We start from the raw sequence: 57,671 nt of genomic DNA, 5'->3' as shown, positions 1-57,671 counted from the left end.
CAGCGACCTGCTGCCGGCACCGGTGTCGGTGCTGCCGAGCACGGTCGGCGCTCCCGGCGCCGCCGTCGCGTCCACCGACCCGTCGTACACGCCGAGTTGGCCGACCTTGATGTCGTACGAGGCGGCCGTCCCGGTCGTCTGGAGGCCGAGCTGGGCGATCGTCCGTCCGGCGTACGGGGAGAGGTCGAGCGTCCTGCGCTCCCAGCCGGCCGTCGTGGTGGAGCCGAGGTCGAGCGTGGTGAAGGCGGTGGGAGAGTCGGTGAAGGACACGGCGGCCTTCAGGCGCGTCGGTCCGGCCGCCGGGGTCTTCAGGACCACCGACAGCCTGGTGTCGGCGGCGACCGGAAGGCGGGTCTGGTAGAGCCGTACGGTGTTCACGGCGTCCAGGGCGCCGGTCAGGCGCAGCGCGGAGCCGCCCTCGTAGGCGTCGGTGAAGTCGTACGAGGCCTTCAGCTTCGTCCCGGTGGACCGCACCAGCCAGCGGTAGGTGGGCGGCACGTCCTGGAGGGAGAGGTTGTTCCAGCCGGTGGTCGAGACCCGGGTGCCGCCGGAGTGGTAGAAGTCGCCCTGCCCGGCGTCGAACGAGGTCACGAAGGGCTTGGCGGTGACCGGCGACGACTCGGCGACGTAGTGCGCGAGGCCCTTCCAGCTCGACGTCGTGGTGGTGTCGGAGGGGTCGCCGTTGGCGCCGTCCCAGTAGCGGGCCTCCCGCGCGTACGAATCGGCGCGGTCCGTCGAGGAGTTGTGGGTCCACTCGGGGCGGTAGAGGCCGAGCGAGGTGGTGTGCGGCCGGCCGTCCGGGAAGACGGCGCTCCACGGCGCGCTCGTGTTGTAGCCGTTGGCCTCGGTGTCGACGCCCGCGAACAGCTCGTACTCGCTGCGCCCGAGGGAGCGGGCCAGGCTGCGGGAGGAGTCGAGCGCCGAGGCGCCCCAGCCGAAGTCGAGGAACATCGAGTCGCTGGTGCGCTGCGAACCCTCCTGCAGGAAGGCGTCGTTGGCGGTGGTGAGCGCGTCCTGCCAGCTGACCGCGCCGGACTCGGTCATCGCGTCGTACCACATGAACTCGACCGGGCCGAGCGAGCGCGCGTAGCGCAGGGTGTCGCGCATCTCGGTGGCGAGGGTGCTGTCGCCGCCCGCCGTCTCCTGGTTGATGAACCAGCCGTCGAAGCCGTAGTACCGGGCGGCCTGGGCGAGTTTGTCGGCGACCGGGTAGCGCGTGCCGGACTTCCGCACGAAGTCCCGGACCCACTGGATCTGGCCGCCGTAGGCGGTGGGCGGGAAGAACACCGTGCCGTAGACCTTCACGCCGTTGCGGTGGGCCGCGTCGATCACGGTGGGGTTGGGCGCGAGGATCAGCCCCTCACCGGCCGAACCGCCCCAGAAGACCAGCTTGTCGACGTACTGCCAGTGCCCGAAGGCGTAGTAGCGCGGATCGGGCGAACCCTGGGACGGATTGTTCGAGGTGGGGGCGAAGGACACCAGGGACGCCACTTCGCCCTCGCCGGCCCGGGCGTTGGCGTTCGCCTTCAGGGCGGGGTCGGAGACCCGCGGCTTGAGGGGGACGCGCGAGCGGTTGAAGCGGGCGTCGGGGTCGGTGGCCGGGTCCCAGTCCAGGATCGTGTTCGGGTACCAGTAGGAGGCGTACGGCTGGTCGCCGGCGGTGGCGACAACGTTGTCGGGCGCCGCCGCGGATCCCGACGCCGAGGCGACGGGGGTGGCGGCGAGGCCGAGAAGGGCCGCCGACAGGGCGGCGGCCAGCAGGCGGGGAAGTCGTCTCATCGATGCTCCGGTCCAGCAGGAGGGGGGAATGGAAGCTGGTGGTGCCGGTGGCGCGATGGTGCGGGGGATGGATCGGGACGGCGCCGGGCCGCCCGGTCCGGGAGGCTAAAGGGCTTTAGCAGAGGGGTCAAGAGGGCCGGTCGTCATCCGGCGGCGGGCGCCGCGGTGCTCTCGCGGACCGTGAGCCGGGGTGTCGGGTTCCGGACGTCACGGCCCGCGGCCGGGTCGTCGACCACGGCGAGCAGGGCGGTCGCGACCTGCTCGCCGAGCGCGAAGGTGTCACGGGACAGCGCGGTCAGGGAGGGGTGCACGATCCGGGCGAGCGCGGAGTCGTCGAAGGAGACCAGGGACAGCTCGCCCGGCACCGGCACGCCCATCTCGGCGGCGACCCCGAGTCCGGCGACCGCCATCACGTCGCTGTCGTACACGATCGCCGTCGGCCGCTGCCCGGCCGGCCGGGCGAGCAGCGCGCGGGTGGCCGCGGCGCCCTCGGCGTCGCTGAAGTCGGTCGGCACGGAGACGGCGTCGGCGAGTCCGAGGCGGCGCGCCGCGTCCCGTACCGCCCGGATCCGGCGCTGGGTGTGCTGGAAGGCGGGCAGTCCGGCGAGGTGCGCGATCCGGCGGTGGCCGAGCGCCGCCAGGTACTCGACGATCGAGGTCATCGCCTCGCGGTCGTCGGCCCAGACGGCGGGCAGCCCGCCGTGCCGGCCGGGACCGCCGAGCACCACGGTGGGCACCCCGAGCACCTCCAGGACGGGGATCCGCGGGTCGCGCACCTGGAGGTCGACGAGTACGAAGCCGTCCACCCGGTGCTCGGAGGTCCACCGCCGGTAGACCTCGATCTCGGCGGCGGTGTCCTCGACGACGAGCAGCTGGAGCGCGGTGCCGCGGGTGGACAGCGCCGCCTGGAGGCCGGAGAGCAGCTGGCCGAAGAAGGGTTCCAGCCCGATGGTGCGGGCGGGCCGGGCGAGGACCAGGCCGACCGCCCCGGCGCGCGCCCCGCCGAGGGCGCGGGCGGCGCTGTGCGGGCGCCAGTTCATCCGCTCGGCGACCCGCAGGATGCGGTCCCGGGTGGCCTCGCTGACGCCCGGGCGTCCGTTGAGCGCGAAGGAGACGGCGCCCTTGGAGACACCGGCCTCCCTGGCGATGTCGGCGATGGTCGGTCTGGCCAACGGACGCCCCCTTCCCGGCCGTTGCAAGTCGGCCGATTCCGCACGGTCCCTTGACACCGGAGTCTAGCCACGAGCATAGTCCCGCATCGCTAGACCGGTTTAGTAGATGCCGTTCAGGAGATGAGCACCGAGCAAGCCGAGCGTCAGAGACACCGAGCAAGGCCCGCGCACACCCCCGCGACGTCCGAGCAAGGAGACACCCTCGTGCGACACATCCGGAGAAGCCCACTGGCCCGCTGGACCGCCACTGCCGCCGCCACCGCCCTCGCGGCCGTGACCCTCGCCGGCTGCGGACTCGGCGACAGCGGGGACTCGGCGGCACCCGGCCCCGTCGGTACCGGCGGCGAGGTCAAGGGCAAGGTCTCGCTGCAGACCTGGGCCCTCAAGCCGAAGTTCACCGCCTACATGGAGAAGGTGATCGACGGCTTCGAGAAGAAGTACCCGGGCACCACGGTCGAGTGGCTCGACCAGCCGGGCGAGGGCTACTCGGAGAAGGTGCTCAGCCAGTCCGCCGGCGGCACCCTGCCCGACGTCGTCAACCTTCCCCCGGACTTCGCCCTCCCGCTCGTCAGGCAGAATCTGCTGCTCGACATCGGCAAGGCAGACGCCGCCTCCGCGAAGGACTACGTCAAGGGCGGCCTCGACGCCTACCGCTTCCCCGGCCACGACGGCACCTACGGCTACCCCTGGTACCTCAACACCGACGTCAACTACTGGAACGGCGAGCTGTTCGCGCAGTACGGCCTCGACCCGAAGAAGCCGCCGGCCTCGCTCGACGAGCTCGTCAGGGCCGCCCGCACGGTCAAGGAGAAGTCCGGCGGCCAGACCTATCTGATGAGCCGCAAGCCCAACCTCATCGACCTCGCCAACGCCGGCGTGCCGATCATGAACGCGGAGGGCACCCGCTTCACCTTCAACACCCCCGAGGCCGCCGCCGTCCTCGACACCTACCGGGCCGCCTACCAGGAGGGCCTGCTGCCGAAGGACGTGCTCACCGAGACCTACGCGGGCAACACCAAGCTCTTCGCCTCCGGCACCGCCGCCTGGACCACCGCCGGAGCCAACTACATCACCAGCCTCGCCACCGACAACCCGACCCTCGCCCCCAAGGTGGTCTCCTCGCCGGCCATGGGCACCCCGCCGCTGTACGTACAGGGTCTGTCCATTCCGAGGAACACCGAGAACCCGGCAGCGGCCCTCGCCCTCGCCCGCTGGGTCACCAACGCCGAGAACCAGGCCGCCTTCGCCCACGAGACCAGCATCTTCCCCTCCACCACCGCCTCGGCCGCCGACCCGTACTTCGCGAAGAGCGACGGCAGCAACGCCGGCGACGCCAAGGTCACCGCCTTCCGCTCGCTCGCCTCCGCCGAGGTCCTCGAACCGGTCCAGGCCAACGACGCCGTCAAGACCCTGATCAACCAGCAGATCGCGCTCGCCATCAGCGGCCAGGCCGGTTCGAAGGAAGCCCTCGACACGGCGGTCGCCCGCGCCGACCAGCTCATCAAGGACTGAGGCGGCGTCCGAGATGACCCACCGACGCTGGTTCGCCCCCTGGCTGCTCGCCGGGCCCGCGCTGCTCTGGCTCGCCGTCTTCAACCTGTGGCCCGCCGTCAACACCGTGGTCCTGTCCTTCACCGACGCCAAGCCGCTCGGCGGAGGACACTTCACCGGCCTGGCGAACTACCGGCGCGCCCTGGACGACGCCCAGCTGACCGACGCCCTGGTGAACAGCGTCGTCTACCTCCTGGTGTGCCTGCCCCTGCTCACCCTGCTGCCCCTGCTGCTCGCCCTGCTCGTCGAGAGGAGACTGCCCGGCATCACCTTCTTCCGCACCGCCTTCTACAGCCCGGTCGTCGCCTCCGCCGTCGTCGTCGGCATCATCTGGGGCTGGGTGCTCGACGACCGGGGCCTGCTCAACGGGATGCTCCACCAGCTGGGCCTGGCCGACCGGCCCGTCTCCTTCCTCACCGACCGCTGGCTGCTGCTGTTCAGCGCCATCGCGCTCACCGTGTGGAAGGGCCTCGGCTACTACATGGTCATCTACCTGTCCGCGCTCGGGAACGTCGGGCGCGAACTCCACGAGGCCGCCGCCGTGGACGGCGCCTCCGCCGTCCGCCGCTTCTGGCACGTCACCCTGCCCGGCGTCCGCCCCGCCATGCTCCTCGTCTCCGTGCTCATCTCGGTCTCCGCGCTGCGGATCTTCTCCGAGCTGTACGTGCTCTCCAACGGCACCGGCGGACCCGGCGGGCGCGACATGTCCGTGGTCATGCTCATCCAGATGTACAGCCGGGGCTTCACCGGGCACATCGGCTACGCCTCCGCCCTCAGCATCCTGCTCTTCGTCCTCACCGTCGGGCCGATGACCGTCCTCGCCCGGCTCGACCGGAAGGGGGCCTGACGGCATGACAGCCCCGGGCCGTGCCCCGTCCACCGCCGAGAAGACGGTCCGCTACCTGCTCCTCCTGCTCGTCCTGCTGCTCACGGTCGGGCCCTTCCTGTGGCAGCTGTCCACCTCGCTCAAGGGGCCCGCCGAGGACGTCTACTCCCGCACCCCGGGCTTCCTGCCCGACGCCCCGACCCTCGCCAACTACGCCAAGGTCGCCGACACCATCCCGGTGTGGACCTACGCCGCCAACTCGCTGGTCGTGGCCGGCATCGCGGTCCTCGGGAACATCGTCGGCGCCACCCTCGCCGGCTACGCGCTCGCCCGGCTGCGCTTCCGCGGCGCCCGCCTCGCGCTCGGCCTCTTCGTCGCCACGCTCGTCCTGCCCGGCGAGGTCACCATCGTCTCCCAGTACGTGACCGTGCGCAGCCTGGGCCTCACCGACACGCTCCTCGGTGTCGCCCTGCCCGGCGCCATCGCGATGCTGAACGTGCTCCTCATGTACACGGCCTTCCGGTCCGTGCCGCCCGAGCTCGACGCCGCCGCCCTCGTGGACGGCGCCAACGCCTGGCAGCGGCTGGTGTACGTGAGTCTGCCGAACGTACGGGGCATGCTGAGCGTCGTGGTGATCTTCACCTTCATCGGCGCCTGGGACGACTTCCTGTGGCCGCTGATCGTGCTCAACGACCCCGGCCGTTACACCCTCACGGTCGGCCTGCAGTACCTCGACGGCACCTTCACCGCCAACCCCCGGCTGATCGCCGCCGGCACCATGATCGCCTTCCTGCCGATCGTGGCCGTGTTCGCGGCGCTCCAGCGTTTCTTCTTCAAGGGCGTCGAGGAGGGCGCGCTCAAGGGCTGACCGAGGCCACCGTTCGCCGTCTCACGAAGGACACCGCACCGCACATGACGCACCCTCCTTCCGCCGCCCCGCGCTTCGGCGTCAACTACACGCCCAGCCAGGGCTGGTTCCACCATTGGCTCGACTTCGACCTCGACGCCGTCCGCGCCGACCTGGACTCGATCGCCGCCCTCGGCCTCGACCACGTCCGGGTCTTCCCGCTGTGGCCGCTCTTCCAGCCCAACCGCACCCTGATCCGGCCGCGCGCCGTCGGGCAGCTCGCCGCGCTCGTCGACGCCGCCGCCGAACGCGGCCTCGACGTCGCCGTCGACGGCCTCCAGGGCCATCTGTCCAGCTTCGACTTCCTGCCTGCCTGGACCCGGACCTGGCACCGGCGCAACCTCTTCACCGACCCGGACGTCCTCGACGGCCAGGCCGCCTATCTGCGCACCCTCGCCGCCGCGCTGGCCGACCGGCCGAACTTCCTCGGCATGACCCTCGGCAACGAGATCGACCAGTTCTCCGGCGACCCCCACCCGGACCCCGACCGGATCACCCCCGACCAGGCCGCGGACTGGCTGCGGCGCATGCTCGCCGCCTGCGAGGACGGCGCGCCAGGCCGGCTCCACCTGCACGCCGCGTACGACGCCGCCTGGTACCTCGACGACCACCCTTTCACCCCCGGCCACGCCGCCCGTGTCGGCGCGGCCACCGCCGTCCACTCCTGGGTGTTCAACGGCACCGCACAGCGCTACGGCACCGACTCCGTCGCCGTCGCCCAGCACGCCGCCTACCTCGTCGAACTCTCCAAGGCCTGGGCCGACGACCCGCGCCGCCCGGTCTGGCTCCAGGAGGTCGGCGCGCCCGCCCCGCACATCCCCGCCGACCGGGCGGCCGAATTCACCCGGACGACCGTCGCCGCCGCGCTCGACTGCCCCGATCTGTGGGGTATCACGTGGTGGTGCTCCCACGACGTCGACCGCGCGCTCGCCGACTTCCCCGAACTGGAATACAGCCTGGGCCTGTTGACCAACGACCGGAAGGCCAAGCCGGCCGGGCGGGCCCTCGCGGACGCCGTCGACGAGGCCCGTACGACCTGGGCCGCGCCGGCACCGAGGAGCACCGCGCTCGTCGTCGACCTCCCGGAGGAGGTCACCGCGCGCTCCTCCTGCGGCCCCGGCGGCGTGTACTACGAGGCCTTCATGCGGCTCGCCGCGGAAGGGGCCCGCCCGGCCGTCGTCCTCGCGGCCCGCGCCACCGACCCCGCGCACCTGGCCGCCCGCGGCATCACCGAGCTGGTCACGCCGGACGACCTCGGCGCCGCCCGTCGCGGCTGACCCCGCCCCGTACCCTCGCCCTTGGGAGTGCTCCGCATGCATGACGACCGCAGCCTCGTCGAGTCCCGGCTCAAGCGGGTCCTCGACGAACGCATCCGCCCCGCCGTCCACCCCGTCTCCGTGCCCCTCACCGCGGGCATCTGGACCGCCCCCGGCGAGCCCGTCCCGGTCGCCGAGGGCCTGGCCGCACCCCGTACCCCCATCGCCGCGGGCGAGCCCTGGGGCGCGCCCTGGTCCACCAGCTGGCTCACCGTCACCGGCACCGTCCCCGAGGAGTGGGCCGGCCGGACGGTCGAGGCGCTGATCGACCTCGGCTTCGACGCCAACATGCCGGGCTTCCAGTGCGAGGGCCTGGTCTACCGCCCGGACGGCAGCCCGGTGAAGGGCCTCCACCCGCGCAACCAGTGGGTGCGGATCGCCGCGCCCGCGGCCGGCGGCGAGGAGGTGCTGCTGCATGTCGAGGCCGCCGCCAACCCGGTGATCCTGGACTACCACCCCTTCCTGCCCACCGGACTCGGCGAGAAGGAGACGGCCGGCGACCGTCCGCAGTACCGCATCGCCCGGCTCGACCTCGCGGTGTTCGACCAGACCGTCTGGGAGCTCGTCATCGACCTGGAGGTGCTCGGCGAGCTGATGGCCGAACTGCCCGTCGAGGGCGCCCGCCGCTGGGACATCCTGCGCGCCGTCGAGCGCGCGCTCGACGTCCTCGACCTCCAGGACGTCGGCGGCACCGCCGCCGCGGCCCGCGCCGAACTCGCCGGCGTCCTCGCCTCGCCCGCCGAGCCCTCCGCCCACCGCATCAGCGCCGTCGGGCACGCCCACATCGACTCCGCCTGGCTCTGGCCGCTGCGCGAGACCGTGCGCAAGGTGGCCCGCACCACGGCCAACATGACCGCGCTCCTGGAGGACCAGCCCGACTTCGTCTACACCATGTCCCAGGCCCAGCAGTACGCCTGGATCAAGGAGCACCGGCCCGAGGTGTACGCCCGGGTGAAGAAGGCCGTCGCCGAGGGGCGCTTCGTCCCGGCCGGCGGCATGTGGGTCGAGTCCGACACCAACATGCCCTCCTCCGAGGCGATGGCCCGTCAGTTCGTGCACGGCAAACGCTTCTTCCTCGACGAGTTCGGCGTCGAGAACCACGAGGCGTGGCTCCCCGACACCTTCGGCTTCGCCGGCGGACTCCCGCAGATCATCCGGCAGGCCGGCTCGAAGTGGCTGCTCACCCAGAAGATCTCCTGGAGCCAGGTCAACTCCTTCCCGCACCACACCTTCTGGTGGGAGGGCATCGACGGCACCCGGATCTTCACCCACTTCCCGCCCATCGACACCTACAACTGCTCCATGCGGGGCAAGGAGATCGCCCACGCCGTCCGCAACTTCAAGGACAAGGGCCGCGCCCGGCACTCCCTCGCCCCCACCGGCTGGGGCGACGGAGGCGGCGGCACGACCCGCGAGATGATCGCCAAGGCCGCCCGGATGCGCGACCTGGAGGGCTCCGCGACCGTACGCTGGGAGCGGCCCGCCGAGTTCTTCGCCAAGGCCCAGGCCGAGTACCCCGAACCCCCGGTGTGGGTCGGGGAGTTGTATCTCGAACTGCACCGCGCCACCCTCACCAGCCAGGCCCGCACGAAGCAGGGCAACCGGGCGAGCGAGAACCTGCTGCGCGAGGCCGAGCTGTGGGCCGCCACCGCCGCCGTGCGGACCGGATTCCCCTATCCGTACGAGGAGTTGGACCGGATCTGGAAGACGGTGCTGCTCCACCAGTTCCACGACATCCTGCCCGGCTCGTCCATCGCCTGGGTGCACCGCGAGGCGGAGGCCACGTACGCCGCCGTCGCCGAGGAGCTCACCGCGATCGTCGACCGCGCCCAGCGCGCCCTGGCGGGGGAGGGGGACGCGGAGGTGGTCTTCAACGCCGCCCCGCACGCCCGCGGCGGCGTTCCCGCAGGCGGCGCCCGACCCGCCGGGGCCCTGCCGGCCGCACCCGGCCGCTGCACCGCCGCACCGCGCCCCGAGGGCGGCTTCGTCCTCGACAACGGACTGCTGCGGGTCACCGTCGACGCCCGCGGCCTGATCGTCTCCCTCGTCGACCTTGATGCCGGACGTGAGACCATCGCGCCCGGGGCCGCCGCCAACCTGCTCCAACTCCACCCCGACTTCCCCAACATGTGGGACGCCTGGGACGTCGACCGCTTCTACCGCAACACCGTCACCGACCTGACGGACGTCGACGAGCTCGCGCCGGCCGACGCGGGGCCGGGCGCCGTGTCCGTCCGTGTCACCCGCTCCTTCGGCGCCTCCACCGCCGTCCAGACTCTCGCCCTCCGAGCGGGAGAGAAGCGTCTCGACCTCGACACGGAGGTCGACTGGCACGAGACCGAGAAGTTCCTCAAGACCGCCTTCCCCCTCGACCTGCACACCGACCGCTACGCCGCCGAGACCCAGTTCGGGCACCTGTACCGGCCCACCCACACCAACACCAGCTGGGAAGCGGCCAAGTTCGAGGCCTGCAACCACCGCTTCGTGCACTTCGAGGAGCCCGGCTGGGGCGTCGCCCTCGTCACCGCCTCCACGTACGGACACGATGTCACCCGCACCGTGCGCCCGGACGACCACGGCACGACCACCACCGTCCGCGCCTCCCTGCTGCGCGCCCCGCGCTTCCCCGACCCCCACACCGACCAGGGCCCGCACCGCTTCCGGCACGCGCTGGTGCCCGGCGCGCGGATCGGCGACGCCGTCCGCGAAGGCCACCGGATCAACCAGTCCGAGCGGCGTGTCCCCGGTGGCCCCGCGGCCGAGGTGGCGCCGCTCGTGAGCGTGGCCGACGAGGCCGTCGTCGTGAGCGCGCTGAAGCTCGCCGACGACGGCAGCGGCGATGTCGTGGTCCGCGTCTACGAGTCACGCGGCGGGCGCGCCCGCACCCGCCTCACCGCCGGCTTCCCGCTCGCCGGCGCCCGGGTCTGCGACCTGCTCGAACGCCCCTGGCCGGGGGAGGAGGGCGAGGCCGAGACGGACGGCGACGACGTCCTGATCGGCCTGCGCCCCTTCCAGCTCCTCACCCTCCGGCTCACCCGGGCGTGAGCCGTTCGTGACCGAGACGGACGGCCCCGGCCCTGGGCAGCGGCCGGGGCCGCCCCCGACACCTCCGCCCCCGTGCCCCGCTCCACCTGGGGCCTGTCCGGCGGATCAGGGCCGAAGAGTTCGGTCACTGAACCGTCGTGCGCGGACCGAGTCGTTCCGCCGCCCGCCGGTTAGGCTCTGCGCACCATGAACAGGCGCAAGGACACCCCGGAGCCCAAGGCCGACAAGGCGGGCGTACGCCGGCACAACCTCAGCCTCGTGCTGCGCACCGTGCACGAGAGCGGCGAGACCACGCGGGCGGCCGTCGCCGCCCGCGTCGGCCTCACCCGCGCCGCGGTGTCCTCGCTCGTCGAACAGCTCCTGGAGCTCGGCCTGCTCGTCGAGTCCGGAAAGACCTTCAGCGGCCAGGCCGGCCGCCCCGGCACCGTCCTCAAGCCGGCCGTCACCGGCCCCGCCGGGCTCGGCGTCGAGCTCAACGTCGACTACGTCAGCGTGTGCGTCGCCGACCTCGGCGGCACCGGCCGGGTCCGCCGCACCGTCCCGCTCGACAACCGCGCCCTCGCCCCCGTCGAGGTGCTGCGCCGGGCCGCCGACGTCGCCGCCGACGTGCTCGCCGAGGCCGCGGCCCGGGACCTGCGGCCCACCGGCGTCCGGCTCGCGCTGCCCGGCCTGGTCTCCCACGGCACCGTCCAGCAGGCCCCCAACCTCGGCTGGAACCGGGTCGACGCGGACGCCCTGTTCGCCCGTGCCCTCGTCGCCGCCCGCCCGCCCGGCGCCCCCGCCCTGCCCGTCGCCTCCGACAACGAGGCCAATGTCGCGGCCCTCGCCGAGCTGTGGTTCGGCGACCTCGGAGACGTACGCACGTTCCTGCATGTCACCGGCGAGATCGGGGTCGGCGGCGCGATCGTGCTCGACGGCGAACTGCTGCGCGGCGCCCACGGCTTCGCCGGCGAGATCGGCCACCTCACCGTCCTGCCCGACGGGCCGCGCTGCCGCTGCGGCTCGCACGGCTGCCTGGAGCGGTACGCCGGCCAGGCCGCCCTGCTGCGCGCCGCCGGGGTCCGCGGCGTCGACGCCCTGGTGCGCCGCGCGGAGGAGGCCGAACCCCGCGCGCTCGCCGCCCTGGAGGAGGCCGGCCGGATGCTCGGCGTCGCCGTGTCCGGCGCCGTCAACCTGCTCGACCCGCAGGCCGTGGTCCTCGGCGGGATCTACCCGCGCCTGATGCCCTGGCTGGCCCCCGCCGCCGAGTCCGAACTCGCCCGCCGCGTCGTCTCCGGCCTCTGGACCCCCGCCAAGGGCCGCCTGCGCGCCGCGACCACCACCGCCGACGCCGCCCGCGGCGCCGCCGCCCTCGTGATCCAGGACATCCTGGCCGACCCCCTGGCGTACGGCGGCTGAACCTCCGGGCCTGTCCGGCGGACCACCGCCGACCCGCGCGGCCCGGCCTCGCCCGGCCCCCGGCCGATCCCGGGTCCCACCCCGGCCCGCGGCCGGCTCGGCCGCCCCCGCCGCGGACTCTCATCCCGCTCTCACGCGCGCCTTATCCCGCCATCACAAGGCGCCCCTACCTTCGCGCCCATGTTCTTCACCTACCTCCGGCGCGAACTGCGCCGCCGCAGAAAGGCGGCGCTCGTCGTCGCCTCCGGGCTCGCGCTCGGCATCGCACTGGTCATCGTCGTCAACTCCGTGTCGTCCGGAATGAAGCAGGCCCAGGGCGAGGTCCTGGAATCGCTCTACGGCCTCGGCACGGACCTCACGGTCACCAAGGCGCAGGAGCAGCCCAAGGCGGGCGGGCAGGCGCAGCGGCCGCGCTTCGAGTTCCAGGGGCGCGAGGAGGGCGAGGAGCAGAGCAGCGACCGGCTGATGGTGCAGGGGTTCCAGACCCTCCCCGACACCACGGTCGGCACCGTCGCGAAGCAGGACGGCGTCGCCAAGGCGGTCGGCGGCCTCAGCCTGGTCAACCTCAAGATCAACGGCGAGTTCAAGCGCGGCGCCGTCCAGCGCGGCCAGGGCGGTCAGGGAACGGAGGGCGGCGGCCCGGCCACCGGCCCCGGCGGCGCGGGCGGCTCCGGCCCCGGCGACACCGTGGTCGGCGGCGGCGCCGCCTTCGACGTCAACTCCTTCACCCTCTACGGCACCGACGTCACCACCCCCGACCTCGGCCCCCTCACCACCTCCACCATCACCTCCGGGCGCACCTTCAAGACCACCGAGACCGACGCCGCGGTCGCCGTCCTCGACAGCGCCTACGCCCAGCAGGAGGGCCTCACCGTCGGCGAGACCCTCACCGTCAAGGGAGTGAAGCTCACCGTCATCGGCATCGCCACCGCCGACAGCGGCCAGTCCGCCGCCCAGGTCTACCTGCCGCTCCAGCGGGCCCAGACCCTCGCCGACGCCAAGGCCGAGATCACCACCGTCTACGTCAAGGCCACCGACTCCAAGGAGATCGACGCGGTCAAGGCCGCCATCCAGAAGAACGTCACCGGCACCACCGTCACCACCTCGGCCGACCTCGCGCAGACCGTCTCCGGCTCCCTCGACACCGCCGCCGGCCTCGCCACCACCGTCGGCCGCTGGCTCTCGTACGCGGTGCTGATCGCCGCCGTCCTGGTCGCGGGGCTGCTCACCTCCTCCGCGGTCAGCCGCCGGGTCCGCGAGTTCGGCACCCTCAAGGCGCTCGGCTGGAAGAGCGGCCGGGTCACCCGGCAGGTCGTCGGCGAGGCCCTGGTCAACGGCCTCATCGGCGGTGTGCTCGGCATCGCCGTCGGCCTCGGCGGCGCCTGGCTCGTCACCGCCGTCAGCCCCACCCTCACCGCCCGACTCGGCGGCGCGGCCGGCGGAGGCTTCGGCGGCCCCGGCGGCGGCCGGATGCTGATGGGCGGCGGACCGGGCGCCACCGGCGCCGGCCGGTCCCTCGACATCGCGCTGACCGCCCCGGTCAGCCTCACCACCGTCGGCCTCGCCGTGCTGCTCGCCCTCGGCGGCGGCCTCGTCGCGGGCGGCTTCGGCGCCTGGCGCGCCGCCCGCCTCCGCCCGGCCGACGCGCTGCGCCGCGTCGAGTAGCCCCCGCCTCACCCGTACCGCACAGGAGAACACCATGTACGAACTCACCGGCGTCACCAAGCAGTACCGGCGCGGCCAGGAGAGAGTGGACGCCCTCGCCGGCGTCGACCTGACCGTCCGGGAGGGCGACCGCCTCGTCATCCAGGGCCCCACCGGCGGCGGCAAGTCGACCCTCCTCCAGATGCTCGGCGGCCTCGACCGGCCCACCTCGGGCAGCGTCCTGCTCGACGGCACCGACCTGGCGACGGTCTCCGAGCGCCGTCTCACCGACCTGCGCAGCCGGCTCATCGGCTTCGTCTTCCAGAGCTTCAACCTCATCCCCACGCTCACCGCCCAGGAGAACGTGGAGACCGCGCTCGTCCCGCTCGGCGTCCGCACCGCCGAACGCCGCCGGCGCGCCGCCGAGGCCCTGGAGTCCGTCGGACTCGGCGAGCGCGCGGGCCACCTGCCCTCCGAACTGTCCGGCGGCCAGCAGCAGCGCGTGGCCATCGCCCGGGCGCTGGTGAAGCAGCCCAAGGTGCTGCTGGCCGACGAACCGACCGGCAACCTCGACGAGTCGATGCGCGACGAGATCGTCGACCTGCTCGAAGGGCTCTGGAAGGAGCACGGGCTGACCTTCGTGATGGTCACCCACGACAGCGCCGTCGCCCGCCGGGCCCCGCGCCTGGCGACCCTGCGCAAGGGCCGGATCACCCTCAAGGAGAACCGGCAGGCGGCGGAGGCGGTCTGAGCCCGGCGGCGGTCCGCACCTCGAAGTGGAGGTGCGGGCCGGTCACCCGGCCCGTGACACCCGTCCGGGACCGACCGCGCGGACCGCGGTCTGCGAGGAGAGTTCTGAATCGCGCGGACTCTGGTCCCGGCCGATCGGGTCGGGCTGCCTGGCCGTCGGGGCGTTGTCAGTGGCTGCCCGTAGCGTTCTGGGCATGACGACGAAGACCTATCTGGAGCTGTCGCAGGACGGCGGCGGCGCGCACAAGTTCTACGAAGTGACGGTCGACGGCACCGTGGTGTCGGTCCGTTACGGACGGATCGGCGCGGCCGGCCAGACGCAGACCTCGACCTTCGCCACGCCCCAGAAGGCGCAGGCCGCCGCGGCGAAGAAGATAGGGGAGAAGGTGCGCAAGGGATACGCGCCGGCGGTGCAGGGGCAGCGCGCGCCGCGCTCGGTGACCCGCCGTGCCGTGACCTCCGCGCCGTCCACGGCCCGCGCCGTGGCGCCCGTCCTGTGGCGCTTCCGCACCGGCTCCGCCGCCTTCGGCATCCATGTCGACGACGAGCGCCTGTGGGTGGGCAACCAGGCGGGCGAGGTCTTCACCCTCGGCCACACCGGCGAGGTCCTGGCCCGCTACAGCCTGCCCGACGGCGTGAAGTGCCTGGTCGCCGACGACTTCTGGATCTACGCGGGCTGCGACGACGGCCGGGTCTACGACCTGTCGTCCAAGCTGCCCTTCGCGGCCTACGACATCGCGGCCGACGTCGACATCTTCTGGCTGGACATCCACGAGGGCGTGCTCAACGTGGCCGACCGCTCGGGCCGGCTGACGGTCATCGACCACGAGGACGAGTACCAGTGGGCGCAGGGCGGGCGCGGCGAGCACGCGTGGATGGTGCGCGCGGACGGTGACGCGGTCTACTACGGCGACAGCCGCGGCGTCGCGGCCCACGCCCCCGAGGGCGGGCGGGAACTCTGGCACACGCCGCTGGAGGGAGGGGTGCTCTTCGGCTGGCAGGAGCACACCTCGGTGTACGCGGGCACGGGCCGCCGCAAGGTGCACCGCCTGTCGAAGCGCGACGGCCGGACCGAGGCGGTCTACAGCTGCGACAGCGTGGTGTACTCGTGCGCCACCTCGCCCGGCGGGCGGTTCGTCTTCGCCGGTGACAGCGCCTCGTCGGTCTACTGCTTCGCGGAGGACGGCACCCGGCTGTGGAAGCTGGGCACCGGCGGCGGTTCGGCACTGTCGATGCAGTACCGCGACGAGCGGCTGTATCTGGTCACCACGGACGGCTCGCTGCTGTGCGTGGACGCGAGCGAGGCGGCCATCGCCGCCGCGAAGGAGGGCGACGTCCCGGTCGCCCAGGACGTGAAGCTCGCCGCGGCCCTGCCCACGTACGCGCCGGCCACCACGGTCGCCGCCGTCGACGCGGTGAGCAGCGCCCCGGCCGGCTCGATCGTCGTGGAGTGCGTCCAGGAGGGCGGCCGGACCCGGGTCCGGGTGCTGACCGAGGGCTACGACCGCGGGTGGAACGTGCAGTTCCCGCGCGCCATCCGTGAGCCGGGCGCCCGGTACGTGGTCGACGCGCTGCACTCCGCGTCCGGCGGCTTCTACCGGGTGCGCGGCGACATCCGGCGGCTGCTGTGAGCGGCGCCTTCGCGGCGGCCACGGGGGACGGGCCGCCGCTGCCGGAGGCCGATGCGGAGCAGCGCTCGCGCGAGGTGCGGGCCGCGTTCGAAGGGCTGCTGCAGATCCGGCGCCTGACCGGCCGCCGGGGCGGCGATCCGGCCGCCCGGCCCGCCGCGTGGGAGCGGCACCAGCCGGTACGGGCGGTGGCGCTGGCCCTGGAGGCGGCGAAGCAGCCGCCGTCGGCGGTCGACGCGACGGGCGCCCGCGTGGCCACCGGCTACCGGGTCACGCCGGGCGAGCGGCCCGGCACCGCCGTCGTGGAGTGGCTGGGCCCGCCGGGATCCGGCGCGGCCCAGGGGGAGGAGGCGGCCCTGACCGCCTGCGCGACCGCCCTCGACCGCCTCGGCTGGGACGCCCTCCTCTACCGGGGCCCGCGCCGCCATCGCCACCTGGAGGTGGAGCCGGCGGACCGGGACCCGCGGGCCTAGGGGGTGTCTCGCCGATCAGGCCGGATCAGCGAGACACCCCCTAGCGCCTGTGCGTCAGGCGATCGAGGCCGAGACGATCGCCGCCACGGCGAGGTTGCAGGAGGCCGTCACCCAGACCGCGGGGTGGGGCTCCGGGTCGACCAGGGTCGCGCCGAGCTTGCCGGGGGTGACCAGGTCGACGACGAGGAAGGCGACGCCCATCAGGACGAGGCCGAGCAGACCGAACACGGCCGTGGAGACCAGGCCCTTGGCGAAGTCGTCGTAGGTGGTCCAGATGGCGGTGAAGACGATGCCGCCTATGCCGAGCAGCGCGGAGCTGAGCAGGATCGACGCGTTGCGGTTGCGGTCCTCCCAGATCTGCCGGCCGAGCTTGCCGGGGGTCAGGATGTCGACCAGGACGATGCCGAGGATCAGCAGCACGACGCCGAGGGCGCCGTAGGCGGTGGTCCGGCCGAGGCCGTTGACGATGTCGCTCATGAAATGCCGGGCTCCGGAGGGAAGTGATCGTGAACGATCGCGGTCAAGGACCGGCAAAATGTAGCGCAGGCCCACCCGGCGGGGGCCGGGTGGGCCTGACAGTCACGCGATTCGGGGCTCCGGACCTGTGCGGCGGACCCGACCAAGATCCGGAGGAGACAGCCTAGACGCCCGGCGGCAGCAGCTTGGCCCGCGACCGCACCATGAAGGCGGTCACGATCTCGACCAGGCCGACCGCGACCAGCCAGATGCCGGCGAGCACGATCAGGACCTCCGCCGAGTTCAGCGGCGAGACGATCAGCACCACACCGGCGAGCGCGCTGATGACGCCCAGGAAGATCTGCCAGCCGCGGGCCGGCATGGTCGGATCCGAGGCCGCCGCCACGGTCTGCGTGATGCCGTGGAAGAGCCAGCCGATGCCGATCCACAGGGCGAGCAGCAGTACCGACTGCATCGCTCCCCGGAAGCAGAAGAGACCGAGGAGGATCGACAGGGCGCCGCTGATGAAGGCCATCACCCGCAGTGAGGTGCGCATATGGGTGCCGAAGCCCGCGATCAGATGCAGCACACCGCTGATCAGCAGATACAGACCGAACAGCACACCGGCGACGGTCAGCGACTGCCCCGGCCACACCAGGACGAGGACGCCGACGGCGAGGGCGACGAGACCGGCGATCAGCAGGGCCTGCCAGGCCAGGCCGGCCAGCAGGCCGAGGGGCCCGGGCACGTCCTCCGGCGACGACCGTCCGAACGGTGAGTCGTCCTGCGTCTGTTGCGTCATGGCGGTACTCCCTTCTTCTTCCCCGTGACTCCTGCTTCTCGGCGCGTCCGCACCCGGGCGTCGGGGCGGCCCGCTGCGGGCCGTCACAGCGCTTTCACTCAAGCAGCACCGGACCGACGCCGCAAAAGATGACCTGTATGGACGAGTGGGGTATCCGGTCCACCGGCGGTCCGGGGCGGACCGGCGCACAGTGGACAGGGAGAGTGCAGGGCGCGCGCACCCGCCGCACCCGAGTCACACCGGGAGACGACATGACCGCTTTCAACCGACGCGACCTCGGGCTCCTCGTGCTGCGGGTCGGCACCGGCGCCGTTCTCGCCGCGCACGGCACCCAGAAGCTGCTCGGCTGGTTCGGCGGCGGCGGGATCGAGGGCACCACCAAGGCCATGGAGGCCATGGGCTTCCATCCCGGCCGGGAGAGCGCCGTCGCCGCCGGGCTCGGCGAGGCCGGCGGCGGACTGATGCTCGCCCTCGGACTCGCCACCCCGGCGGCCGGCGCCGCCGCGGCGGGCGCCATGGCAGGTGCCGTCGCCGTGCACTACCCGGCCGGTTTCTTCGCCATGGGCGGCGGCTACGAGTACCCCGCCTTCCTCGGCTTCACCGCGGCCGCCATCGGCGTCACCGGCGCCGGCCGGCTCTCCCTCGACCACGCCACCCACCATGTCCTCGACCGGCCCTGGGTCGTCGCCACCGCCTTCCTCGGTACGGCGCTCGCCGCCGCCGCCGTCGTCAACCGCCGGGCCGAGGCCATCTCCGCCCCCGCGCCGGACGAGCCCGCCCCGGCCGCCCCGGCTGCCGCGGGCTCGGCGACCGAGGAACCCGAACCCGAGCACGGCAACGCCCGCGAGACGGAGAACTGAGCCCATGAAGGCCATGGCCATGCCGGAGTACGGCGGCACCGACGCGCTCACCCTGATGGAACTCCCCGACCCCAAGGTCGCCCCCGGCGAGGTCCTGGTCCAGGTCCGCGCCGCCGGGGTCAACCCGGTCGACTGGAAGCTCGCCGCCGGCGGCCTCGACCCGATCATGGTGAGCCGCTTCCCGATGATCCCCGGCTGGGACGTCGCCGGAGTCGTCGCGGGCAACGGCCTCGACGCGACCGAGTTCGCCCCCGGCGACGAGGTCATCGGCTACATCCGCAAGGACAGCGCCGAGCACGGCGCCTACGCCGAACAGGTCGCCGTCCCCGTCCGCATGCTCGCCCGCAAACCCCGCGCCCTGAGCTGGGCCCAGGCCGGCGGCCTCCCGCTCGCCGGGCTCACCGCCCTCCAGGCCGCCGACCGGGTCGGCTGCGCCGCCGGCGACACCGTCCTCGTGCACGCCGCCGCCGGGGGAGTGGGCTCGCTCGCCGTGCAGATCCTGACCGCCCGCGGCGCCCGCGTCATCGGCACCGCGAGCCCCGCCAACCACGGCTTCCTGCTCGACCTGGGCGCCGAACCCGTCGCGTACGGCCCCGGACTCGCCGACCGGGTCCGCGACGTGACCCCGAACGGCATCGACGCCGCCCTCGACTTCGTCGGCGGCGAGTCCGTCGACGTTTCCGCCGAACTCCTGCGCGACCCCGCCCGGCTGGCCTCCATCACCGACCACCGGGCCGCCACCCTCGGCGGGCACTACGTCTGGGTTCGGCCCGACGGCGCCGGACTCGCCACCCTGGCCGATCTCGCCGACGAGGGCCGGCTCACCGTCTTCGTGGAGAAGGAACTGCCGCTGCACGAGGCGGCCGAGGCCTGGCGGCTGAGCAGCGGAGGCCACACCCGGGGCAAACTGGTGCTGACAGTCTGAGGACTCGGAGGACTCCGAGGACTCCGAGGAGTCCGAAGACCGAGGAGTCCGACGACTCCGAGGACCGTACCCGGGAAGATCCGGAGCCGATCCGGTGCTACGGGGAGAGCAGGGGGAGAGCCGCGCATGCGGGCACGTGACGGAAGGGACCGGTGCCGGTCATGAAGATCGATCTCACGGACACCAACGCCAGCAGGATCAACAAGGCGATCCTGGAGGCCCGGCGCGCCGTCGGCACCCCCGCCGTCGGCATGGTCCTCACCCTGGTCATCGTCACCGACGAGGAACACGCCTACGACTCCGTGAAGGCCGCCAACGAGGCCTCCCGCGAGCACCCCTCACGCACCCTCGCCGTCATCAAGCGGCGCACCCGCGGCCCGCGCGCCCGCAACGAGCCCCGGCTCGACGCCGAGATCCGCGTCGGCACCGACGCCGGGGCCGGTGAGACGGTGCACCTGCGGATGCACGGCGAGGTGGCCGAGCGCGCCGACTCCGTGGTGCTGCCGCTGCTCCTGCCCGACGCGCCGGTCGTGGTCTGGTGGCCGGTCGACGCCCCCGAGGTCCCCTCCCTCGACCCGCTGGGCGCGCTCGCGCAGCGCCGGGTCACCGACACCTACGCCGTCGAGGACCCGCTCGGCGCGCTCGCCGCCCGCGCCGCCTCGTACGCCCCGGGCGACACCGACCTCGCCTGGACCCGCCTCACCCCCTGGCGCTCCCTGCTCGCCGCCGCGCTCGACCAGGCGCGTACGACGGTGACCTCGGCCGCCGTCGAGAGCGAGGCGGAGAACCCCAGCGCCGAACTCCTCGCCCGCTGGTTCGGCGACCGGCTGAACGTCCCTGTCGAGCGGGTCGTCACCGCGGGCCCCGTCGTCACGGCGGTCCGTCTCGGCACACCCGACGGCGAGATCGTCATCGACCGCCCCGAGGGCCCGGTCGCCCACCTCGCCATCCCCGGCCAGCCCAACCGCGTGATGGCCCTCAAGGTCCGCACCACCGCCGAACTGATCGCCGAGGAACTCCGCCGCCTCGACCCCGACGAGGCCTACGCCTCGGCCCTGCGCCACGGCCGGTGACGGCCGGGGCCGGTCCTTGCGCCGCAGGGCGATCAACGGCCCGTAGAACTCGGTGAGTTCGGCCCGCACCCGGGCCTCCACGCCCCCGTGGCGCGGGGGCCGCGGCCCGTCGAGCCCGGCGCCTACCCGGGAAGCAGCCGCACCCGCCCGGCCGGGAGCTTCGCCCACCAGTGGCCGTACCGCCGCGCGTACAGCTCCGGATCACGCCCGGCGAGCAGCCCGCACAGCGACCGCGCCTCCTCGGCCAGCTCCTCCCACGCCCGCCCGGGCAGCTCCTCGAAGGCCGTCGCCTCGATCCCGCCCTCGGCCGGCCGCCACACGCCCGCCACCCGCCCGTCGACGAGCAGCGTCGGCAGCACGTCCCCGTTCACCCGGACCACCGTCCGTCGCAGCTCCGGCGGCACCACCCGGCTCCGGTCCGCGTACGCCAGGAGCACGCTGTCCCACATCCCGAGCAGCCGCGCCGGCGCCGGCGTCGCCCCGTCCGGCCGCACCGCCCCCACCAGGTCGAACAACTCCTCCCCGGCCGGCCCCACGAGCCGCTCCACCGCGCCGTCCAGCTCGGCGAGCGCCCGCCGCACCGGCGCCCGCCGGAGCATGCCGAACTGCGCCACGTCCGCCACCGACGCCGGACCGAAGCCCTCCAGATACCGCACCACCAGCCGGCGCAGCGCCTCCGGCGCCCCCTCCGGGCCCTCCGGCAGCGGACCGCTCCCGGCCGCCACGTAGGACGGCCGGTCGTTGAACGACCACGGGCCGCCGGTCGGATGGTGATGCAGCGGCGCGTATCCCTTCAGCCCCCACCACGCCCCGTCCCGCGCCGCCGCCCCCACCCGCTCCTCCAGCCAGCCCCGCATCTCCGCGCTGCCCCGCGGCACGGCCGCGAACTCGAGCAGCCCCGGCACCAGCGCCCGCACCTCCGCGGGCGGCAGCCCCGTCCGGCTGCCGAGCTTGGCGGCGTACAGCGTCGGCTGCAGCGCCTCCCGGAAGACCGGATAGTCCTCCGCGTGGACCGCGTGCAGCGTGATCCGCATCAACGTCGCCTTCACCACCTCCCGCCCCGCGAACGCCGCGTCGAGTCCGGCCGGATCGAACCCCACGAGCCGGTTCCACAACGCCACATACGGCGACCCGGGCAGCTGCGCCTGCAGAGCCACCACGCGCCGCACCCCTTCGGCGACATCCAGCGGGGCGCGCTCCAGGAGCAGTTGACGGTGCAGGGTGGACCGGTTGAGTTCCCTCGCGGTGATCTTCACGACAGGCATTCTCCCCGGCGCGGGCCCCGCCGGATGAAAGGGTGGGGATGCCGGTACGCGCACGGACGCGGTACGAACGGGGGTACGGAGTGGAGCTCGACGAGTTCGTCAGGGAGGAGCTGGCCCGGCACGACTGGGCGGCGCTGCGCTGCGGCTGCGGCGACACCGCCGACCACCTGCCGCTGCTCTTCGAGTCGATCCTCACCGCCGAGACGCCGGCGCAGCTGCGGGGGTATTCTCTGGTCGGGCATGTCGAGTGGGACAACGAACTCTTCGCCTGCACCCCGGCGGCCGTCGGCGTCATCGTCTGCGCACTCTCCGCGCGCTGCGGACCCTTCGGACGCCCCGGATTCCCCGGCGAGCTCTCCGCGCACGCCCGCGAAGAACTCCTCGGCACCCTGTGGAGCATCGTCACCTCCGAGTTCGTGCCGGCGGAGCCGGCCGGGATCGAGGAGCGGATCCGGGAAGCCGTCGTCGAAGGCTTCTGGCCGCTGGTACGGATCGGGCTCGTCGGACGCGCACCGGAGGCCGAGACCGTCCTGGAGATCTTCCGGTACCTCGGCCTCGACGGGGAGCGCACCGCGCACTACCGCCGACAGCTCGAAGCACGCGTCGCCGCGCGGGGGCGGCACTGGAAGTCCCGTACCTGAGGCGGCCGACGCGCCGCGCCCGCCCAACCCTTCGCAAGCCCGTTTCACCAGCTCGTACGCTCGCTCCGCGCGCCGCACCGGCGCACGGCCGCACCACACACCCAGGGGGATCGCCGTCATGACCAAGGTTCTGGTCGCCGCCACACCCGTCTCCGGGCATCACGGCCCGCTGCTCCGCATCGCGAGCCATCTCGGCGCCGCCGGCCACGAGGTCGTCTTCCTCGGCGGCTCCCGCTTCGCCGAGGAAGTGCGGGCCGCCGGGCCGGAGTTCCGGGCGTTGCCGGCCGAGGCGGACTACGACGACCGGGACTTCTCCGCACGGTTCCCCGAGCGGGCTCACGTCCCCGCCGGTCCGGCGCAGACCATGTGGGACGTCATGCATGTCTTCGGCGATCCGACGCCCCATCAGTACCGCGCCCTGCGGGAGGTCCTGGCCGGGTTCCCGGCCACCGCCGTCCTCTACGACAACCTCTTCTTCGGCGGCGTCGCGCTGTCGCTCGGCTCCCGCGCCGACCTGCCGGGCGGCCGTCCCACCACATACAGCGTCGGCATCTCCCCGCTCGGCGTGGAGAGCCGGGACACCGCGCCGCACGTGCTCGGGCTGCTGCCGCCCGTCGACGACGCCCAGCGGGCCGAGTACGCGGCGATCGCCGCCCGGATGGCCGAGCAGCGGGCGCCGCTCGTCACCCATCTGCGGACCTGCTTCACCGCGGCCGGGGCGCCGCTGCCCGAAGGGCCGCTCGGGCGGACGCTGACCGACTCGGCCGATGTATTCCTGCAGCTGACCGTGCCCGGCTTCGAGTACCCGCGCAGCGACCAGCCCGCCGGCGTCCGTCACGTCGGCGCGATCCCGATCCCCGCCGCCGACGGGCAGCGCCCGCCCGCCTGGTGGCCCGACCTCGTGCGGGCCCGAGCGGCCGGGAAGCGGATCGTCGTCACCACCCAGGGCACCCTCGCCAACACCGAGTTGAACCGGCTCGTCGTCCCCACCGTGCGCGCTCTCGCCGACCGCGAGGACGTCCTCGTCGTCGCCGCCACCGGCCGCCCCGACGCCGTCGAACGGTGCGCCGCCGCCCTCGCCCCCGCAGCCGTGCCCGGCAACGCGATCGTCGCCGGCTTCGTTCCCTTCGCCGAACTCCTCCCGCTCGCCGACCTGTTGGTCACCAACGGCGGCTACGGCGGCACTCAGGCCGCCCTCGCCCACGGCGTCCCGCTCGTCGTGGCCGGCGACAGCGAGGACAAGCCCGAGGTCGCCGCCCGCGTCGAATGGACCGGCACCGGCGTCAACCTGCGGACCGCCGACCCCACCGACGCCGTCCTGCGCGAGGCCGTCGACACCGTCCTCGGCACACCGTCCTACCGGGAGCGGGCCGCCGCCCTCGCCAAGGAGTACGCGGCACACGACGCCCTCGGCCTGATCGAGGAGCTGGTCAGCGCCCCCGACCGCAGCTGAGAGCCCCCGCACACCAGGCCCAGTCCGCCGGGGGAGTTGGCCGAGATCGTACGGTCCGCCCCCGGGCGGCTTGCCCGCGCCCGCCGCACCGGACAGGATCACCCGGAACACCACGTCGAACGGGGGAGCAATGAAGCCTCGCCTGGTCTTCGTCCACGGCATCGGCGCGCCCCGCGACGCCGCCGCCGAGCTGGACGAATGGCTGCGCGCGGTCGCCGCGGGCGCCCGCGCCGCCGGCCACTCCGCGCAGGTCTCCGCCCTCACCGGCGGCTGGGCGGCCGACGCCCGCTTCGCCTCCTACGGCGACCTGTTCCACACCGCCGGAGCCCAGGGCGGCGGCGCACCCGCCGTCCCCGGCCCGGCGGAGTCCCCCGACGACGCACTGCTCGCCGCCCTGCTCCTCGAAGCCGTCGAGGAACGCCTCGCCGACCCGGGCCCGCTCGCCCCCGCCGAGGCCGCCGCGCTGCGTGCCGCCCGCATCCGGCTCGCCCCGCCCGCCGGGGCGCAGGGCGCGGGCGCGTCCGCCCGGCGCGTCGTCAACGCCGTCACCAGCCTGCTCGCCGTCCCCGGACTGCGCGCCCTCGGCGGCTGGCTCAGCGCCCGCGTCACCGCGGGCATGCTCGGCCAGGTCGCCCGCTACCTCAACCGGGGCGAGTCCGACGGCACCACCACCCTCGACCAGCGCGTGCGCGCCCGCGTCGCCGACTGCCTCGACCCGCACGGCCCGAACATCGTCGTCGCCCACTCCCTCGGCACCGTCGTCGCCCTGGAGACCCTGCACGAACAGGCCTCGCACGAGCACGGCGTGCGCGAACACCCGGTCGCCGTACCGCTGTTCATCACACTCGGCTCGCCCCTCGGCGTCCGCACCGCCGTCGGCCCCCGGGTCCGCCCGCACCTCGGCACCCCCGACAACGTCGGCCGCTGGCTCAACTTCTGGGACCGCGACGACCTCGTCGCCGCCCGGCCCCGCCTGGAGGACTTCGTCAAGCCGAACGCCGCCTCCGTCGCCCCCGTCAGCCACCGGGTCGACTCCGACGGCGCATGGGTGCACCCCGCCGCCAAGTACCTGGCGCAGCCCGCCGTCGCCGGCCCCCTCGTCGAAGCGCTCACCACCCTCGCGGAGCGATGACCGGACCGCGCCATCTGCTGGTGATCGGGGCCCAGTGCCCCGGCCTCGGCCTGCTCGCCGAACTGGAGACCGCCGCCCGCGCCCTGCACGACACCCTCGTCACCCCGTGGGCGGGCGCCTGCCGCGATGCCCCGGAGGCCGGCACGACCCTGCTGTACGGCCCCGGGCTCACCCGCGAGACCGTCGAGAAGGAGGTACGGCGGGCCGGCCGCGCCGCCGCCGAGGCGGGCGCCGTCCTCGTACTCGCCCTCCTCGGCCACGGCATGGCCACCGGCACCCGGCTCCACTACATGGTCGAGGACTCGCGTGACGAGGACCCGCTCAGCGCCGTCGACGTCGGCTCGCTGCTCGGCGACCTCCTCGACACCACCGGACTCGACGGGCTCGTCGTCCTCGTGGACACCTGCCACGCCGGCAACGCCGTGCCCGACCTGCCCTCGCTCGCCCACGGCATCCGCCGCGGCGACACCCGCCTCTCCCTCCTCATGGCCGCCGGAGCCGACGAGGAGGCGTACGCGCTCCGCTTCAGCAGCACCGTCGTCAAGGTGCTGAAGGAAGGGATCGCGGACGCCGGCGAGACCCTGACCGGCGGGGCCGTCGTCCGGGCCGTCCGCCAGGACGGCGGCGCGCTCGGCCAGAACGTCCACTCGGCCGACTACGACGGCGCCGCCTTCGCCACCACCCCGCTGTGGCTCGCCCGCAACGCCCGGCACGCCGTCCACGGCGGCTCCCCGTTCGGTCCGCTCGCCCGCGCCGAACTCGCCCAGGCGCTGGGCTCGTTGAAGCGGCAGGGAAGCGGCGGCGGTACGGGGGAGAGGTGCGGCGCTCCCGTCGACCTGGCCGACACGGTGCGCCACCCGCGCGACCTGGCGGCCCTGCGGGACCGGCTGCCGGAACTCGCCGGGGCCGCACGCCAGTGGGCCACCGGTGTCCTCGACGCCCTGCGGAACGCCGGCCGCACCCTCGCCCTCCTGGAGGCCTGGCCCGGCACCGACCTGACCACCGTGCTCCTGCGCCGTACCCTCGCCGCCGTCGAGGCCGGCTCCGGCCCCGGTACCGGCAGCGCCCTCGGCACCGGACCCACGCCCGCGCCCGCGGTCGCCGAGCCCCTGCCGGACTCCACGGGCACCGAATTCCTCCGTGACGCCGTCGAACACCTCCTGCTGCGCGCCCCGCGCGCCGGCCGGAGCCGCACCGCGCCCCTCGCCGGATTCCTCGCCCGGCTCGCCCGCGCCACCGGCGTCGACCCGCAGGACCCGGCCCTGCGCGCCTGGGCCAGGGACACCGGCGCCGTCATCGACCTCAACGACGCCTTCGCCCGGCTCGCCGAGGACACCGCCGAACTGCGCCTCCGGCTCGTCGTCAGCCTGCACTCCGCCATCGGCGACGAATGGCCGGAGACCCTGGAGGCCTGGCTCCTCGACGGCGGAACCGTCCGCCACCGCGAGGAGTTCCCCTGCACCGACCAGGACCGCACCGGCACCGAACGCGCCCTCTTCGGCGCCCTGCGCTGGGCCGGCAAGCACGCCCGGCGGCTCGAAGCGCCGCTGCGCCGCGTCGAGATCGCCGCCCCCGCACCACTGCTCGCCACCTGGCGGCCCGAGGAGGCCGAGATCGGCCGCCGCCTCGGCACCCTCTACGAGGTCGTACTGCGCTGGAGCGAGCGGATCCAGCCACCCGACCACCTGTTCTGGATCAACGACCACGCCCGGGGCATCCTCAAGACCCTCGACGAGAGCCCCGACGGCCACCGCGTCGAATGGCTCGGCGAGGGCGACACCCGCCGCGCCCCCGACCTGTGCGCCCGCCTCATGGACGCCCCGCCCACCCGCGCCGTCGCCCTCGCCCACCGTCCCGCCCAGCTCAGCGGCCTGATGGAGACGCTGCTCGCCTCCTCGCCGATCCTGCTGTGGCCCGACGAGGACCCCGAGGCCCCGCCGGCACCCGCCGCCGTACGCCGCTCCGTCGACGCCCACTGGCACCAGCTGCCCGGCGCCTTCAGCCACGCCTACCGCGAGAAGTGGAGCGCCCGTACGAGCGGCGCGGACAGGCCGCCGCCCGCGCCCGACGGCCCCGGCGCCCTGCACCACCTCGCCGGCCTGCGCACCGTCTGGGACGGCGCCGAATGGCTCGACTTCTGCGACTGGTTCGAGCAGTACGCCTACACCAGTGACCCGCACGACGATCACGACTGGGGTCGGACCGCGGCGGCCCCGCCGGGGCCGCGACACCCGACGGACCGGGAGGAACACGCATGACCTGGCAGCCCTTCTACGCGGGCCACGGCACCCCGCCCGCGAGCGCCGAGGACCGGGTCGCCCTGCCGCCCGCCCCGCCCTGGCGGGAGTTCCCGCGCCGTTCCCTGCACCGCCAGTTCGTGCCGCCCGCTGGCCTCGTCGAGGCCGTCAACGCCGCGCTCGCGCTGCGCCGCCCGCTGCTCGTCACCGGACCCGCCGGCTCCGGCAAGTCCACCGTGATCGAGCAGGTCGCCGCCGAGCTCGACCTCGGCACCGTCCTGCGCTGGCACATCACCTCCCGCAGCGGCCTCGCCGACGCCCTCTACCGCTACGACGCCCTCGGCCGCATCCACGCCCAGCGCCTCCAGAGCCCCGACGGCGCGGCCCCGGGCGGCGACGACATCGCCCCCTTCCTGCGCATGGGCCCGCTCGGCACCGCCCTGCTCCCCGCCGAGCGGCCCCGCGCCCTCCTCATCGACGAGATCGACAAGAGCGACCTCGACCTGCCCAGCGACCTCCTCGACGTCCTGGAACGCGGCGAGTTCGAGATCCCCGAACTCGCCCGCTACGGCACCGACGTCGTCGCCGTACGCGAATGGCAGGGCGATGCCCACCACGAGGTCCGGCGCGGCCGGGTCCAGTGCACCGAATTCCCCTTCATCGTCATGACCAGCAACGGCGAACGCGACTTCCCCGCCGCCTTCCTGCGCCGCTGCATCCGCTACACCATGCCCCTGCCCACTCCTGAGACCCTGCTGCGCATCGTCGAGGCCCACATGGGCGGCGAGCGGGCCGGAACCGACGAGGCCGGCCGGCTCGTCGCCGCCTTCCTCGAACGGCTAGGCGCCGGCGAGAGCCTCGCCGTCGACCAGCTCCTCAACGCCGTCCACCTCCTCGCCGGCACCGACGCCCCCGACGAGGCCCGCCGCCAGGCCGTCGAGGACCTCATCCTGCGCGAGCTCTCCCATGCCTGACCCACTGCCCCGGCTGCTCGCCGCCCTGCGCACCGCCACCCCCGAACTGGACGGCACCGCGCTGGCGGAAGCGCTGTGGCTGGCCGCCCACCGGGCGGCCACCGAGGACGAGGGCGCCGGCCCCCGGCCCGTACGCGATCCGTCCACGGACGACGAAGCCGGGCGTACGGGCCGGGCCGCGCGGCAGCGTCCCGTACCGCCCGCCGCCGACCCCGGCCGCACCCCCGGCCGACCCGGCGGCACCACCCCGCCGCCCCGCACCGCCTCCGACGAGGCCGGCACCCGGCGCCTGCACGAACGGCTCCCCGGCAGCGCCACCCCCGTCCGCGGGCAGGCCGTCGCCGCACCCCACTCCGGCGGCCTGCCCCGCGCCCTGGAACTCACCCGCGCCCTGCGCCCCTGGAAACGGCGCTGGCCCGAAGGGCGTGGCAGCGCCCTGGACATCGACGCCACCGTCGACGGCTACGCCCGCAGCGGCGAGCTGATCCCGGTGCTGAAAGCCGCGCCCGAGCGCTGGTTCGACCTCGTCCTCGTCGTCGACCGCTCGCCCGGCATGCGGGTCTGGACCGAGACCGTCGCCGAGTTCACCGCCGTGCTCGACCGCCTCGGCGCCTTCCGCACCCTCCAGGTCACCGACCTCACCTTCGACGAGGACGGCGCGCCCCGCGCCCCCGGTCCGCTGCGCGCCGCCGACGGCCGCCGCCTGGTCGTGGTCGTCTCCGACTGCATGGCCGAGGCCTGGCGCCGCCCCGGGATCTGGCACCTCCTGCGCGACTGGGCCGGCGCCCAACCCACCGCACTGCTCAACCCGCTCCCCACCAAACTCTGGCGGCGCGGCGGCCTCAACCTCCCCACCACCCGCTTCACCCCCGCCACCCCCGGCAGCCACCGCAGTCGCGTTCCCGTCGAGCCACCCGTCCTCGTCCCCGGCGGCGCCGCCGACGAGGACGGCGCGTGGCTGCCCGTTCCCGTCCTCTCCCTCACCCCGCACTCCCTCGGCCGCTGGTCCCACACCCTCATGCGCGCCGACCCGGACGGCTGCACCGCCGTTCTCGTCCCTCCGACCGGCCGCCCCACCGCCCTCGGCCCGCCCCGGCCCCCGGCGACCCCGCTCCCACCCGCCGAACGCGCCCGCCGCTTCCTCCGCACCGCCTCCCCCCGCGCCGCCCGGTTGGCCGTTCTCTGCTCCCCGTTCGACCGGTTCAGCCTCCGCCTGCTGCACCTCGTGCGCGCGCGGCTGGTGCCGGACGCGGCGCTCGGGGATGTGGCCGAGGTCGTCACCAGCGGTGTCTTCGACGTCGTCGACGAGGGCGGAGTCGTCGAACTCGTCCTCCGGCCCGAGGCCCAGGACGTCCTGCGCGAACAGCTCCCCACCCACGAGGTCTGGGCCCTCCACCAGGCCCTCGACCAGCACCTCGCGAACCGGGGGACCGGACGTACGAGGCTGCCCTCGGTCGCTCAGGGCGGCGAGGGCGTGCAGTCGCTCGCGGCGGAGCGGGCCGCGTTCGCGCGGGCGTCGCGCCGGACGCTGGAGCTGCTGGGGCTGGCGGAGCCGGAGGCGGCCGGGAGCGCCGAGGGCGCGGTCGTGGTGGACCTGCCGCCTGCGCCGGAGCCGTACGTGAAGTACGACAAGGCCGTGGAGGAGATGGCCCGGAGTCTCGGGAGCAACCCCCTACACCAGGCCGTATGGATCACCGCGCAGGAGGCCGCTCCCGGCGCCGGACGGACGGCGCTGGCCCTGGCGCTGGCCCACCGTGCGGCCGCCGACTTCCCTGACGGCGTGTTCTTCGCGCCGCTACGGGCCTCCGGCCGCCGCCCAGTGGATCCGCTGGCGGCCCTGCTCGGGCTGCTCGCCGACATGGGCGGCGAGGCGGGGGAGGGCTCGATCGCGACCCTCAGGGAGGGTGTTGACGCCGTCCGCGCCCTGCTGCGGGGGCGTCGCGTACTCCTGCTCCTGGATGACGTGGGCGGCGACGACCTCGCCGCCCTGCTCGCGGCCGAACTGCCGAAAGGCTGCGCCGTCCTGGCGACGAGCCGACGACGGCTCGCCCCGAGCGCGTCCTACCGGATGATGGCCGACCTGTCGCCACTGACGGGCGAGGACGCGAGCCGGCTGCTTGGGGATGGGCCAGTTACGGAAGGTGACTGGTGGCCGCTCAGTCTCCGCGTGATGGGGGCGGCGCTCCGCTCCTCCGAGGACGACGTCGTCTTGCACGCCCGCCATCTGCTTGCCGACGCCATGGCCGACGGCACGGCCGTCGCCCCCGAGATCGCCGTCCGCAACGCCCTCGACGATTCGGTCAGCAGCCGCGTCCTCGTGCGCCTCGCGGAGATCACGGCCGACGAGTTCACGGCCGAGGAGGCCGCCGCCGTCCTGGACACCGGCCCCGACCGGATCACCCAGCACCTCGACGGTCTCGTGGCCGAGGGACTGCTCGAACCCGCCTGGCGGGGACGCTATGTCTTCCCCTCCGTCGTGTACGAGGAGATCGCACGGATAGCGGGATACGACGAGCGGCGCGAGTTGTCCCGGGCCCGCATCCGTGAGTTCCACCGCCGTGCCGCCGCAGGGCTCTATCGCGAACACCACCCTGACAGCATCCTCCCGGAACTCCTCGGCATCGAGCCCCTGGCCGCCCCCCACCGCGAGGTCTGGGTGCCCAACGCCCTCCTGTCCCCGGCCGTCGACCCCGACACCTTGCTCCTGCTCCAGGACGTGGGCTCCACGCCCGTCTACCGCGTCCGCTTCGCCCATGCCGCCCTGCGCCATGTCGACGGCGACCGCCCGGGCCCGGCCACCGCCCGCGCCCTGCTCGCTCTCGCGAGCTCCCTCTACCGGGTCGGACTGCACGAGGAGGCATGGGACACGCTGCACCAGGTCAGTTCCACCGTGCTCCGGGCCGACGCCGAGACCTACGGCCATGCCGCACTCCTCCAGGCCCAACTCGCCCTCGCCATCCGGCCGAACCGCGCCCACGACGCGCCGACCAAGGCCAGGGCCGCACTGGCCCGCTTCGAGCGGACCACCTCCGCGGAGCTCCTCGACTCCCTCCGCTGCCTCGAACAGGCCCTGGCCCTGACGGGCGAGGACCACGAACGCCTCGCGGTCCAGTGGAAGTTGATCAGGCGGCTCCAGGACCGCGGACACCGCGCCGAGGAGGCCCAGGTCCTCGTCCGGATCGCCGACACCCAACTGCGCCTCGGCCGCCCCGCCGAGGTCGAGGCGGCGGTCGACCAGGCCCTGGTGCTGCTCGACGGCGCCGACGGACCCGACGACACGGCCACCCGCGAGGCCGCCCTCCGCCTGCGCCGAGAGGCGGGCGCCCCGCCGCGCGAGCCGATCGTCATCGCGCTGCGCGCCGCCACCCCCACCCGTCTGCTCGCCCCCACCGTCCGCGCCCTGCTCGCCGACCTCTCCTTCCTCGGTCCGCTCGGCGCCCAGGCCTACACCCTCGACGACGACCTCGTCCTGATCGTCGACGGCGCCACCCCCCTCGCCCGTCTCCTCCTCGCCCTCGCCGAGCATCTTGTGCTCCCGTCCAACCCCGCCGCCGTACGCCTCGCGGTCCACAAGGGGCCGGTGTTCGGCGACCCGGGGGACGACGTGGGCGTCGAGTACACCCGTACGATGCTGCGCTCCGCCGAGTTCGGGCGGGTCCGCGCCAACTACCCGGACGACGTGGTGCTGTGCGTGTCTCCGGAGGCGTACGACATCCTGTCCCGCGAGGCCGCGGACGGGGAAGGCGACCTGGCGAGGGCCTACAGCCCGCGCGAGGTGCGCAGTGCCTCCGGCGACGTGGTGTGCGTGATCCTCACGCCGCGTGTGGACCTCTCCGCGTTCGATGCCCAACTCATGGATCTGGCACGGGTGTTCAACGAGCTCGACCCGGACGGGACGACCCTGTCCGGGCTGGTCAGGGACGCCCTCGACACCGTGCTCGATCCCCGCACCACGGGCCGCTTCGACCCGGAACAGCTGACGGACACCGAACGCGTGCGGGTGGCGGAGGAGCTGGCCCGGGCCTTCGACCGGGGGGTGTTCCCGTTCCGGGCGGCCGGACCGGCCACGCTGCTCTGGGAGCGGCCGCAGGGATCCGTATCACTGATCACCAGGGTGCTGCCGCACGCGCCGCGCGCGGTCGAGGCGTCGGCGCCGGTCGGAACCGAGGTCGGCATGCCGTACCTCGTCGTGTACGCGGAAGACGCGCGCGCCCGCTGGTCGGTCGGCCTCCTCCGGGCCCGCGACAGACGCCTGGATCCGAGCACCGCCCTGTGGCTCCACCGCAACGCGCCGTTCCCCGAGAACGTGCTGCTCTCCCAGGCCGAGCGGACCCGTGAGGCCGTTCTCCGCCCGTCCGACGACGTGGGCCGGGTCGCCGAGGTCTTCCGCCGGGTCCGCCACCGTGCCGTCCCCCTCAGCGCGCTTCGCCCGCTCGTCGCCGCGCAGGACCGGGAGCGGGACCGTGACAGGGGCCGGGACCGCGCCCTGGAGCGGGTCGTGCGTCTCGCCGGGCGCGCGCTGCGCGACGAGGGCGTGCTGCTGCTTGCCGGAAACCCGCGCGGTCGGGCCATGGCCGAGGCCCTGCGGCTGCCCGTACCGCCGCCCGGCAGCTGTCTCAGCGTGTCCCTCACGCGTCAGCTGCCCAGCCACGCAGGCCGTCCCGCGGTCGTCGTCGACGGCACGTCATGGGTGGTCGCCCAGGCCGAGGACACCCTCGCGCCTCTGCCAACCGGCTTCCCGGGCCTGCGCCTGCGCTGAGTTCCGCCCGCCGGAGTCGCGCCCCGGCGTCGGACACCTCAGCTGTGCAAACGTTCCTCGGGCAGATCTTCACCAGAACCGCGCGCTCTTGTCGCGCGTCCTGTTCTACGGTCCAATCAGGCCACCAGAGGGCCGGCGGAGAACAGGGCCGGAGTACAGGGAGGGACCGTGGAGCGGATCGGTGCCGTGCTCGCAGAGCGCATCGCGGAGCGCAGAAGGGGCGGCGACGACGCCCGCGCGCTCGTCGGCGAGATGCGCCGCTCGGTGCTGCTCGTCCCCGTGGCCGACGGCGGACTCTGGTCGGTTCGGGCGGGCGGCGTGCGGTGGATCTGCGGATTCACCGACGAGGCAGCGCTCGCCCGGTTCGCCCTCCGTCACCAGCCCGGCGACGAGCCGATGGACTACGCGGCGCTGCTCGGCGCCCGCATCGTGGACGAGATCGTGCCTTCTCTGGGCGAACCCGCCGGACTGGCCGTCGACATCGCGACCGAGGACGGGTCGATGTTCTTCCCGCCGGTCACCGGCATCGTCCCGGACGAGGTGGCGGTGGCCACGACGGACACCACCGGCGTGACGACGGGGGAGGAGCACGGCCATGAGCGGCGGTGACGGGGACGAGCTCCATCTCGACAAGGCGTCGGTCGCGAAGTTCACCAAGGGCGTGGGCACGACGATCGACGAGCTCGGCGACCTGGGCGGCGCGACCGGCTCGGTCATGGGCAAGGGTTTCTCCGAGCTGTCCATGACGGGGATGGAGGCCGGTCACCACGGCCTCTCCGTGGACTTCGAGGACTTCTGCGAGCGCTGGGAGTGGGGCGTGCGTGCCCTGGTGCGCGACGCGAGCCAGCTGGCGAACCGCCTCGGTCTGGCGGCGGGCACCCAGTGGGAGCACGACCAGTACGTCGCCGGCGCGCTCAAGGTGGGCGCGAACTCGCTCATGGGCGGCAGTCCGCACGCGAGCGAGGACGAGATCGTCAAGCAGGGCTGGGGCGACATCCTCACCCCGGACTATCTGAACCCGGACTACAGCGCCGAGTCCTTCCAGAAGGCCGGCGACGAGATGGCGCAGACCTGGAAGGACACCGGGCGCACCGTCCTGACGGAAGGTCAGGGCGGGCAGCGCTCGCGCATTCTCAACGAACTGCTCGGCGTGGACGAGAACGAGTGGAACCAGGCGCTCGACGACACCTTCGGCCCTTCGCCGGAGGAACGGGCGAAGCAACAGGGCCAGTAGGACGTCTTCCGGGGGTGATCGACGATGGGCATCGGGGACTTCATCAGTGACATCACGCCGGACGTGGTGGAGGACGCGGTCGAGGACGGCGTCGAGTGGGTCGGCAACCGGGTCGAGGACGCGGGCGACTGGACCGCCGACCGCCTTGAGGACGTCGGCTGGGAGTCCGGCGCCGACTGGGTGCGCGAACAGTCCCGTTCGGTCGCCAACCGGCTTGGCGCAGAGGTCGACGAGATGGACCTCGGGCAGACCGAGGACAAGACCAAGCTGATCTACGGCAGTGCTGAGAAGATCAACGCGACGGCGACCAGGCTCCGCGCCTTCCAGAAGGCCTTCGACGACGCCGGCGGCGGCCTCAAGGGCCTGGACGCGGGGGAGATGAAGGGCGCGACGGCCGACGCGCTGCGCACCGCCGTCGGCACCCAGCCGCCGAAGTGGTTCACCGCCTCCGACGCGTGCGAGAAGGCCGCAGGCGCGGTCGAGTCCTTCGCGGACACCGTGACCTGGGCCCAGGGCCAGGCACAGACCGCGATCGACAAGTGGAAGCAGGGCACCAAGGCGTCGGAGGACGCCGCCGACGCGCACAGGAAGAAGGTCGACGACTACAACAAGGCCGTCGAGCGGTTCAACAGCCAACCCGCCGACAAGCAGGACCGGTCGACCCTTCCGCCCCGGCCCGGCGAGATCTTCGACGATCCGGGCAAGAAACTGATGAAGGACGCCCAGGACATCCTCGCCGAGGCCCGCAAACAGCGGAACTCGGGCGCCGAGACCGCGCGTTCGGCGGTCCGGGCGGCACGCGACATGGCGCCGGAGAAGCCCTCGTACGCGGAGCAGGTGCGCGACGGGGCCGAGGAGCTGCAGATCATGGGCGACCATGTCGGCGGCGGCATCGTCAAGGGCACCGCGGGCATCGTGAACTTCGTCCGCTCGGTCAACCCGATGGACCCGTACAACCTCACCCATCCCGCCGAGTACGCGACGTCCCTGAACAGCCTCGCCGCCGGACTGGTCGTCGCCGCGAACGACCCGGTCGGCACCGGCACGCAGATGGTCAAGGACTTCATGAAGGACCCGGCCGAGGGCTTCGGCCGGCTGATCCCCGACCTGGCGCTGACCGCCGCCACCGGAGGCGGCGGTGCGGCCGTGAAGGGCATCCGGCTCGCGGAGGACGCGGCCGACGCCGCCCGGCTGCGCAAGCTCGTCGACGACGCCCCCGACGGCACCCACAAGCGCCCCGACGGCGAGCGCTGCACCGACGGCACCGACCCGGTCGACCTCGCCACCGGCCGGATGTTCCTGCCGCAGACCGATGTCGAGATCCCCGGCATCCTGCCGCTGGTGTTCTCCCGGCACACCGAGTCCGGCACCGCGACCGGCCGGTTCCTGGGCCCCGCCTGGTCGTCCACGGTCGACGAACGCCTGGAGATCGACGCGGTCGGCGTCCTCCACGTCACCGCCGACGGTCTGCTCGTGCCGTATCCGCACCCCGTCCCGGGCGGTGTCCCGACCCACCCGGGCCGGGGCCGGGTCCGCCGCGCCCTCGCCCGCGAGACCGACGGCGACTACACGCTCGCCGACCCCGACACCGGCCTCGTGCGCCGCTTCGCCGCCCCGGCGGGCGCCGCACCCGGCGGCGACGGCACCGCCTGGCTGGTCGGCCTCGGCGAGCGCAACGGCCACACCGTCACCGTCGACCGCGCCGACGACGGCCTGCCGCTGTCCCTCGCCCACTCCGCGGGCCACCGCGTGACGCTGACCACCGCCGACGGCCGGATCACCGCGCTCGCCCTCGCCGGCGCGGGCGCGGGCGGCACGGACCTGCCCCTCATGGCGTACGGCTACGAGGACGGCGAACTGACCACCGTCACCCGCCCGTCCGGCGCCGCCACCACCTTCCGGTACGACGAACGCCGCCGCGTCATCGCCTGGACCGACTCCAACGGGCACCGCTACGACTACGTCTACGACGACCGGGACCGCGTCGTCGCCGAGGGCGGCGCCGCCGGACACGCCCAGCTCACCCTCGCCTACACCGAGCCCGACGCCGCCACCGGCCACCGCACCACGACCCTGACCACCGCGGGCGGCGCCGTCACCCGGCACCTCGTCGGCCCCGGCTGCCAGATCCTCGCCACCGTCGACGCCCTCGGCCACACCACCCGCTACCGCCACGACCCCGACGGCAACGTCCTCTCCCGCACCGACCCGCTCGGTGCCACCACCACCTTCGGCTACGACGACGAGGGCCGGCTGGTCTCCGCGGTGCGCGCCGACGGGGCCGAACTGCGCTTCATGCGGGGACCGTTCGGCCTTCCCGTCGAGGTCGTCGCCGCCGACGGGGCCAGGACGAGGTACGCGTACGACGAGCGCGGCAACCGTACGTCCGTCACCGACCCCACCGAGAACACCACCCACTCCGCCTACGACGCCGCCGGCCGGCTCACTGCCGTCACCGACGCCCTCGGCCGCACGACCCGCGTGGTCTGCGACGCGGCCGGCCGGGTCGTGGCCGTGACCGAACCGACCGGGGCGGCCACCCGCACCGAACGGGACGGCCTGGGACGGCAGTTGCGTGTCACCGATCCCGCCGGCGGCGTCACCGAGCTCGAATGGACGGCCGACGGACAGCTCGCCCGGCGCACCGACCCCGGCGGCGCCACCTGGACCTGGACCTACGACGGCGAGGGAAACCGCCTCACCGAGACAGACCCGTCGGGCGCCGTCACCCGCCACGAGTACGGCCCCATGGACCTCCCGGTGGCCACCACCCGCTCGGACGGCACCCGCCACACCTTCGGGCACGACCGCGACATGCGACTCACCCAGGTCACCAACCCCCAGGGGCTGACCTGGAGTTACGCCTACGACGCGGTCGGCAACATCCTCTCCGAGACCGACTTCGACGGCCGCACCCTCACCTACCGCACCGACGCCGCCGGCCGCCTCGCCGAGCGCGTCGACGCGCTCGGCGGCACCATCGCCTTCACCCGCGACCCGCTCGGCCAGGTGCTGCGCAAGAACGTCGACGGCCGGACGACCACGTACACGTACGACCGGGCCGGACGCCTCCTCGAAGCGACCGGACCCGACACCGAGCTGCGCTACCAGTACGACCGCGCCGGACGGGTCAAGACGGAACTGGTCGACGGCCGTCCCGTCGTCTACGCCTACGACGACCTGGGCCGCCGCATCCGCCGCACCACCCCGACCGGCCACGTCACCTCGTACTCCTTCGACGAGGACGGACTTCCGCTGCGGCTCACCACCGGCGGCCGGACGGTCGACTTCACCCACGACGCCGACGGACGGGAACTGTCCCGCGCCTTCGGCGGCGGCCTCACCCTGGCCTCCGCCTGGGACGAGCACGGCCGCCTCGCCGCCCAGCACGTCACCGCCGGCACCCGCGCCGTCAACAGCCGCGCCTACGCCTACCGGGCCGACGGGCGCCTGGTGGGCATCACCGACGGCCTGTCGGGCTCCCGCCGCTTCGACCTCGACCCGCTCGGCCGGATCACCGCCGTGCACGCCGCCGGGTGGACCGAGCGGTACGCGTACGACGAGGCCGGCAACCAGACGACCGCCCACTGGCCGGAATCCCACCCCGGCCACGAGGCCACCGGCCCGCGCGCCTACTCCGGCACCACCGTCACCCGGGCCGGCGGCGTCCGCTTCGAGCACGACGCCCTCGGCCGCATCACCCTGCGCCAGAAGACCCGCCTCTCCCGGAAACCCGACACCTGGCGCTACACCTGGGACACCGAGAACCGCCTCACCGCCGTCACCACACCCGACGGCACCCGCTGGCGCTACCGCTACGACCCGCTGGGCCGCCGCACGGCCAAGCAGCGCCTCGCCGCCGACGGCGACACAGACACGGTCGTCGAGGAGGTCCGCTTCACCTGGGACGGCCTCACCCTCTGCGAGCAGACCACCCACCACCCCGACGCCCCCCACACCGTCGCGCTGACCTGGGACCACCGCGACGTCGTCCCGCTCGCCCAGACCGAACGCATCCTCACCGCCGACGAGCGGCAGGACGAGATCGACCGCCGCTTCTTCGCCATCGCCACCGACCTGGTGGGCACCCCCACCGAACTCGTCGACGAGACCGGCGCCGTCGCCTGGCACACCCGCAGCACCCTGTGGGGCACCACCGCCTGGTCCCGCGACAGCAGCGCCTACACCCCGCTGCGCTTCCCCGGCCAGTACTACGACCCCGAGACCGGCCTCCACTACAACCTCTTCCGCCACTACGACCCCGAGACCGGCCGCTACACCTCCCCGGACCCCCTCGGCCTCGCCCCGGCCCCCAATCCCGTCGGCTACGTGGACAACCCGTACGCCGGCTGCGACCCGCTGGGCCTGGCACCCGACTGCAAGGAGGAGAAGGCCAAGAAGCGGGCGATCAAGGCAGCCGACGGCGTCATCGACCGGGCCGACGGGGGCAAGTTCCGCAAGCACCCCGACTACCACGGCGACACCATGCACGGCTTCACCGACGAACGGGTCCTGGAGATCCTCAAGAAGCCGGACGCCGTGTACCAGTCGACGGGCGGCTCCGGAAACCTGATCTTCCGGCAGGGCGACGACGTCGTCGTCACCAAGGGCGTCGGCTCCGAGGCCGGCCAGGCCATCACGGCCTACGGACCCTCCGGCGTCCTCGGCGAGTCCGGTGCGACGGCCGTCGGCAACGGCGCCAAGGCCACCGACGCCGGCCGGCCCATCACCCACGAGGACATCGTGGAGGGCAGGATTCCCGGCAAGAACGGCAACATGCCCCCGGCGGTACAGATCAAATGACGAGGCACCCCATGCACGTGACCCACGTGACCCTGAACGACGGCTGGACCGCGACGGTGACGGACACCCCGCTGTCTCCGACCCCCCGCCTGTCGGTCGACTCCTTGGTCGTCGCCCCGTACACAGAGCGGGAGGAACGCGAGCGGTTCTTCTCGGCCACCTTCGGCAGCATGCACTTCCTCTGGGACACCCCCGACATCCTCCGCTTCGACAAGGAGAGCCGGGACCTGGTCGCGGTGGAGCTCCGACTCCCGTACACCTCGGCGAACGCGGACGTCACGACGCGTCTCCCCGTCCTGCCCGAGGTCCGCCCCGGTGGACTGCGCGCGGACGAGGTGAAGGACTGCCACCTGGAGATGTGCATGGCCCTCTGCCGCACCCCCGGAGACGCCGAGCTGATCTGCCTGCGGGACCTCGACGTCATCGACGCACCGCTGGACGCCCGGATCGGCATCGCCCCCGACCTCACGCTCCTCCTCCAGCAGGGCACCGTCGTCGGCTGGACCCTGGCCGACCCGGCCCGCCACCTGACCACCGGCTACGCCGCCCCCGACCCGGCCGCGCCGGCCGAATCCACCCGCCGCCTCCTCCGCGACTGCATCGACCTGGTCACCCAGCCCCTCTTCGACGACATCACCGACGGCGAACCGGCGGCCCTGTCCCGCCTCCGGGCCGCCGACGAGGCCCTGCGCGCCCAGACCGAGGACCGGGCCCGGGCCGACGCCCTGCTTGAGCTGATCTCGAACACGGTGGACCTCTACGGCGACTGGCACGAGGACCACTGACCCGGCGCGGTGACGGCGGGCCGGCGGGGGGTGTGCCGCCGGCCCCAGGCAGGTCCGTCCCTCAGCGAAAGAGGCTCATCGGGTTGGTGATGAAGTCGACCAGCGGCGAGAAGGTGTCGTGAGCCACGTCCGAGGCCTTGTCGACGAGATGGGAGCCCGCCTTGATCCCCTTCGCCGCGTAGCGGACCACCGAGGGCCCACTGACCGAGGCGACGCTCAGCGCCGCGTTTCCCAACTGCTTGACGAACGGGCGGCTCGTCCAGCCGTAACCGATCCCGTAGAGGACCGCACTGGCCGAGTCGAGCACGGCGCTGCCGATGCCGAACCCGGCACCCACGGCCAAGAGGAGTCCACCGATGGGCGGGAAGAAGATACCGACACCGAATCCGACGAGTCCGAAGCCGAGCCCCACATACCTGGTAAGCGTGGCGGCCTTGTGCAGGTACTCGGCCCACCACTTCACGGAGCCGATCGCGGGCTCGTCGCTCGGGACGGTGTCGGAGGCCGTCGTGTCGCACTGGTTGGTACCGGCCGCCTTGGCCGCCTCGGCCTCCGCGGCCGCCTGCCTGGCCGCTTCCGCGACCTCGGCCCGCCGCTTCTCGCCCTCGATCTGCCACGCCTGGCTGGCGGCGGCCGCGGCGGCGTTCTTGCTCTGGTTGGCCTGCAGCGCCGAGGCCCGGGCCGAAGTGGCGGAGTTCTGCGCGGCGTTGGCCGAGGCGACGGCGCGCTGCGCCGACTGGACGGCGCGGTTGGCCGAGTAGTTCGCCGACCGCTCGGCGAGGCGGGCGTTGGCGGCCGCCGCGGCGGCCTGGTCGGCGGAGGCCTGCGCGTCCTTGGCCGACTGCTCGGCGCCGGCCGCCAGGGTGTTCGCCTGCTGGGCGTAGCCGGCGGCCTGCTCGGCCGACGCCGTCGCCCGGTCCGCCCACTGGAGTGCCTCGGCGGCCGCGCCGCGTGCGTGGGCCGCGGCTTCCTGGGCGCGGGCGGCGTCTTCCTGCGCCTTGTGGGCGATCTTCGCGGCCGCGGCGATCGCGCCCTGCATGGCGGCGATGTGGGTGGCCGAGTCGAAGTCGAGCTGCGCGCTCTTGTACTGCACCGCGGCGATGAAGTTGCGGCGGATCCACGTGGGGGCCTCCATCGCGACCTGCGCGTGCGCCCTGGCGTAGCGGCCCCCGGTCCTGAGGAGGGTCGCGGTGGCCACCGCGTCGTCCTCCTCCACCGCCTTCTGGAAGCCGGCGGTGAGGAACTCGTACACCGCCTCCGCGGTCCCGGCGTCCAGGGCCGCGTTCGCGGCCTGCCGCACCGCGGGGCCGGGGTTCTCGTCGAGTACGCGGGCGACCGCGACGCGGTTGTCCGCGGCGGCGGCCTGGACGGCACCCGTGCCCAGGAACGTGCCGGCCGCGTCCGGGTCGGCGCTGTCGAGGGCCGCGGCCGCGGCGCGGGCGACGGCGGGGGTGGTGATCCGGGCGAGGTAGAGGGCGGACTCCCGGTCGTCCTGTCGCTGGGCGATCTGCCGGTCGACGTCGATCCAGGTGTGGATCTCGGACTCGGTTCCGGCCAGTGCGTACCGGGCGGCCTGGTGGGACCAGCCGCCCTTGGACTCCATGAGGGCGAGGGCCGCCTTGCGGCCGAGGTCGGTGGCGCTCGCCGTGTCCCCGGCCCTGAGGGCCGATTCGGCCTGGGCGACGAGCTGCTTCGTGGCCTCGGCGGTCTGCTCGGCCTGGGTCCGCTTACGGTCGTACTCGGCCCGTTCCTCCGCTTCGACCTGCGCGAGCAGGCGCATCTCCGCGACCGCCCGCTGCGTGTCCTCGTCCAGGCGCTGCCACTCCGCCTCGCGGGCCGCCCTCTCCACCTCGACGGCCCGGGCGACCGCGTCGGTGGCGTTGTTCGCGGCGTTGGTGGCCTCGTTGGCGAACTCGGTGGACTTGTTCGCGTGGTCCACCGCCTGGCCGGCGTACTGTGCGGCCCATTCCGCGGCCTCGGCGGCCTTGTCCGCGTGCCCGGCGGCGCTGTCGGCGGCGTCCCGGGCGGTGCGCGCGGCCGCGGTGGAGGCGTCCGCCAGCGCCTGTGCGGTCCCGGCGGCGTTGGTGGCCAGCGTGGCGTTGGTGCCGGCGATCTGGGCCTGGCGGGTGGCCTCGGCGGCGTCGGCCTTCGCCACGGCGGCCGAGGTCGCGGCCTTGGCGGAGGCGCTCGCGGCGGCGGAGGCGTTGCGCGCCGCGGACGCGGCGGCGGCACCGGCGCTGGCGGCCTGGGCGGAGGCGTTGGCGGCGTAGTCCGCGGCCTGGGCCGCGCTCCGGGCGTTCGCCGCGGCGTTGCGGGCGGCGACGGCGGCGTTCTTGGCGGCGGACGCCTGGGCGGCGTCCTTGGACGCGGCGATCGCGGCCCGGTACGCCGCCGCCGCGGCCGAGCCCGCGCCGGCCGCCGCCTGGCTCGCGGCCGCGGCGGCGTAGGAGGCGCGGCGGGAGGCCTCGACGGCCGCGTTGGAGGCGTTCATCGCGACGCGCGACGCGTCCGCCGCGCCCTTCGCGGCATCGCCGGCCTTGCGGGCCGCGCTGCCTGCGGCGGCCACGTCGTCCTGGGCCGCCTGCGCCTCGGCCGCGGCCTTCTCCGCCGCCTCCTTGGCGTTGGCCGCCGCCGCCACGGCGCGGGCGGCCGACTCCTCCGCCTGCTGCGTCTTCGCCTCGGCGTTCCTGCCCTCGCGCTGGACGACGGCGACGAGTTCCTCGATCTTCACGCGCTCCTGGTCACGCGCGCGGGCGATGTGCTGCCCGGTCTCCAGGAACCACACGATGTCCTCGCCGGTGCCTGACAGGGCCCGGTCGGCGTACTTCTGCACCTCCGGGCCCGCCTGGAGCAGCATCTTGGAGGTCTCGACGCGCAGGTCCTCAAGCCGCGCCGTGTACTGGCCGTCCACCAGGAAGGCCTCGAGCACCGGCTGGGTGCCGTCGGTCAGTGCGGCGTTGCCGTCCCGCTTCACGGCCTTGCCGCCCACGCTCATCACGGTGGCCGTGGCCACCCGCAGGTCCTCCAGGACGGCGGCCTGGAAGCCGCCGCCGAGGAACGTGGCGATGGCCGAGTCCCCGTCGCCGAGTGCGGCGGTGGCGTCACGGCGGACGCCCCGGCCGGCCGACACCAGACCGCGCGCGACCGCGAAGCGGTTGTCCTGCGCCGTCGCGGGCGCCAGCTGTGTGCCGAGGAAGTACTGGACGGCGGCATCGGATCCGGTGAGCGCGACCGCCGCGGCGGCGCGGACGGCCCTGCCGCCCAGCAGCCAGGCCTTGACGACCTGCGCCCGCTCGGTGTCCGGGAGCAGGAACGGGTCGCCGTCGGACGGCGGGGTGTCGTCGGCCAGGGCGGTCAGCGGGTTGAGGACGAGGCTGGAGGCGGTGGCGGCGACGACCGTGGTGGCCGCGATGGCCCCCAGCACACGACGCCGACTCCAATAGGTGGTGTCCATAACGGTCCTTCGGGTTCAGGGGGAACGGAGGCCGCGCCCGGCACCCGCCGAGTGCGGCCTCCGTCGTTCCGGTGTCTCGGGACGTCTTCCGGTAGGTCAGGACGTCTTGCGGCAGGTCAGGACGTTCAGATCTTCCAGACCTGGTCGACGTACTGGGAGTCGCAGCCGACCTGGCGGAGCGGCGCGCCCCATTCCGGTGTGGACCACGGGACGTACATGCACTTGTCGGTCACGGAGTTGCGGATGGAGTAGCCGCCGCCGGGGACCGGCTCCAGCTTCCAGACCTGGTCGGCGTACTCCGGGTGGCAGTCGTACTGGGTGACCGGGGCACCGTCCTCCGGAGTGGCCCACGAGACCACGAGACAACGGCCGGAGAGGTGGTTGCGGATCTGGTACCCGCCCTGGACCGGCTCCAGCTTCCACAACTGGTCGACGTACTGCGGGTCGCAGTCCACCTGCTGCGCCGGCGCCCCGTTCTCGGGGGTGCGCCAGTCGACGTACGCGCAGCGGTTGCTCAGCGCGTTGCGGATCGAGGCGGTCGTGAAGCGGACTCCGCGCAGCCAGTCGGCGAGGTCGTCGGTGCGGGCGGAGAGGGCGCCCGTACGGGTCTCGGTCGCGGGGGCGCCGAGGCAACCACCCTGCCAGGAGCGGGAGTTGACCGCGACGATCTGGCCGGAGGCGTTCAGGAGCGGGGATCCGGTGTCGCCCTTGCAGATCGCGGCGCCGCTCTGGCCGGTGACGGCGAGGGTGGTGGTCGTGGCGGAGTCGAGGGTGAAGGTGCCGGTGTGGAGCTTGTCCGGCACCCACTCGGTCTTCGTACGGCCGAACCCGGCGGCGGTCAGCTCGGCACCGGTCGCCGGGGCCGCGGTGGCGAGAGCGGCGGGAGTGATCCCGGCGGCCGGGGTGGCGAGTCGTACGAGCGCCGCGTCCCGGTCCGCGCGCGGTGCGACCTCGGTGACCTCGATCGCCCTGCCGTCGCTGAGCGTCGCGGTGGTCGCGAGGGCCGGCTTGCCGGCCGCGACCGTGGTGCCCGGGGTGGCGGCGAAGCAGCTCGCGGCGGTCAGGACCCAGTAGGGGTCGACGAGGGTGCCCGTGCAGGCACGGGAGTTCGCCTCGTCGCCGAGGGCGAGCCGGACGGCGTACGGGTGCGTGCCGGCGGCGGCCTCGGGTCCGGAGACCGCGGCGGCGGGGGTGGCGGAGATCAGAGCCGTCGACAGCAGGGCGGAGGTGGCCAGCAGGCCGGAGATCCGCGCGGTACGCGGGCGGAGTGCAGACACGTGGGTTCCTTCGATGGCAGGGCGCGGGCGCGGGGGCATGGCCTGGCGGGCGCCGTCGCGCGGGTCGGCTCGTCGGCCGACGGGTTCAAGGAGTGGTGCGGGAGAGCGTCGTACGGGCGCCCGACGGCGTCATCGGGACGTGCGGATCTCCATGAGCATGAAGTCGCGGCCCTGTTCGTCCGCGCTCTCGCCGACCGGCGTCCAGGTGTTCTTCGTCACCTCGAAGGTCTTCTCCTCGGTGCCCGTGGTCATGTCCACCTGCGTCGTGTAGCTGTTGCCCTTGATCACGAAGACCGAGGGGATCTCCAGGGTCAGGTAGCCGGTGGTGCCGGTGACGCGGAAGCAGATCTTGTCGTTCGCGCGGGACCAGACCTCCAGCAGATCGGTCGCGCTCGCACAGTCGGCGAGCGTGATGTGCCCGTCTCCGCGCTTCAGCGTGATGCCCCGCTCCGCGAGGATCCTGTCGGCGTTCGGGTAACCGAAGTCCTCGATCGCGTAGCCGGGTCCCTCGTCGGCGACCGCCACCATCGCGGACGGGGACACCTCGCCGGGGGCGGGGGAGCTGCCGCCGCCGATCGCGAGCCATGCCAGGGCGCCCGCGCCCAGGGTCGCGCCGGCACTGCGGAGTATGTTCTTGTGCGTCTTCAAGGCTGTCCTCGATGTCGGTTCGGACCGATGCGCCGAAACGGGCGTCAATATGGATGCCAAGCTGCCGCTTGATCCGCCGCTCACTCTTCCAATTCCCGGCGGGCAGGGCATTGGCCTGCGGTGCACAGTTTCTTGACGGACAGTCGACGCCGGGCTGCGCCCGCGGTCGGTCTGATGTCGTCCGCGGACCATACGGGAAGGTTGAATTCCGGATTAGTGGCCGGGTGGAGGCCGCTCGGGGAGAAAAGTGTCCGGATTGCTCTTCCTCGCCGGCCGGCCGGCGGCCAACGCGCACGGAAATCCTTGCGGCGGCCGCATCGGCCCGTGTAGACCCGTGAGCATGCTGCCTGAGAGGACGTTCCACAGTTCCGAATTACCGCCCGCCGACCGGTTCGAATGCTGGCGGACCCTCATGGCGGAGACGCACGCCCCCATGGAACTGCGGAGCGATCACGTAGACATGTTCTGGGCCAGGCAACGGAATATCTCACTGGGCGAGGTGACCGTCTACCCGCTGGAATGCAATCCCGTCACCTTCAGCCGCACGCCGAAGCTGATAAGGAATTCGGACCCCGAGGCCTATCACCTGTCGCTTGTCAAACGAGGGGCGGGAGTGGTCACCATGGGAAGGGAAGTGCGGGTGCACAGCGCGTTCGAGTACCACACCAGTGATACCTCGCGCCCGTTCGAAGTCAGTTCCGCACGAGAGCCGATCGAGCTCATCGGAGTCGAGATACCCAAGGCTCTCCTCCCGCTGCCCCCGCGCATCGCCGGTCAGGTCATCCACCAGCGGATCTCGTCCCGGGACGGCATGGGGGCCCTGCTGGCCACGTTCCTCGACCAGGTGACGAGAGACAGCCACACCTACCAGCCGGCCGACGGCCCGCGTCTGAGCGGTGTGCTCGCCGACCTCGTCGCCTCGCTCTTCGCGGGCGTCCTCGACGCCGACCGGTCCTTGCCCCCGGAGACGCATCGACGCGCCTTGACGCTCCGCATCATGGCCTTCATACGGAGCAACGCGGACGACCCGCGGCTGGACATCCCCGCGATCGCCGCCGCGCACCACATCTCCACCAGCTACCTCCACCGCCTGTTCCAACGGGAAGGCGGCGGAGAGACGGCCGCGGGCTACCTGCAGCGGCAACGACTCTCGCGAGCTCGCCGGGACCTGGCCGACCCGCAGTACGAGGGGCTGCCCGTGCACTGCATCGCCGCCCAGCGCGGCTTCAGCCACGCGTCCGCGTTCAGCAGGGCGTTCCGTGACGCTTACGGCATGCCTCCCGCGGCGTTCCGCAGACAGTCTCTCGGCCGCCGCGGTGCCTACGCGAGCCCGGCATGATCGGCGAGCCACTCCCTAGGGGAGGGTCTGCGCGCACCAGATCGTCTTGCCGTTGCCGGTGTGCCGGGTTCCCCACCCCTGGGTGAGCTGGGCGACGAGCAACAGGCCCCGGCCGCCCTCGTCGAAGAAGCGGGACCGGCGCAGGTGCGGAGCGGTGTTGCTGGCGTCGGAGACCTCGCAGATCAGGGAGGCATCGCGAATCAGCCGTAGTCTGATCGGCGGCTCGCCGTATCTGATGGCGTTGGTGACCAGCTCGCTGACGACCAGTTCGGTGACGAACGACGCCTCCTCCAGGCCCCAGGCGTCCACCTGGCCGACGGCGAACTTCCTGGCGCGCGGCACCTGCGCCGGGTCGGGCTCGACGTCCCAGTCGGCGACGTGGTGGGGATCCAGCGCGTGGGTGCGAGCGAGCAGCAGGGCGGCGTCGTCGGTGCGGCGTTCGGGGAGCATGACGTCCAGCACCGTGTCGCACAGGGCCTCCAGTGAGGGGGCCGAGTGGGTCAGGACCCGCAGCAGTTCGGCGACCCCCTGGTCGACGTCGCGCTCGCGGCTCTCCACCAGTCCGTCGGTGTAGAGAGCGAGCAGACTGCCCTCGGGAAGCTCGAGCTCGGTGACCTCGAAAGGCAGCCCACCGATGCCGAGCGGCGGTCCCGGCTGTGCCTCCAGCGGCGTCCTGGTGCCGTCCGGAGAGATGATCAGCGGCAGCGGATGGCCGGCGCTCGCCAGCGCGAAGCGCCGGGAGACCGGGTCGTAGACGGTGTACAGGCAGGTGGCCCCGGACTCGCCGGTCGGCTGGAGGTGGCCGGCCGGCCGGAGTTCGCCGGCGAGGTGGAGGACCAGGTCGTCCAGGTGGGTCAGCAGCTCGTCCGGCGGCAGGTCGACGTCGGCGAGGGTGCGGACCGCCGTGCGCAGCCGGCCCATGCCGGCCGAGGCGTGCAGGCCGTGGCCGACGACATCGCCGACGACCAGGGCGACCCGGGCGCCCGACAGCGGAACGACGTCGAACCAGTCACCGCCCACTTCCGCGCCGGCGCCGCCGGGCAGGTAGCGGGACGCCACCTCGACCGCATCCTGGTTAGGCAGCCCCTGCGGCAGCAGGCTGCGTTGCAGGGTCAGCGCGGTCGTGCGCTCACGCGAGTACCTGCGGGCGTTGTCGATGGCGACGGCTGCCTTGGCGGCCAGCTCTTCGGCGAGGATCAGGTCGTCGGCGGTGAAGGCCTCGGGCCGGTCGCGACGGGAGAAGGCGACGACGCCGAGCAGCGCGCCGCGCGCCCGGAGGGGCACGGTGATCCGGCCGGTGAGCCCGGCCGCGGCGATGGTCGCGTTGATCAACGGGGCGCCCGGTGGCCAGTGGGCCGGGTCGGCGGCGAGTCCGGGCCCGAAGGCCCATTCGCCGCCCTGGCCGGGATCGGCGGCGAGCTCGACCGTGGACCTGCCTGTGGCCATGCAGCGGGCGGCGACGGAACCGGGAGCGTGACTGACGGGTGTCGTGGGCCCGGGCGCCCGGTCGTTGTCCTCCTTCGCGCTGTGCTGGGCGGCACGGCTGAGCGCGATGGTCCCGCCGGGAGTGAACGCGGACGCGGAGGGCGGTTCCTCTCCCCGCAGCACCTCGTCGAAGAGATCCACGCTGACGAGGTCGGCGAATCCCGGCACCGGGGTTCTGGCCAGTTCCTGGGCCGTGCCGATCACGTCGAGTGTCCGGCCGATGCCGCCGCTGGCCTCGTTGAGGATGAGCAGGCGTTGCCGAGCCCAGTACTCGGCGCTCATGTCGAACCCCCAGTTGGCGACCGCGCGGATCCTGCCCTCGGCATCTCGGACGGGCCACATGCTGGTGGCCCAGGCGTTGGCGTAGTTGCTGCCGAGCGGGCGGAAGACGGTGATGAGACGTGCGGGCTCGCCCGTCCTCGCCACCTCGGAGAGCCGGTTGGTGTAGGCCATGTCGTCCAGTTCGGGGAACAGTTCGCGGTACCTCTCACCGAGCACCTGCTCCTCGGAGTGCGCCATCACCCGGCACGCGGAGGCGTTCACCCACAGGAACCGCAGCTCAGGGTCGTAGACGCCGAGGGCGAAGGGGCACTGCTCGAAGGCCCGATCGGCGATCACCGGGCGGCGTCCCCACGGCTGGGCGGTCACCACGTGGCCCAGTGTCCGGCCGTCCGCGCCGCGCAGCGGATGAGCCGTCAGCACGGTGTCCACCGTGGAGCCGTCCCGGTGGCGCAGCGGGACGAGCCCTGTGAGGCCTGAGCCGGTGCCGTGGTTCTCGGGGGAGTCGGGTGGGCGATCGACCAACAGGTCGGTCACGGGCCGCCCCACGGTCTCCTCCGCCGTCCAGCCCAGGAGCCGCCGCCCGCCCTCGCTCCAGCCGCTCACTGTGCCGTCCGGGTCGACCACGACAGCGGCAGTCGGGGCATCCTGCTCGGCAGCCATGTCCACGCGCCCCGCTTCCGTCCGGACAGCGTTGCCCGCCAGGACCGGTGTCCTGGGGCTGCTTCCAGCCTAGGTCCGCTCCGTCCGGTGCGCCGCCCCGGTCGCGGTGCGTATCGCGGCCGGGCACATGGTGTGACCCCCGTTCTGCCCGGCCTCCGAGGGGGCGCCCGTCGAATGCCCGGACGGCCGGGGACGCCGGTGGGATCAGCGCGGGGCGAACTGGACGCGGGTCGGCTGGGCGACATCCGGCTTCAGCGCGATCCCGTCGACCGTCAGCCGTTCCCCGTAGATGTCGGTGACCCTGATCGAGCTGCCGCATCCGCTGCCGTCAGCGGAGAGGAAGTAGTTGTATTCGGTACGGGGCAACTGTCGCCAGCCCTGGGCGGTGCGGACCTCCAGCCGCTCGACCGGATTGCGATGGTCGATCACTTGGATCCCGCACCAGTAGGGGGTGGACCCGGTCTTGTACCGGATGGAGAGCGGGCCGAGGGTGCCGGGGCTCAGCAGGCTCCAGGTGATACGGAGCCGACCGACCTTGAGGTCCGCCAGTCTGGCGAATGCCTGCTCACTGAGGTCGAGTTGTCCGGGCGCGCAGGGGAGCGGGCATTCGTTGGTGATCCGGACCGTGATCGAGGCGCCGTTGGAGGCGCGGACGAGCACGTACGCGCCGCACGCCCTGGACGACTCGTAGTCGGTGGTGTTCATCGCCGCGACCATGAGGTCGTCGCTCGGACCGAACAGACAGGCGCCGTTGCCGTCCGCGGCTTTGTAGGCGGTCGCGACCCCCTGGTACGTGTGGTGGGGCTGGATGCGTCCGGTCCGCGGTGCCGCGCGGCCGGGCGTCCGCGAGCCGACCGTCGGAGAGGGCTTCGCCGCCGCGGTGGTCGGGGTCGGGGCCGAGACGGACGCCGGGGGCGTCGGTGTGTGAGAGACGCTGGTCGGGGTCTCGGAACCGGTCGTCGGAGTGATCGTGGGCACCGCCTCGGTGCCGGCTGCGGGGGCTACGGTCGTGGCCGCCCCCGCATCCGCCGTGGGGCCGGGGCGCAGCGCCACCGCCAGGCAGGTGAGGGCGCACGCGGCGGTCAGCATCGCCATCGTGCTCCACATCAGCCCGTGTCTGTGCTTGCGCCTGTGCCTGCGCTGCCGCGTTGTCTGTCGTGCTGTCCGCATGTCCGTCCGTCCGGAAGATCGAGTCGATGGTGCACTGCCTGGTCGCCACCGGAGACGAAAGGGTTGCCGGAGATCTTCGGAGCGGGAGCAGATCGAGTCCTGCGGGAGGCGGAGGCGGGAGGCGGGGGGCGGGCTGCCGACGGTTCTGTCCGGGCCGTCGCGGCTACCACCGCCGGATGAACGGCCCGAACGCTCTGCTCCCGCAGGGGGGAGCAGAGCGATCCGTCACAGGGCGGCCCACACCTCGGGTACCACTACGGGCGCCTGATCACCGCGTTCCTGTGCCGCTTCCGCCGCGCCGTGTCACCCCATCGTCCACTGCTGGTTCGTACCGCCGCTGCAGGACCACAGCTGGACGGGCGTGCCGTCGGTGGTTCCCAGGCCGGCCACGTCCAGGCAGAGCCCCGACTGCACCCCGGTGACGGTACCGTTCGGGTTGAACCTCCACTGCTGGTTGGACTGGCCGTTGCAGGACCAGACGATCACCTTGGTGCCATTGGTGGTCCCCTTGGCGCTGGCGTCCAGGCAGAGCGTGCCGCCACCGACGTTCACGGTCAGCTGGTTCGACGCCGTACGCGTCCAGGTCTGGTTCGCGGCGCCGCCGCAGGCGTAGATCTGCTGCTGGGTGCCCGGCGTCGTGTTCGCGGAGGTCAGGCACCTACCCGCGGCCACCGCACGCAGCGCGCCCGTCGTGCCACCGGAGGAGCCCGCGTCCAGTCCCATGAAGTGGATCGCGTCGGCGGCCATCCGCGTGCCCTGGACCGGCAGTTGGTGTCCCGTCCCAGCGAGGCTGTACGCCTCGACCTGCGTGGCGCCGCCACTGTTGTTGTACCGGGTCCGGGTCCAGTTGGCCGCGGGGGTGTCGGTGGCCGACGGCGTCTGACTCACGCCGAGGACGTCGGTCCACTGCTTGATCTCTTCGCCGAGGTTGTTGTGGCTCAGGATGGTGTCGGCGGTCCCGTGCCACAGCTGCACACGCGGCCGCGGGCCTGTGTAGCCGGGGTATCCGGTGTTCCGCACCAGGCCGCCCCACTGCTGCGGCGTCATGGACACCTGGCCCTGGGCGCAGGCCGAGTTCCAGCCGCGCACCGTGCCGGTGCGGAAGCAGTGGTACGGCACCCCCATGAACGCCGCGCCCGCCTTGAAGACGTCGGGGTACAGGGCGAGCATCACGTTCGTCATCATGGCGCCCGAGGACTGCCCGGTCACGTACACGGCGTTGGGATTGCCGCCGTAGCGCTGCTGCGCGTAGGCGATCATCGACATGAGACCGACCGGGTCGCTGCCGCCGTTGCGGGTCAGCGCCTGGTCCGAGGAGACGTCCCAGCAGCTTCCGCTCGGGCTGGTCGAGGGGTAGATGACGAGGAACCCGTACTTGTCGGCCTGGGAGGCGAAGTCGGTGCTCGAGTACATGTAGGGGCCCGTCCCCTGGCAGCCGTGCAGGGCGAGCAGGATCGGCGGGTTGGACCTGACGTTGTCCGGTACGTACAGGTGCATCAGCAGACCGGTCGGGTTGGTGCCGAAGTTCGTGATCTGGACCAGCGACGCGGCAGCGGCCCGTGGGGCCGCCTGCAGGTTCAGGCCGAGCGCGAGGCCGAGCACGGTGATGATGCCGAGCAGCCGGGACGCTAACGAGCGGGATCGGGACATGGGACCTCTCCGTCGGGATTGCCAAGAGCGTGAGCAGGTTCCGGCGCCACCACGGAGACAACACCACCGATGCTCGTGCCGATCCACCACTTCCGTCAACAGCCGTGCCACGACCTCACATTGGCCGGTCGGGCCCGCTCCGCCCGCCTGCGGATGCGCCGACGACCGGACCAGGAGCCCGCGATACGCGGTGAACGCCGCAGGTGGGCCGGCCGCCGGGAGGGGAGTGCGCGCCCCGGCCACCGCCTCGGAGCGGCCCGTGCGCGGAGTGCTGACAACACGCTTCGCCTGATGGGGATTTCACCGACGCAGCCTTGGAGAGGCTTGCTCCACGGAGAATGTTAGCGCTAACATTTTTTAGTGAGGGGCCCGGCGCCCACCCATTCCCCTCGGTTGTCTCCCGCCCCGCGTGCTCCGCCCGGCAGGAAAGGCCCGGTGGAGCAATGCGACGCTCGCGCGACCGCCAGGACGAGGCTCTGCCCTGCGACCGGCCTGCGGGCATTCCCGATCCAAGGTAAGCGATCCGTCATGCCATGACTCGACGGAAACCCGCCTCTGCAAGGTCCTGACGGCGGCCGCCGGATGGTCTCGATCCAGTCGGTCAGTGCGGCGGCGTCTGGCCCGCCGGTCCGGCAGTGGCACCGCCTCGTCAGGGCTCCAGAACCTCCACATGGTCGCCGATCGCGACCACCAGGACCCGCGAGCCCGGTTCGGCGGTGCGCCAGCGGTGGAGGATGCCGCCGGACAGCAGGAGAGTGTCTCCGCGGCCCAGTCGGTGGATCCGCCCGTCGGCCTCCACCTCCACCGCGCCGTCCGCCACGTACATCAACTCGTCGTTGCGGTGCCGGAACTCGCGGTCCGCCTCGTGCTCGCCGGTGAACTCCAGCCCGTGCAGCTGATGGCGGCCGCGCACCACGGGTCGGACGCGTGCCTCCCGGTCGAGGCCGGTGTCGTCGCCTGCGCGGACCACGTCGACCGTGCGGGTCTCGTCGGAGGCCGCGAGCAGCTGTACCGCCGTGGTCCCGAGGGCGTCCGCGATCCGCTGGAGCGACCGCATGCTGGGGCGCGCCCGGTCGTTCTCGATCTGGCTGAGGAACGGGGAGGAGAGCCCGCTGCGCCCGGCCACCTCGGCGAGCGTCAGGTCGAGTGCCCGGCGCCGGCGACGTACGGCGGCGCCCACCCGCGGTGTGTTCGCGGCTTCCACGGATCCGTCCCGTCCTTCCCCGCCCCGCGGCGCCGTTGTCCCTGGTCGACGGTGCCTGACGGCACCTTACGTGGCCCGCGGCGCGAACACGGAGACGGTTTCGTACTCCTGACATACGTCCGTCACACAACACCCCTACCGTCAAAGTCGGTTGTTCTCATCAAAGAAAGTTTGAAGCGAGGAGCTTCCGACATGCCCCCGATCGACCAGAACTCACGCCGCCGACGCCCCACCGGCCTCATCGCCCTCGACGAGACGGCCGTGTTCGACGGCTACACCCTCTATACGCCGCTCACCGGCAGCGGAGAGGTCTACCTCGTCGACCTCCACGGCCGAACCGTCCACCGCTGGGACCTGCCCTACCGCCCCGGCAGGCACGCCCGGCTGCTCGCCGACGGAACCCTCGCCTACAACGGCGTACTTCCAGGAGAGAAGGCCCTCTTCCCGATGTGGCACAAGTACCGGGGCGGCGTCATGCTTCACGCGGCACCCGACGGAACCGTGCTGCGCGAGCACCGGGACGCCCTCCAGCACCACGACGCCCATCACCTGGACGACGGCCGCATCCTCTACACCGCCCTCGAACCGCTCACGGGCGCGGACGCGGCGGCGGTACGGGGCGGAGTGCCCGGTTCCGAGGCCGCAGGCGGCGTCGTCTGGGCCGACACCATCAAGGAGGCCGGCCCGGACGGCGAACTCCTGTGGACCTGGCGCGCCGCAGACCACCTCGACCGCGAGGAGTTCCCGCTGCACGAGGCGTACGCCCGCGAGCACTGGCCCCTGATCAACAGCGTCGCGCCTCTGCGGGACGGCAACGTCCTCGCCAGCCTGCGCAGCGTCTCGGCCGTCGTCGTCATCAGCCGCGACACGGGCGAGATCCTCTGGCGCAGCCGCCCCGGCACGGTCAGCCAGCAGCACGCGCCCACCGAACTGGACGACGGCCGGCTGCTGGTCTTCGACAACGGCGTCTTCCGGCCCGGCCACGACGTGCCGTACTCCCGCGTCGTCGAGATCGACCGGGCCGGCGGGGACATCATGTGGGAGTACCACGACCCGGCCCGCGAGTTCTTCTTCGCGCCCTTCATGGGCTCCGCGCAGCGCCTGCCGAACGGAAACACCCTTGTCACCGACTCCCCGTCCGGGCGGCTGTTCGAGGTGACGAAGGACGGCTATCTGTGCTGGGAGTACGTCGTCCCGTACTTCGCCGGCTACGCCGAGAGCGAGGTCCGGGGCCTGTTCCCGTCCCAGCCCAACGCCGTCTTCCGCGCCTACCGTTACGCCGCCGCCGACATCCCGTGGCTGGAGGCGACGGCATGACGACCACCCACACCGCTACGGTCGGCCAGGCCCCCGAAGCCGTCGACGCCAGGGTGCCGTTGCGGCGACTCGTGCCGCTGTCGGCCCAGCACGTCCTGGCGATGATCGCCGCCCCGGTCTCCACCGTCTTCCTGGTCGCCGGCACCCTGAAGCTGCCGCCCGGCGCGACGGCCTCGCTGCTCAGCGCCGTCCTCCTGCTGTGCGGAGCGGGCGCCCTGCTCCAGTCCCTCGGAGTCTGGCGGATCGGCGGCCGCCTCCCTTTCGTCATGCTGCCCGGCGGCGCCGCGACCGCGCTCTTCCTCCAGATCGCCCAGGAACACGGGGCGCCGACCGCCGCCGGCTCCGTCCTCCTGGCGGCGGCGCTGCTCCTGGCCGTACTGCCGCTGTACGCCCGTGTCGTACGGCTCTTCCCGCCCCTTGTCATGGGCGTGACCGTGCTTCTCATCGGGATCGCGATGATCCGGGTCGCCGCCCGGCTCGTCACCGGCCCGGACGGCACGGGCGCGCCGCGCGCCGTGCTCCTGGCCGCGCTCACGGTCGCCACCACCGTGGCCGCGTACGTGCTCCTGCGCGGCGTCTGGCGTCAGACGGCCGTCCTCATCGGGATGGCGGTGGGCACCGTCGTGGCGGTGACCACCGGGCTCGGGTCCTTCGCCCCCGCGGCCGGGAGCGGTTTCGCACTGCCCGCGTTCCTGCCCTTCGGGACGCCACGGTTCGACCTGGTGGCCGCCCTTCCGCTGCTTGTGTTCAGCCTCGCCACGCTGGCCGAGATCACCGGACAGACCGTCCTCAACAGCGAGACCGTCGGCCGATCTCCCGCTCCCCAACGGGACGTTCCGCGCGTCGCCCGCGCCGACGCCCTGGTCTCCCTGGCCGGCGGGCTCTTCGGTACGTCCCTGATGGTGACCAGCGCCGAGAACATCGGCATCGGCCGGCTCACCGGAGTCCGCAGCCGCTTCGTGACCGCCGGGGCCGGAGCGCTCCTGATCGCCCTCGGCCTGGCCACGCCCGTGTCCCGGGCGCTGGCAGGCATCCCCGAGGCCGTCGTGGGCGGCTCCGCCCTCGTCGTCTATGCCGTGATCGCGGTGATGGGCGTCGAGATGCTCCGTCGGGCCGACCTGTCCGGTACGGGCACGGGCTCGCTGACTGCCGCGCTCGCGCTCACCGTGGGACTGCTGCCGCTCCTCAGCCCGGACCTGTACGCGGGGTTCCCCGGCTGGGCCCGTACGATCCTGGGCAGCGGCGTCGTCGCGGGCACCCTGACGGCCGTCCTCCTCACGGCTCTGCTCAGCCGGTTCCGTTCCCCGGCCGTGCCCCTGGGCTCGCGGGACGGCGGTTGAAGGGAAGCCGGCCGAGGACCACTGCCATGCCGCAGGTGTCGGTGAGCGCCGAGAACACCAGGCCCCCGGCGATACCCGCCGACAGCAGCTGGAACGCCGGATGCAGGAGCAGCCCGAGAGCCAGGCCGAGCAGCACCAGGACACCGGCGGTGAAGCGCACCTGTCGCTCCATCCCCCAGACGGCGCGTACGGGACCGGGCGGGTGTTCGAGCCGGTGGCCCGCGGCGACCCAGGCGCGGGTGCCGCCGGTGAGGCCGGCCGCCGCGATCCCGTGGGAGGCGAGGACCGCGACGCCCTTCTCGGAGCGGGCGCCGGAGGCGCACACCAGGAGCAGCGGTCCGCTCTCGGCGGCGCTCCGCAGCTCCGCCAGGCTGCCCTCGACGCGCTCCAGGGGAACGTTGACGGCGCCCGGCACGTGACCGGAGGCGAACTCGCCGGGGGTACGGACGTCGACCACGTTCAGCGCGGCCAGCCGTGGCTCTGCCTCATCGACACTGAGGATGCTGGAAATGCTCATGTGGGACCTGCCTTCGGCAGAGATGGGTGACGGCCCCGCACCACCAGCACGGGGCCGTCACCGGATGCTAGGCGTCGCCGAGCGGTTCCGTCGGGAGGCGGACGGTATGGTCACGGGGTTGCCATGAGGCCGCCATGCCACGGCAACAATCCGACCTGCCGCCGCCCGCAGGCTCGGCTAGGCGACCGGGCCGCGCTCGTGCGGGATCTTCTCGCCGGCCTCGATCGCGACGGGCAGCCGGTTCTCGGCCGGCGGCAGCGGGCAGGTCGCGAAGTCGGTATAGGCGCAGGGCAGGTTGGTGGCGCGGTTGAAGTCGAGCACCACCGTGCCGTCGGGCCCGGGCGCGGCCACCCCGAGCTGCCGGTTGGCCGCGTACGTGGTGACGCCCGAGGTCCCGTCGGTGAACAGCACCGTGAGGCTCCCCGGCGCCTGCCCGTTGAACGCGGTGAGGCTCAGCTCCTGCCCGTCCACGTGGAAGACGACGCGGCCCGGAGCGTCGTACACGTGTCGAAGCCCTTCGACGGAGGCGCCGACCGTGGTCGGCCGCGGCTCGTCGAAGGCTTCGTAGCGGCCCGTGACCGCCCAGCGCGGGTCGGGCGCGTACGCGGGCGTGCCGGTGAACGCGACCCGCAGCGGGTGGTCGGGGTGCCGCGGCCGGACGATGTCGTGGCCGCCGCGCTTGGCGACCTCGATCACCGTGTCGCCCCAGGCGGCATCGATGCCGCCGCGCTCCGGGATGACGCCGAAGAGGTGCCGTCCGCGTACCACCACGCCGTCGACGACGAGTTCCGTCCCCTCGTCGAGCTCCACGGTGACCCCTTCGGGTCCGGTCGACCAGGTCCCCGGTACGCCGGGGAGGCTCTGGGGCTCGGCGGAGAGCCAGTGCAGACCGGTGACCGCGAGGAAGCCGTGCTCCGAGGCGAGCCGGGCGTCCTTGGCCCGGTGCCATTCCTCCCATTCCTCGGCGAAGTCCTTCGGATCGGGCACGCCCGCGGTGCTGGTGCTGGTGTGGGCGTCGGGGATGTCATGGACGCTCATGCGTCTCCTCCTGGTGCAGTGGGTGGTGGGGTTGCGCGCGGTTCCCTGTCCCGTGCCCTGAGGTCGGAAGAGCCTTCAAGCGGTGTCGGAGGGCAGGCGGAACGGACCATGGGCCGGAACGAGGCCCTCGGAGGGGCGCGCAGGAGCCCGTCGGGGCGGGTGCATCGGTGTCCGGACGCCGGGACGAGGCCTCTGATGGAAGGTTCAGCCCTTGACCAGCAGTCCGCGGCGGCGCAGTACCGCGCGCTCCAGGGGGCTGAAGATCAGCAGGTCGATGGCGACGCCGACGAGCAGGATCAGGATGATGGCGAGGAAGATGCCGGGCATGTCGAAGTTGTTGCGGCCGTTCTCCAGGAGCTGGCCGAGGCCGAGGCCGAGGTCGGGGGAGGAGGCGATGATCTC

General features: G+C 73.3%; 40 protein-coding genes and 1 pseudogene (1 of these 41 running past the window's edge). 26 read left to right on the top strand and 15 right to left on the bottom strand.

Going from position 1 to position 57,671, the window contains the following annotated elements:
* Positions 1–1,779 carry the 5' portion of a discoidin domain-containing protein gene (locus tag AB0M18_RS16495; RefSeq protein WP_365758393.1) on the bottom strand. Its footprint begins 660 nt before the window's first position, so only the first 1,779 of its 2,439 coding nucleotides appear in the window; the start codon lies at positions 1,777–1,779; the stop codon falls past the left edge of the window.
* 143 nt (positions 1,780–1,922) lie between these two features.
* On the bottom strand, positions 1,923–2,951 hold the full coding sequence (locus tag AB0M18_RS16490; protein WP_365758391.1) for a LacI family DNA-binding transcriptional regulator: 1,029 nt from the start codon (positions 2,949–2,951) through the stop codon (positions 1,923–1,925).
* A 204-nt stretch (positions 2,952–3,155) separates the two neighbouring features.
* On the opposite strand from AB0M18_RS16490, the gene AB0M18_RS16485 reads away from it, so the two are divergent.
* From AB0M18_RS16485 to AB0M18_RS16440, 10 genes are all read left to right on the top strand, one after another.
* On the top strand, positions 3,156–4,463 hold the full coding sequence (locus AB0M18_RS16485; RefSeq protein WP_365758389.1) for a sugar ABC transporter substrate-binding protein: 1,308 nt from the start codon (positions 3,156–3,158) through the stop codon (positions 4,461–4,463).
* Positions 4,464–4,476: 13 nt separating this feature from the next.
* The gene (locus tag AB0M18_RS16480) at positions 4,477–5,349 is read left to right on the top strand and encodes a sugar ABC transporter permease (protein ID WP_365758387.1); all 873 of its coding nucleotides are present in this window, start codon (positions 4,477–4,479) and stop codon (positions 5,347–5,349) included.
* A gap of 4 nt (positions 5,350–5,353) precedes the next feature.
* Complete coding sequence (locus AB0M18_RS16475; RefSeq protein ID WP_365758384.1) at positions 5,354–6,196, top strand: carbohydrate ABC transporter permease; 843 nt, start codon at positions 5,354–5,356, stop codon at positions 6,194–6,196.
* Positions 6,197–6,240: 44 nt separating this feature from the next.
* The gene (locus AB0M18_RS16470; RefSeq protein WP_365758382.1) at positions 6,241–7,512 is read left to right on the top strand and encodes a glycosyl hydrolase; all 1,272 of its coding nucleotides are present in this window, start codon (positions 6,241–6,243) and stop codon (positions 7,510–7,512) included.
* A 36-nt stretch (positions 7,513–7,548) separates the two neighbouring features.
* Positions 7,549–10,596, top strand: a complete 3,048-nt coding sequence (locus AB0M18_RS16465; protein WP_365758380.1) for a glycoside hydrolase family 38 C-terminal domain-containing protein — start codon at positions 7,549–7,551, stop codon at positions 10,594–10,596.
* Between the two features lie 186 nt (positions 10,597–10,782).
* Positions 10,783–11,994: an ROK family transcriptional regulator gene (locus AB0M18_RS16460; protein ID WP_365758378.1), complete on the top strand. Its 1,212-nt coding sequence runs from the start codon at positions 10,783–10,785 to the stop codon at positions 11,992–11,994.
* A gap of 180 nt (positions 11,995–12,174) precedes the next feature.
* Complete coding sequence (locus AB0M18_RS16455; RefSeq protein WP_365758376.1) at positions 12,175–13,659, top strand: ABC transporter permease; 1,485 nt, start codon at positions 12,175–12,177, stop codon at positions 13,657–13,659.
* 34 nt (positions 13,660–13,693) lie between these two features.
* Entirely contained in the window at positions 13,694–14,389 is a 696-nt protein-coding gene (locus AB0M18_RS16450) for an ABC transporter ATP-binding protein (protein ID WP_365758374.1), read from the top strand.
* Positions 14,390–14,582: 193 nt separating this feature from the next.
* Entirely contained in the window at positions 14,583–16,019 is a 1,437-nt protein-coding gene (locus tag AB0M18_RS16445) for a WGR domain-containing protein (protein ID WP_365758372.1), read from the top strand.
* Positions 16,016–16,489: a hypothetical protein gene (locus AB0M18_RS16440; protein ID WP_365758370.1), complete on the top strand. Its 474-nt coding sequence runs from the start codon at positions 16,016–16,018 to the stop codon at positions 16,487–16,489. The genes AB0M18_RS16445 and AB0M18_RS16440 overlap by 4 nt, the downstream gene beginning before the upstream one ends.
* 54 nt (positions 16,490–16,543) lie before the next feature.
* Here AB0M18_RS16440 and AB0M18_RS16435 read toward each other — a convergent pair whose 3' ends face one another.
* On the bottom strand, positions 16,544–16,966 hold the full coding sequence (locus AB0M18_RS16435; RefSeq protein ID WP_365758368.1) for a DUF350 domain-containing protein: 423 nt from the start codon (positions 16,964–16,966) through the stop codon (positions 16,544–16,546).
* Positions 16,967–17,129: 163 nt separating this feature from the next.
* On the bottom strand, positions 17,130–17,747 hold the full coding sequence (locus AB0M18_RS16430; RefSeq protein WP_365758366.1) for an HdeD family acid-resistance protein: 618 nt from the start codon (positions 17,745–17,747) through the stop codon (positions 17,130–17,132).
* 251 nt (positions 17,748–17,998) lie between these two features.
* On the opposite strand from AB0M18_RS16430, the gene AB0M18_RS16425 reads away from it, so the two are divergent.
* The 3 genes from AB0M18_RS16425 to opcA all read left to right on the top strand — a co-directional run bounded on the left by AB0M18_RS16425 (position 17,999) and on the right by opcA (position 20,605).
* Complete coding sequence (locus tag AB0M18_RS16425) at positions 17,999–18,607, top strand: DoxX family membrane protein (protein WP_365758364.1); 609 nt, start codon at positions 17,999–18,001, stop codon at positions 18,605–18,607.
* A gap of 4 nt (positions 18,608–18,611) precedes the next feature.
* A complete protein-coding gene (locus AB0M18_RS16420) occupies positions 18,612–19,532 on the top strand; it encodes an NADP-dependent oxidoreductase (RefSeq protein WP_365758362.1) in 921 nt (306 codons plus the stop codon).
* A gap of 161 nt (positions 19,533–19,693) precedes the next feature.
* Positions 19,694–20,605 carry a glucose-6-phosphate dehydrogenase assembly protein OpcA gene (gene opcA, locus AB0M18_RS16415; protein ID WP_365758360.1) on the top strand — a complete coding sequence of 304 codons (912 nt, stop codon included), beginning with the start codon at positions 19,694–19,696 and terminating at the stop codon, positions 20,603–20,605.
* Between the two features lie 122 nt (positions 20,606–20,727).
* Here the strand turns inward: opcA and AB0M18_RS16410 are convergent, their stop codons facing one another.
* The gene (locus tag AB0M18_RS16410; protein ID WP_365758358.1) at positions 20,728–21,861 is read right to left on the bottom strand and encodes a winged helix DNA-binding domain-containing protein; all 1,134 of its coding nucleotides are present in this window, start codon (positions 21,859–21,861) and stop codon (positions 20,728–20,730) included.
* Positions 21,862–21,908: 47 nt separating this feature from the next.
* On the opposite strand from AB0M18_RS16410, the gene AB0M18_RS16405 reads away from it, so the two are divergent.
* The 10 genes from AB0M18_RS16405 to AB0M18_RS16360 all read left to right on the top strand — a co-directional run bounded on the left by AB0M18_RS16405 (position 21,909) and on the right by AB0M18_RS16360 (position 39,888).
* Positions 21,909–22,511 carry a hypothetical protein gene (locus tag AB0M18_RS16405; protein WP_365758356.1) on the top strand — a complete coding sequence of 201 codons (603 nt, stop codon included), beginning with the start codon at positions 21,909–21,911 and terminating at the stop codon, positions 22,509–22,511.
* Positions 22,512–22,629: 118 nt separating this feature from the next.
* The gene (locus tag AB0M18_RS16400) at positions 22,630–23,964 is read left to right on the top strand and encodes a nucleotide disphospho-sugar-binding domain-containing protein (protein ID WP_365758354.1); all 1,335 of its coding nucleotides are present in this window, start codon (positions 22,630–22,632) and stop codon (positions 23,962–23,964) included.
* A 130-nt stretch (positions 23,965–24,094) separates the two neighbouring features.
* Positions 24,095–25,096, top strand: a complete 1,002-nt coding sequence (locus AB0M18_RS16395) for an alpha/beta hydrolase (RefSeq protein ID WP_365758352.1) — start codon at positions 24,095–24,097, stop codon at positions 25,094–25,096.
* A complete protein-coding gene (locus AB0M18_RS16390; RefSeq protein WP_365758350.1) occupies positions 25,093–27,354 on the top strand; it encodes a hypothetical protein in 2,262 nt (753 codons plus the stop codon). Before AB0M18_RS16395 ends, AB0M18_RS16390 begins: the two co-directional genes overlap by 4 nt.
* On the top strand, positions 27,351–28,307 hold the full coding sequence (locus AB0M18_RS16385) for a MoxR family ATPase (protein WP_365758348.1): 957 nt from the start codon (positions 27,351–27,353) through the stop codon (positions 28,305–28,307). Before AB0M18_RS16390 ends, AB0M18_RS16385 begins: the two co-directional genes overlap by 4 nt.
* On the top strand, positions 28,300–33,066 hold the full coding sequence (locus tag AB0M18_RS16380; RefSeq protein ID WP_365758346.1) for a NaeI family type II restriction endonuclease: 4,767 nt from the start codon (positions 28,300–28,302) through the stop codon (positions 33,064–33,066). Before AB0M18_RS16385 ends, AB0M18_RS16380 begins: the two co-directional genes overlap by 8 nt.
* Positions 33,067–33,318: 252 nt before the next feature.
* Positions 33,319–33,675, top strand: a complete 357-nt coding sequence (locus tag AB0M18_RS16375) for an SseB family protein (RefSeq protein ID WP_365758742.1) — start codon at positions 33,319–33,321, stop codon at positions 33,673–33,675.
* A complete protein-coding gene (locus AB0M18_RS16370) occupies positions 33,662–34,300 on the top strand; it encodes a hypothetical protein (protein ID WP_365758344.1) in 639 nt (212 codons plus the stop codon). Before AB0M18_RS16375 ends, AB0M18_RS16370 begins: the two co-directional genes overlap by 14 nt.
* A 24-nt stretch (positions 34,301–34,324) precedes the next feature.
* On the top strand, positions 34,325–39,103 hold the full coding sequence (locus AB0M18_RS16365; RefSeq protein WP_365758342.1) for a putative T7SS-secreted protein: 4,779 nt from the start codon (positions 34,325–34,327) through the stop codon (positions 39,101–39,103).
* A gap of 11 nt (positions 39,104–39,114) precedes the next feature.
* Positions 39,115–39,888, top strand: a complete 774-nt coding sequence (locus AB0M18_RS16360) for a hypothetical protein (protein WP_365758340.1) — start codon at positions 39,115–39,117, stop codon at positions 39,886–39,888.
* A 61-nt stretch (positions 39,889–39,949) separates the two neighbouring features.
* Here AB0M18_RS16360 and AB0M18_RS16355 read toward each other — a convergent pair whose 3' ends face one another.
* From AB0M18_RS16355 to AB0M18_RS16345, 3 genes are all read right to left on the bottom strand, one after another.
* A complete protein-coding gene (locus AB0M18_RS16355; protein WP_365758338.1) occupies positions 39,950–43,342 on the bottom strand; it encodes an ALF repeat-containing protein in 3,393 nt (1,130 codons plus the stop codon).
* 125 nt (positions 43,343–43,467) lie between these two features.
* Positions 43,468–44,619 (bottom strand): RICIN domain-containing protein, encoded by a 1,152-nt coding sequence (locus tag AB0M18_RS16350; RefSeq protein ID WP_365758336.1) that lies wholly within the window; start codon positions 44,617–44,619, stop codon positions 43,468–43,470.
* A gap of 129 nt (positions 44,620–44,748) precedes the next feature.
* Positions 44,749–45,267 (bottom strand): hypothetical protein, encoded by a 519-nt coding sequence (locus tag AB0M18_RS16345; RefSeq protein ID WP_365758334.1) that lies wholly within the window; start codon positions 45,265–45,267, stop codon positions 44,749–44,751.
* 340 nt (positions 45,268–45,607) lie between these two features.
* Here AB0M18_RS16345 and AB0M18_RS16340 point away from each other — a divergent pair, with 340 nt between their 5' ends.
* Positions 45,608–46,606 carry an AraC family transcriptional regulator gene (locus tag AB0M18_RS16340; RefSeq protein WP_365758740.1) on the top strand — a complete coding sequence of 333 codons (999 nt, stop codon included), beginning with the start codon at positions 45,608–45,610 and terminating at the stop codon, positions 46,604–46,606.
* Positions 46,607–46,621: 15 nt separating this feature from the next.
* Here AB0M18_RS16340 and AB0M18_RS16335 read toward each other — a convergent pair whose 3' ends face one another.
* The 4 genes from AB0M18_RS16335 to AB0M18_RS16320 all read right to left on the bottom strand — a co-directional run bounded on the left by AB0M18_RS16335 (position 46,622) and on the right by AB0M18_RS16320 (position 53,057).
* A complete protein-coding gene (locus AB0M18_RS16335; protein WP_365758331.1) occupies positions 46,622–49,033 on the bottom strand; it encodes a SpoIIE family protein phosphatase in 2,412 nt (803 codons plus the stop codon).
* A gap of 204 nt (positions 49,034–49,237) precedes the next feature.
* Positions 49,238–50,140 (bottom strand): expansin EXLX1 family cellulose-binding protein, encoded by a 903-nt coding sequence (locus AB0M18_RS16330; RefSeq protein ID WP_365758329.1) that lies wholly within the window; start codon positions 50,138–50,140, stop codon positions 49,238–49,240.
* Positions 50,141–50,506: 366 nt separating this feature from the next.
* Entirely contained in the window at positions 50,507–51,853 is a 1,347-nt protein-coding gene (locus AB0M18_RS16325) for a PHB depolymerase family esterase (protein WP_365758327.1), read from the bottom strand.
* 649 nt (positions 51,854–52,502) lie between these two features.
* Positions 52,503–53,057, bottom strand: a complete 555-nt coding sequence (locus tag AB0M18_RS16320) for an XRE family transcriptional regulator (RefSeq protein WP_365758325.1) — start codon at positions 53,055–53,057, stop codon at positions 52,503–52,505.
* A gap of 192 nt (positions 53,058–53,249) precedes the next feature.
* Between AB0M18_RS16320 and AB0M18_RS16315 the strand changes: the two genes are divergently transcribed.
* Together AB0M18_RS16315 and AB0M18_RS16310 are read left to right on the top strand one after the other, a co-directional pair.
* Positions 53,250–54,374, top strand: coding sequence for an aryl-sulfate sulfotransferase (locus tag AB0M18_RS16315; protein ID WP_365758323.1), 1,125 nt, complete (start codon positions 53,250–53,252; stop codon positions 54,372–54,374).
* The gene (locus AB0M18_RS16310) at positions 54,371–55,714 is read left to right on the top strand and encodes a solute carrier family 23 protein (protein ID WP_365758321.1); all 1,344 of its coding nucleotides are present in this window, start codon (positions 54,371–54,373) and stop codon (positions 55,712–55,714) included. Before AB0M18_RS16315 ends, AB0M18_RS16310 begins: the two co-directional genes overlap by 4 nt.
* On the opposite strand, the gene AB0M18_RS16305 is transcribed toward AB0M18_RS16310, so the two are convergent.
* The 3 genes and pseudogenes from AB0M18_RS16305 to AB0M18_RS16295 form a co-directional block, all read right to left on the bottom strand.
* On the bottom strand, positions 55,662–56,231 hold the full coding sequence (locus tag AB0M18_RS16305; RefSeq protein ID WP_365758319.1) for a rhodanese-like domain-containing protein: 570 nt from the start codon (positions 56,229–56,231) through the stop codon (positions 55,662–55,664). The two genes, AB0M18_RS16310 and AB0M18_RS16305, sit on opposite strands and share 53 nt — an antisense overlap.
* Before the next feature lie 177 nt (positions 56,232–56,408).
* On the bottom strand, positions 56,409–57,269 hold the full coding sequence (locus AB0M18_RS16300; protein ID WP_365758317.1) for a DUF1684 domain-containing protein: 861 nt from the start codon (positions 57,267–57,269) through the stop codon (positions 56,409–56,411).
* 204 nt (positions 57,270–57,473) lie between these two features.
* A pseudogene (locus tag AB0M18_RS16295) lies at positions 57,474–57,671 on the bottom strand (ABC transporter permease); the annotation flags it as partial.

It is taken from the genome of Streptomyces sp. NPDC051909 (genome assembly GCF_040681095.1).
Lineage (GTDB): Bacteria > Actinomycetota > Actinomycetes > Streptomycetales > Streptomycetaceae > Streptomyces.
The sequence above is the reverse complement of the archived record's forward strand: the minus strand, read 5'-3'. Positions and strand labels throughout refer to the sequence as shown.

Excerpts from the sequence above, each read along its gene's own strand:
- AB0M18_RS16480 (WP_365758387.1), top strand. The coding sequence starts at position 4,477 with ATGACCCACCGACGCTGGTTCGCCCCCTGGCTGCTCGCCGGGCCCGCG.
- AB0M18_RS16475 (WP_365758384.1), top strand. The coding sequence starts at position 5,354 with ATGACAGCCCCGGGCCGTGCCCCGTCCACCGCCGAGAAGACGGTCCGC.
- AB0M18_RS16470 (WP_365758382.1), top strand. The coding sequence starts at position 6,241 with ATGACGCACCCTCCTTCCGCCGCCCCGCGCTTCGGCGTCAACTACACG.
- AB0M18_RS16465 (WP_365758380.1), top strand. The coding sequence starts at position 7,549 with ATGCATGACGACCGCAGCCTCGTCGAGTCCCGGCTCAAGCGGGTCCTC.
- AB0M18_RS16460 (WP_365758378.1), top strand. The coding sequence starts at position 10,783 with ATGAACAGGCGCAAGGACACCCCGGAGCCCAAGGCCGACAAGGCGGGC.
- AB0M18_RS16455 (WP_365758376.1), top strand. The coding sequence starts at position 12,175 with ATGTTCTTCACCTACCTCCGGCGCGAACTGCGCCGCCGCAGAAAGGCG.
- AB0M18_RS16450 (WP_365758374.1), top strand. The coding sequence starts at position 13,694 with ATGTACGAACTCACCGGCGTCACCAAGCAGTACCGGCGCGGCCAGGAG.
- AB0M18_RS16445 (WP_365758372.1), top strand. The coding sequence starts at position 14,583 with ATGACGACGAAGACCTATCTGGAGCTGTCGCAGGACGGCGGCGGCGCG.
- AB0M18_RS16435 (WP_365758368.1), bottom strand. The coding sequence starts at position 16,966 with ATGAGCGACATCGTCAACGGCCTCGGCCGGACCACCGCCTACGGCGCC.
- AB0M18_RS16430 (WP_365758366.1), bottom strand. The coding sequence starts at position 17,747 with ATGACGCAACAGACGCAGGACGACTCACCGTTCGGACGGTCGTCGCCG.
- AB0M18_RS16425 (WP_365758364.1), top strand. The coding sequence starts at position 17,999 with ATGACCGCTTTCAACCGACGCGACCTCGGGCTCCTCGTGCTGCGGGTC.
- AB0M18_RS16420 (WP_365758362.1), top strand. The coding sequence starts at position 18,612 with ATGAAGGCCATGGCCATGCCGGAGTACGGCGGCACCGACGCGCTCACC.
- opcA (WP_365758360.1), top strand. The coding sequence starts at position 19,694 with ATGAAGATCGATCTCACGGACACCAACGCCAGCAGGATCAACAAGGCG.
- AB0M18_RS16405 (WP_365758356.1), top strand. The coding sequence starts at position 21,909 with ATGCCGGTACGCGCACGGACGCGGTACGAACGGGGGTACGGAGTGGAG.
- AB0M18_RS16400 (WP_365758354.1), top strand. The coding sequence starts at position 22,630 with ATGACCAAGGTTCTGGTCGCCGCCACACCCGTCTCCGGGCATCACGGC.
- AB0M18_RS16395 (WP_365758352.1), top strand. The coding sequence starts at position 24,095 with ATGAAGCCTCGCCTGGTCTTCGTCCACGGCATCGGCGCGCCCCGCGAC.
- AB0M18_RS16390 (WP_365758350.1), top strand. The coding sequence starts at position 25,093 with ATGACCGGACCGCGCCATCTGCTGGTGATCGGGGCCCAGTGCCCCGGC.
- AB0M18_RS16385 (WP_365758348.1), top strand. The coding sequence starts at position 27,351 with ATGACCTGGCAGCCCTTCTACGCGGGCCACGGCACCCCGCCCGCGAGC.
- AB0M18_RS16380 (WP_365758346.1), top strand. The coding sequence starts at position 28,300 with ATGCCTGACCCACTGCCCCGGCTGCTCGCCGCCCTGCGCACCGCCACC.
- AB0M18_RS16375 (WP_365758742.1), top strand. The coding sequence starts at position 33,319 with ATGCGCCGCTCGGTGCTGCTCGTCCCCGTGGCCGACGGCGGACTCTGG.
- AB0M18_RS16370 (WP_365758344.1), top strand. The coding sequence starts at position 33,662 with ATGAGCGGCGGTGACGGGGACGAGCTCCATCTCGACAAGGCGTCGGTC.
- AB0M18_RS16365 (WP_365758342.1), top strand. The coding sequence starts at position 34,325 with ATGGGCATCGGGGACTTCATCAGTGACATCACGCCGGACGTGGTGGAG.
- AB0M18_RS16360 (WP_365758340.1), top strand. The coding sequence starts at position 39,115 with ATGCACGTGACCCACGTGACCCTGAACGACGGCTGGACCGCGACGGTG.
- AB0M18_RS16355 (WP_365758338.1), bottom strand. The coding sequence starts at position 43,342 with ATGGACACCACCTATTGGAGTCGGCGTCGTGTGCTGGGGGCCATCGCG.
- AB0M18_RS16340 (WP_365758740.1), top strand. The coding sequence starts at position 45,608 with ATGCTGCCTGAGAGGACGTTCCACAGTTCCGAATTACCGCCCGCCGAC.
- AB0M18_RS16335 (WP_365758331.1), bottom strand. The coding sequence starts at position 49,033 with ATGGCTGCCGAGCAGGATGCCCCGACTGCCGCTGTCGTGGTCGACCCG.
- AB0M18_RS16330 (WP_365758329.1), bottom strand. The coding sequence starts at position 50,140 with ATGTGGAGCACGATGGCGATGCTGACCGCCGCGTGCGCCCTCACCTGC.
- AB0M18_RS16325 (WP_365758327.1), bottom strand. The coding sequence starts at position 51,853 with ATGTCCCGATCCCGCTCGTTAGCGTCCCGGCTGCTCGGCATCATCACC.
- AB0M18_RS16315 (WP_365758323.1), top strand. The coding sequence starts at position 53,250 with ATGCCCCCGATCGACCAGAACTCACGCCGCCGACGCCCCACCGGCCTC.
- AB0M18_RS16310 (WP_365758321.1), top strand. The coding sequence starts at position 54,371 with ATGACGACCACCCACACCGCTACGGTCGGCCAGGCCCCCGAAGCCGTC.
- AB0M18_RS16305 (WP_365758319.1), bottom strand. The coding sequence starts at position 56,231 with ATGAGCATTTCCAGCATCCTCAGTGTCGATGAGGCAGAGCCACGGCTG.
- AB0M18_RS16300 (WP_365758317.1), bottom strand. The coding sequence starts at position 57,269 with ATGAGCGTCCATGACATCCCCGACGCCCACACCAGCACCAGCACCGCG.